Genomic DNA, 56533 nt, shown 5'->3' with positions numbered 1-56533 from the left:
GCCGCCGCGACGGGCCTGCGGCACCTGATCCTGATGGTCGAGGGCGCGGGCGACCACGCCCGGACGATGGAGAACATCAGACGCCTCGGCGCCGAGGTCCTGCCCCGGATCCGTTAGCCGACCGGGGCACGGGGAGGGACGGGAGCGCGACTCCGGGTCCGCCGGACACCGCCCGGCGGACCCGGAGGAGCACAAGCCTCAGCAGTCGACGAGTTCGGGGGACTGGTTGAGGATCTGGGAACGGGCGGTGGTGAACTCGGCGTGGGCCGAAGTGGCGGACGGGTCGAAGACCGCGACCCGGTGGCAGTTCTGGAAGGCCAGCCGCACTCCGAAGTGGCGCTCCAGGGCGCCGCGCATGGCGTCGCTGGCCAGGCAGCGCAGGAGCTGGCCGCGGGCCTCCTCGCTGGGCGGGGGGACGGTGTTGTCGGTGAACTCGGCGCCGGTGCGCGCCCGCTCCCGGACCAGGCCGTCGATCAGGGACCAGGCGTAGGGCAGGGAGTCGCGGACGCAGGCGACGAACGCCGCGTCGTCCACCTCGCCGGCCTGGGCCTGGTCGAGAAGGTCCTTGGAAACGGTCAGCGACATGCTGCGTTCTCCTCTCGGAAAGGGGATCTTTCAGACACTAGATCGGGTCCGTCCGCCGCTCCACCTAGCGCTGGAGCGACACTCGTGTGGGCCCGAAGACGAAATCCGGGTCGACCTGGGCCGCGAGGTCCTCGCCCACGGCCCGGTTCGCCCAGGCCCGCGCGTTGCGCAGGTGGAACTCGACGGTCTGGCGGCCGAACCGCTCCCAGTCCTTCTCCTGGGAGTCGACGTGCTTGAGCAGCACGCCGAGGGCGTCGGCGTTGGCGGGCTCCAGGTCCTCCAGGGTGAACGGGCGGCCCTGCTCCATGGCCCGCACCGCGGCCGAGTGCTCCAGGCAGACGAGCAGGTCGTCGCCGATGTGCTCGCGCAGGAAGGCGACGTCGCCGGGGCCCTGGACCTTGTTGCCGACGACCGCGATGGGCACGTCGTAGTCGGCGGCGTACTCGCGGTACTGCCGGTAGACGCCGACGCCCTGGCGGGTCGGTTCGGCGACCAGGAAGGTCATGTCGAAACGGGTGAACAGACCGGAGGCGAAGGAGTCCGCCCCGGCGGTCATGTCCACCACGACGTGCTCGCCGTGGCCGTCGACGAGGTGGTTGAGGTAGAGCTCCACCGCGCCGACCTTGGAGTGGTAGCAGGCGACGCCGAGGTCCTCCTCGTTGAACGGGCCGGTGACCATCAGGCGCGGGCCCTCCGGCGTCACGGCCGAGAAACGGGCGTGGACCGGGTCGTCGGCCGGATCCAGGTTCAGCAGCCGGGAGCCGCGGCCGGGCGGGGTGGTCTTGACCATGGCGGCGGCCGAGGTGATGCGGGGGTTGTCGCCGCGCAGCCACTCCTTGATCTCGGCCAGGTGGGAGCCCATCGGGCGGGGCAACCCGTCCTCCTCCACGCCCAGCACCATGCCCAGGTGCTGGTTGATGTCGGCGTCGACGGCGACGACCGGGCCGCCCTGACGTGCCGTGTATCTCGCGAACAGCGCCGACAGAGTCGTCTTTCCGCTGCCGCCCTTGCCGACGAATGCCACCCTCACGACGACGATCCAATCTGATTATGAAAACCATTGCAACCTCTGCGCGTGGCCATCATGCCACGGCGAGTGAGGTGCGGGTGCGGGTTGGCGGAAAGAGGGGCGTGTCGTGACCCGGTCCGGGTGTGGGTCGGCGGAAAGGGGGACGTGCCGTGACCCGGTCCGGGGCACCCCGGGTGCAGACCATACGGGACCGTATGGAATCGTCTCGAGTGGCGACCCGGCAGGGCCCGCCGGGCCGGAGCCCTTCCGGGCGGCCGGATCCGGCCGCCCTGCCCTCCTACTCTCCGATCAGGAGCGACCATGCCGTACGCCGTCGAATGGCCGGAGCTCCGCACCCTCACCCGGGACGCGGACCACGTGGACGTCAAGACAGTCGAGGGGGACGTCACCCTCAGGGAGTTCCTGGCCGGGCTCATCTCCTACGAGCCGGGCTGGATGCGCTTCCTCTACCGCGTCCGGGCGGGGTTCGTGCGCCTGCTCGGCATGCGCCAGGGCGAGCTGCCCTCGGCCGCGGGCCTGCGCCCGCAGGACGTCCCGTTCACGCCCGGGGAGAAGCTGGCCTTCTTCACCGTCGCCGAGGCCGAGGAGGGGCGCTACTTCGTGGCGGGCACCACGGAGTCGCACCTGAGCGCGTGGATCGCGGTGGTGGCCGAGCCCGGCCGCTTCCACGTCGTGACGGTCGTGAAGTACCACCGCTGGACCGGGCCGGTCTACTTCAACGTCATCCGCCCCTTCCACCACCTGGTGGTCGCGGGCATGGCCAGGGCGGGAGTCGCGCCGAGGGCCGGGAGGGCGCGCTCGTAGCCGGGGCCGCCCGGGGAGCCGCCGGGACGGCGGCTGGAGGGCGGGCGCGTTTCCAGCGCCGGGGAGACGAATTGCTAATCCGATTGTTAAATTGAGGTGTGATCGAGGAAGCGAGCATGCCGGGGATCGGTGAAGGTCCCGCGAAGGTGATCAGTGTCTCCCTGCCGGAGGGCACCGTTCACGCGTTGCGTGAGATGGTGGGGAACCGGGGGGTGTCGGCACTGGTCGCGGCGGCGGTGGAGGAGCACTTGCGCAATCGTGCGACCGCCTCCTACCTGGACGAATACGAGCGGGAGCACGGGGCGTTCAGCGACGGCGAGAGGCGCACCGCCCTGGATGTCTGGTCGGCCGCCGAGCAGCGGGAGGCGGGATGGCGGGCCGCCGGATAGAGGGCGGAGGCACTCTCGTGCTCGACTCTCAAGGGTTGTCGCTGTACATGGAGCAGGATCGCGCGGTGATGAACCTGGTGCGTTCGGCCCTTGACCGCGGGGCCAACCGGGTGATCAGCGGAGCCACCCTGATCGAGGTGCAGCACGCGGGGATCAAGCGGTCACGGCTGAACTACGTGCTGTCGCAGCTCGTCATCGAACCACTCGGCGCCGAACGCCTCAGGGAGGCGGCTCAGCTGCTGATGGAGACGGGATTGCACGGGCACAAGTACGCGCTCGACGCCATGGTCGCGGTCACCGCCCGCAGTCAGCCCGGTCCTGTCGTGATGCTCACCTCCGATGTCGACGACATGTCCGTCCTGTGTGGTGAGCGCATCACCCTGGTGCCCGTCTGACGGCTCCTGCGGGGCGCCGCGCTTTCCGGCCGGAGGAGATCAAGGGCAGGTCTCGTCGAGGACGACGGTCTCCTGAGGTGTCGGTGTCGGTGTCGGCGTCGGTGTCGGTGTGGACGCCGGGGTCGTGCCGGAGGTCGGCGCCGGGCCGGATTCCGATGCCGTCGATGCCGTCGGGCTCGGTGGCGAGGCGGGAGCAGGGGTGGCCGGCCGGGCGGCCGGGCCGGACGCGGCGGTGGCGCCGGGGGGCAGCGCGGCGGCGACCTTGCGTCTGATCAGGGGGTAATCGGGCGCGACGGGGTCGATCGCGGGCGGGACGAACTGCAGGCTCCTGATCCGGGTCCCCTTCACTTTGTCGGCCAGGTCGACCAGGTGGGGCAGGAGCGGCCGGGGGATGTCGGTGGACACGGTGTCCAGCGCGGCGTCCGCGATCTCCTCGAAGCCGCCGATGACCGTCACCGGGTCGGCCTGCTTGGCCACGGCGTTCAGCAGGCACTTCTGCCGGCTCATCCGGACGTAGTCGCTGGTGTGGGTGCGGGACCGGCCGTACCAGAGCGCCTCCTCGCCGGACAGGACGCGGGTGCCGGGCCGGACGACGCCCTCGTTCCGCCTGCCGTACACGATGGGCGCGGGCACGGTGAGGCGGACGCCGCCCATCGCGTCGATCATCTTGGCGAAGCCCCGCATGTCGACCATCGCGTAGTAGGGCACGTCCAGACCGAGGACGTCACCGACCGTCCGCTTCAGCAGGGTGGGACCGCGCTCGCCGTCGGGGGTGCCGGGGACCGTCTCGGGGTGGTCCTCGGCGTACTGCCAGATCTCGTTCAGGATCCCCGGCGTGTGCGGCGGTTCGCCCGCGAAGCCGTGCGGGAACCGGTCGCGGGCCGGGCCGGCCGGCATGGGGACGTGCTCCAGGTTGCGGGGCAGGCCGAGCAGGACCGTGTCACCGGTGCGGGTGTCGACGCTCGCCACGGTCACGCTGTCGGTGCGCACGCCGTACCGGCCGGTGGCGGCGTCCGCGCCGACCAGCAGGACGTTGAGCCGCTCCCGGCCCTGCCACGGGTCGGCCGGCACGGGGGTGGGACCGGCCGCGAACAGCGTGGTCATCACGTGCTGGGAGACGTGGGCGAGCCGGGCGGCGTACACCGCGGGGAGCATCACCAGCACGCACAGCAGGCCCACAGCGAAGGCGGACAGGCGGCGGCCGGCACGGCCGAGGCCCTGCGGCCGGAGGAGCCGGTGGGACCGGATGACCACGGCCACGGTGACGGTCCCCAGCAGCAGCGCCACCGCCCCGAAGGCCTGCAGCCAGCCGGGCCGCACGGCCAGGGCCAGCAGGGAGGACTCGGCGGTGAGGAACGCGGTCGCGGCCGCGGTGATCACGGTCAGGGAGGAGACCATGAGCAGGACGCCCGTCCTGCGCCGCCCGGCCCGCAGGTGGGCCAGACCCCACAGCACCGCCGAGCCGAGCGTGAACGCCAGGCTCGATCCGATGCCGGGACGACGCCTGTGACCTGCCATCTTTTCACTATTCCCCGTGCGTCCCCGAGGCTGCCGCAGGTTAGTGCCTGATATCGGCTCATTAGCCCATGTATTAGGTCATGTCCCGATCAATCCGACTGGGAATGCCGCCCCCGCCGGGCTCACCAGTCCGCGGCGCCCGCGAACGACGTGGGCGCCGGACGGTAGCCGAGCACCTCGCGGGCGGCGGTGATGTCCAGCGTGCGCTCGACGGCCAGATGGCCGACGGCGTACCGGGTCAGGCGGGGCGGCCTCGTCCGCCCGAGCAGCCGGGCGGCCGTCTCGGCGACGGCGGCGACGGGCTCGGCGAGCCGGAGCGGCAGATAGTACGGCTCCGCGACGACGCCTCGCTCCCGCAGGATCGCGCGCAGCGCGTCGTCCAGGACGACCGGCTCGGCGTCGGTGACGTTGAGGACACCGCAGGTGCCGCGCCGTACGGCCTCGGCCGCGAGCAGGCAGGCCCGGGCCAGGTTCTCCACCGAGGTGAGGCTGACCCGCTGCCGCCCGTCGCCCACGGCGACCAGCCGCCGGCCCCGGACCGCGCCGAGCACGCGGGGGAGCAGGGTCGTGTCCCCGGGACCGTAGACGGCGTGCGGGCGCAGGACGATCGTCCGGCCCGGGGCCGCCTCCGCCGCGGCCCGCTCCGCGGCGGCCTTGGACGCGCCGTAGGCGTTGACGTACCGTGCGACCGGGGCCTCGTCCTCACGCGCCATCACGGTCGGCCGGAACGGGTCGTAGACGCTCGCCGTGCTCACGTGCACGAACCCGGCCCGGGGGAACGCCTCCGCCGCGCTCCGCGTCCCGGCCACGTTGGCCGCCCAGATCTCCGCCGGCGGCCCCCAGTCCGTGACGCCGCCCGCGCAGTGGACCACCGCGTCCACCTCCGGCAGCCCGGGCCGCGGGCCCCGCCCGCCGAGCAGGTCCCACGCCAGGTACGGCGCGCCGCCGACGTGGGCGGGCTGCACCGCGGGCCGCCGCCCGAAGGCGTGCACCTCCCAGCCCTCGGCGCGGGCCGCCCGGCACACCGCGCCGCCCGCGAACCCCGACGCGCCCGTCACCGCGATCCTCATCGCCGGACCCCGTCCCTCCCGGCCGCCGGCACCTGCCCCCCCGGGCCGTTCACCCGACCGCTTGTCCGACCGCTTGTCCGGCCGCTTGTCCGGCCGCTCGTCCGGCCGTCGACCGCGGCGCTCACCGGGCCACCAGGGCGCGGAGCGCGGCGCGGTCGAGCTTGTCGGCGCGGCCCGAGCGGGGGAAGGCGCCGAGGGCGACGATCCGGTCGGGGAGGGCGCCGGCGTCCACCAGGTCCGGCAGGGCCCCGCGCAGCCGCGCCTCGTCGTAGCCGGACGCGGGGACGACGGCGAGCACGACCTCCTCGTCACCGGTCTCCGGGTCGGCCAGGCCGACGATGGCGGCCTCGGCGACGCCGGGCAGCGCGGTGATCGCGGGCTCGTAGAGGCCGGGGTAGATGTTGAACCCGTCGCGCAGGATCATGTCCTTCTTCCGGCCGAGCAGGATCAGGCGGCCACCGGAGATCCGGACCAGGTCACCGGTGGCGACCTCGCGCAGCGGCTCCCCGCCCAGGTAGCGGCCGGCCAGGTGCGGCCCGGAGACCAGCAGCTCGCCGTCCTCGGCCAGGCGTGCCCCCACCCCCGGCAGGGGAGCCCCGAGCAGGTCGCCCTCGGCGCCCGACCCGGTGTGGGCGAGCTTCTCCTCCGCCGAGGCGATCGAGACGGGCAGGGCCTCGGTCATCGCGTAGACCGACAGCACCTCCGGACCGGCGGCGACCGCCCGGCGGAGCACCCCGGTCGGTGCGGGAGCGGAGCCGAGCAGCAGGTGGCGGAGCGTCTTCGGCAGCCGGGGCGTCTCGCGGAGCAGCCGGTCCAGGCGGACCGGGACGGCGAAGGCGTGGGTGGCCCTCCGCTCCGCCAGCTCCACCGCGAGGGGTCCCCTGCCCGGCAGTGACCAGGTGGCCCCGGCCATCAGCGCGGGCAGCCCCAGCATCAGCTGGTCGGTGTGCACGACGTCGCCCGGCCCGAGCGGGAAGGCGCCACGGAACAGCTCCAGCCCCGCCGCGAGCGACCCCCGCGTGTGCACGACCCCGCGCGGGCTGGCCGTGGTCCCCGAAGTGAAGATCACCGCGGCGGGCTGCTCCGCCCGGGACGGCCGCGGTCCGGGACTCCCGGGACCCTCCGGCGGCTCCGGCAGGCGGCTCAGCCGCAGCGCGCCGCGCGGCACCCCGGGCAGCCAGGGCCCGGCGTACAGGTGGCGGACCGGATGGCCGGGGAGGGGGTCGCGCAGGTCGGGCAGGAGCAGGCCGCGGCGGCGGGCCAGGGACCTGAGCGGCCCGCTCAGGGTGTGCAGCAGCGACTCGGTCACCACCCACCTGGGCCGGGTGGCGGCCATCCGGGCGGCCAGCACCCCGGGGGCCAGGCCCGGATCGGCCAGCACGAGCGTCCCGCCCGCCGCCACCGCGCCCAGCGCCGTCACCACCGCGTCCACGCCGGGCCGTACCGCGAACAGCACCCCGTCCCCCGGCTCCAGCCCGTCCATGGCGGCCCGGACCGTGTCCACCCGGCGGGCCAGCGCGCCGTAGGCGATCTCCCGGCCGCGGCCGTCGACGAGCGCGGTCCGGTACGGCTCCCGCCCGGCGGCGGCCATGATCCCGGTGACGATGTCGTTCATGCGGCGGCGGTCCAGGGGGTGGAAGGGATCCCGGAGGTGCCCGCGGGACGGAGGTTCGGGCGGTCCGGCGGGTTCGGGCGGTCCGGAGAGGCTGGGGCGTTCATGCAGCGGTGATCCACAGGTGCTCGTAGGTGGGGATGAGGACCCCTCTGGCGGCGCGCCGCCCGGTGACTCGGACGCCACGGGACAGCACCGTCGAGGCCACCGCGCGGATCTCGGCCAGGGCCAGCGGGTAGCCGATGCAGAAGTGCGGGCCCGCGCCGAACCAGAGGCGGCGCAGCTCGGGAGGGTGCGGGCGGGACGGGTCGAAGGGACCGTGGGCGCGGGCGCAGTTGTGGGTGACGATCAGCACCCGGTCGCCGGGCCGTACCGCGACCCCGCCGACCCGCGCGGGCTCGGAGACCGAGCGGAGCATCAGCGGGGTGGGGGTGGTGACCCGCATGGCCTCGTCGATCACCCGGTCCAGGCCGTCCAGACCGTTCACGGCCGCGCCGGTTCCGGGACCGGTCCCGGAACCGGCCGCGGGAGCGATGTCGGCTCCGGTCCCGGAACCGGGGCGCGCACCGGCCCGGAGGGCGGGGCCGAGGTCGACGCCGTGGTCGGAGACCAGCGCGACCAGGCGGGGCACGAAGGTGGCGACGGTCTCGGTCCCGGTCAGGAAGAACGCCCCGGCCGCGCCCCGCGCCTCGGCCGCGGACAGTCCCGACTCCCGCATCCGGCCCATCACCGTGGACGGGTCCCCCGCCTCGTAGGCGATCTGGGCGATGTCCCCGATCCGGTCCAGGACCTGCCGGGCGACCGCGACCTGCCGGTCCGACAGCCGCCGGGAGCGCAGCGAGACCATCGAGACGACCCGCTCCCCCTCGGCGAACAGCTCCCTGGCCCGCGCCTCGGCGACCGCGGCCGAGCCGGGACGTGAGCCGGGGTCCGAACCGGGGCGTGCTCCGGGCTCTGCGCCGAGGCTTGAGCCGGGGTCCGCTCCGGGCTCCGAGCCGGGACGTGAGCCGGAACCCGGGCCGAGGTCCAGGCCGATGATCCGGCAGATGACGGCTCCGGCCATCACCCGCATGGCGTCCACCAGGTCGACGGTCTCGCCGCGCGCAAGGCGCGCGTCCAGCGCCGCGAGCGGCTCGCGCAGCACGTCGTCCACCAGGCCCGCGACGTAGGCCGGGGTGAACAGCGGCATCAGCTTCCTGCGCAGCGCCAGGTGGTCCGGGCCCTCCATGTTGAGCAGCACGGACGGCCCGAGCACCGGCGTCCACAGGTCCCCCGGCGAGCCGGGGCCGTCCTTGCGGAAGCGCTCGTCGGTCAGCACGGCCCGCGCCACGGAGGCGTCGTTGACCACCACGCCCAGCCCCGGCACCCGGACCACCGGCCCGAGACGGGCCAGCAGGCGCATCAGCGGGTAGGCGAACGGGTGGGCGGCCAGGTAGAGGCGCGTCTCGTGGTCCATCAGCCGGTCCGTCAGCCGGTTCACGCTCCGGTCCGTCAGCCGGTTCACGGTCCGGATCACCGGATGTCGACCACGTCGGGCCGGTAGCGGTGGTCGGCGTACCAGGCCAGCGTGCCGGCCAGGCCGTACGCCCGCAGCCGCCGGACCGAGCCGTACACCACGACGTCGCGGCGGGAGCCGTATGCGGCGGTGACCTTGCGGACCCGGTTGACCAGGGCCCGGTCCTCGTGGACCTCCTCGATCGCGGTCCGCGGGAAGCCGCCCGCGCGCTCGTAGAGATCGGCGGTGATCGCGAGGTTGCAGCCGGGCATCATCACGTACGGCCCCTTGTGCAGCGGGTCCCGGTTGCCCGGCCGGAACCGGCCGAACGCCGCCGCCACGTCGATCACGAACGGGATGAGCCGCCGCTCCCAGAACCTCAGCGGGAACTCGTCGGTCCGGGGCACGAGCCGCCCGCCGACCATCTCCAGGCCGTCGCCGAACGCGCGGCGGATGCTCCGCACCCAGTCGGCGCGGGGCAGGCAGTCGGCGTCGGTGCGGGCGACGTGGGTCGCCCCGTGCGCGACGGCGTACCGCACGCCGGTGTCGGAGGCCGCGCCGGTGCCCTTCCGGGGTTCGTGGATCACCTGGACGCCGTGCCGCCGGACGACCTCGGCGGTGCCGTCGCTGCTCGCGTTGTCCACCACGAGCAGCGTGAAGCCGCGGTCGTCCTGCGCCGCCAGCGCGCGCAGCGTCGCCTCGATGCCGGCGGCCTCGTTGTACGCCGGGACGATCACCCACAGGTCCATCACATCTCCGCCAGCATCACGCCCATGCTGATCCCGCCGCCCAGGCCCAGCAGCGCCACCCGGTCGCCGGGCTCCCAGGAGCCCAGCGCGAGCTGGAGCGGGAGCGTGGCCGAGGCGCAGTTGCCGTGGTCGGGCAGGCTGACGACCAGCCGGTCCTCGGGGATGTCCAGCACCTCGGCCAGGAAGCGCAGGTACGGCATCGCGACCTGGTGGACCGCCACGACGGCGAAGTCGTCCCAGGTCAGGCCGGTCCGCTTGAGCGCGTTGAGGAAGATGTCGGGACCGATGCGCTCGAAGGCCTCCTTCAGCCGCCGCCCGTCGCCCTGAAAGTAGGAGTACTCGGGGTCGCGGGGGTGGACCGAGCCGCCGCCGGGCAGGGTGCCGACCGCCCACGCGGCGGAGTCGGCGGAGAAGTCGCGGTGGAAGATGCCGCGCTCGGGGTCCGCCTCGACGAGCACGGCCGCCCCGCTGTCGGAGAGCGTGTACCCGGCGAAGGAGTCCACGAACTGCGCCCGGTCCCGGACCCGCCAGCGGATCGCCCGCGACGGGGTCTCGCCGGAGCAGACCAGGACCTTGCGGTGCGCCCCGGACAGGATCAGCGCCTCGGCCACCTGGATGCCGTTGAGCATGCTGTTGCAGGCGTTCTTGACGTCGAACACCGGGCACGACAGGCCCAGCTTGGCCGCCACGATGTGCGCGGTGGCGGGCTCGACCATGTCCTGCGAGGCGGAAGCGAAGATCATCAAATCGGCGTCGGCGTAGGCGGCAGGATCCCTCCCGGCGGCCCCGGCGGCCCCGGCTGCTCCGGCCGACCGGAAGGACCCGCTCACCCCGGCTCCGGCGGATCCGGCGGATCGGAAGAACCCTCCCGCTCCGGCTCCCGCTGCTCCGGCGGGCTGGAAGGACCCGCCCGCTCCGGGCGGGGCGAGCCCGCGTACGGCCTCCACCGCCAGGTCGGACGCCTGCTGGTCCTCGCGGGCCACGTGCCGCAGCCGGATCCCCGTCATGCGCTCGACGATCCCCCGGTGGGGGGCGTATCCCTCGATCCGGCGCTCCACGTCCGAGCTGCTCAGCGTCCGTTCGGGCAGATACGTCGCGACGCCCGTGATACGGGCCTTCATCGCGCCCCCTAATCGGTCAGGTCTCCCGGTGCCTGCGCAATGTATAACCCGAAATGGCATTTCTCCTAGTCAGGGGGAGTGACGGAGCCAGGCGTGAGGAAGGTCTCATGGCCGGGGAGGAGGGGAACCGGCCTGCGGCTGAAGCTTCTTTGACCCGGCAATGCGGCGTCGCCGGTCCGCTGGTCTTCGCCGGCCTGGTGGAGAGCGGCAGGCCCGGGGACACCGCGCTGGCCTTCTCCATCGGTGCGGTCCTGATGGTCGCGGCCGGGCTGGTGGAGGCGTTCTTCGGGGTCAAGGCGGAGCGCAAGGGCTTGGAGGACATCGCCGAGCCGCTCAGCGCGGCTCGGCGGCCGGGAGGTTGATACGATACTGATTATCATTTGAGCAGCTGTTCAGGAGACCGCCCATGGAAGCCGTCGCCGGACTGGACGCGTGCACGACAGTGGAGCCGGACGAGGCCAGGGTCGCGGCGACCCGGGACCGGCTGGTCACTGCGGAGGAGGCCGTACGGCTGGCCGAGCTGTTCCGGTTGCTCGGCGACCCGACCAGGGCGCAGCTCCTCTACGCGCTGCTGGAGGCCGGCGAACTGTGCGTCTGCGACCTCACCGAGACCGTCGAGGTCAGCGACACGGCCGTCTCCCACGCCCTGCGGCTGCTGCGCACCGCGGGCATCGTGGTCGGCCGCCGATCCGGCCGGATGATCTACTACCGCCTCGCCGACGCCCACGTGCGCATGCTCCTCGACCTCAGCCGCGAGCACCTGCGCCACGGCTGACCCCGCCCCAGGACCCTCCTGGCCCGCGAGCTCCCGCCGCTTCCGCGGAAGCGGCGAGCCCGCCCACCGGAAGCCGGGGAAACCGGCGGACGGGGAGCGGGGGGCGGCCGAGCCCGTCAGGCGCTCGCGCAGGAGTCGTGGGTGGCGTCGAAGCCCTTGATGCCGTCGACGCCGTCCGGACGCAGCTCCCTGACCCCCCGCCAGTCGTCGCCGATCACCAGGACCAGCCTGCCCGTCGTCCCGGCGGGGACGAGCCGCCCGGCGGAGACCAGCAGGTCGCGGCTGAGGACCGGCGCCTTCGTCGCACTCCGCGGCGAGTAGACGACCGTGGTCCGGGGGCGCGGCTTGCGTGCCGTGTCCCCGATCCGGGAGACGTGGTAACCCCGCTCCTCCAGCCGGGCCGCGACCAGCGTGCCCAGACCGGAGCGCCAGGTCCCGTTGCGCACCTCGACGTCGATCTGCTCACGCGGCACCCTGGTCTGCCCTCCCCTGACCCCCGATCCGGTGAGCGGCCGGTCGTGCGCGACGATACGGAACAGCTTCGTGCTCAGCGGCTCGACCCACTCCACCTTCCCCGGGTGGACGAGCGAGTAGCGCCACGGCGTCGTGACGAAGCGGATCCGCCCCGCGGCCAGGCCCCTGGCGCTGAGCGCGAGGTCCTTCATCACGGCGGGGGTGAGGCCGGGGTCGGTGGTGACCGACCGGGTGGCCGCGTCGAGGAAACCGAAGAGCCGGGCGGGGTCGGTGAGCGTCTCGCCGCTCATCACCTTCTTCAGCATCGAGGCGATGAACATCTGCTGCCGCTGGATGCGCCCGATGTCCGAGCCGTCGCCCAGGCTGTAGCGGGCGCGGACGTAGCCGAGAGCCTGCTCGCCCCGGAGCGTCTGCCGTCCGGCGTCGAGGGTGAGCAGTGCCTTGGTGTCGTTGACCGGCTCGGGCACGCAGACCTCGACCCCGCCGACCGCGTCGACCATGTCCTTGAACCCGGTGAAGTCGACCTTCACGAAGTGGTCGATGCGGATGCCGGTGAGCGTCTCAACCGTCTTCCAGGTGCAGGCGATGCCGCCGTAGTTGAACGACTCGTTGATCATCCCCACGTGGGGGTGCTGGCCGGGCAGCCCGTGCCGGGCCCGGCAGGCGGGGAGCGGGACCATCGAGTCGCGCGGGAAGCTGACGACGACCGCGTTGTCCCGGTTCGGCGAGATGTGCGCGAGCATGATCGTGTCGGTCCGCTCCCCGGGGAACCGCCCGTACTTCGCGTTCCTGCCGTCACGCTGGTCGGAGCCGACGATCAGGACGTTCACCGCCTTGGTCGCGGCCTTCACCGGGCGCGGCCCGAGGTCCTCCGTGCCGACCTCGACGTGCCGGACGTTCCCGGACAGCCTCACGTACGCGCCGACCACCGTCGCGCTCACCCCGACCGTGACGGTCGTCACCGACGCCACCAGCCACCACACCCACCGGCGCCGCCGCCGGGGCTTCACCGGGTCCGCGGGCCTCGGAGGCGCGTCGGTCGATCCACTGCTCACCAGTTGTCTCCAGCGTGGAGGAACCGGCCTGCGGGCCGGATTCCTGACGTGACTCCGGAAGGGGACGGACCGGGGGTGTACGCCCCCGGCAGGGGAGCCGTGCTCCGGCTGCCGCCGAGTCTACTGAGCGCTCCGCGGAGTTCCGGGAAACTCCGGTGCGCCTCGCTGACGTGGCGTGATGGCGGAACGCGGCTCCTGTTACGATCCGCCGATGGTTATCCGAGATGGTGGCCCCGATGACGTTCGGGCCGTTCTGGGGATGTTCGACAGCGCGGTGGCGTGGCTGACGGCGCAGGGCCGTACCGGTCAGTGGGGCAGCGAGCCGTTCTCCACCGATCCCGCCCGCGTGGCACGGGTGGAGGAGTGGGCGGCGGCCGGCGGGATGCGCATCGCCGAGGCCGACGGCGAGCCGGCCGGCTGCCTCGTCGTCGGACCGGCGATGCCCTACGTCACGCCCGCCCCCGAACCCGAGGTCTACGTCCGGGTCCTGGTCGTCGACCGGCGCTTCCCCGGCCGGGGGATCGGCGCGGCGCTGCTGGAGCGGGCCCGTGCCGAGGCGGACGAGCAGGGGATCTCGCTGGTCCGGGTGGACTGCTACGCCGGTGACGACGGTCGCCTGGTGAAGTACTACGAGAGCCAGGGCTTCACCAGGACGGAGCCGTTCACCGTGGGCGAGTGGCCGGGCCAGCTCCTGGAGATGCGGCTCTGACGGCCGCCCCGTCCCCGGAGCGGCCCGGACGGGCGGCGGGCCCGCCGTACCGCTCCGGCCGGCCGGTCCGGTACGGCCGTCAGCCGTCGGCCTTCATCGGGTAGATGCGCACCCAGTCGACCTCCATCCAGGCCTCTCCGTTGCTGCCCTCGCCGGGGAACCAGTCGAGCTGCAGGCAGAGGGACATCGGGCTGCGGGTGGAGTGGGACGAGCGGAACCACTCGCGCCCGTCGAGGTAGCCGACGACCCCGGCGGGGCTGTTCTCCACGGCGTAGGTGTGCCAGGTGGTCATGTCCACGTCGGCGTAGCCCAGCTCGTGCCCGCCCTTGGGGGTCTCCAGGAAGAAGTCCGCCCGCTGCCGGTGGGGGTCGTTGTAGACCCCCATGAAATCGATCTCCTCGCGGGTGGCGCTGTACTCGCCGCCGCCCCCGCCGTTCGGCCAGAGCAGGGCCATCGGCCGGTAGGCGCCCGCGCCCCGGTACAGGCGGATTCGGGTCTCCCACCGACCGTACGACTGGGCGTGGCGGGCGCCGAGGCCCGCCGTGGTCCCGTCGGCCAGGCCGTGCAGGTAGAGCGCGCCGTTGCCCAGGTAGAGCTCCTTGGAGGTGCGGCGGCCCTTGCCCGCGTGCCCGGGGGTGTCGTAGAAGACCCAGTCGGACGAGTCCAGGTACTCGTCCTCGAACTCGGCGCACCAGACCGGCGCCCCCCAGCCGCGCGCCTTGGCGGCGCTGGAACCGTCGGGGGCGGCGGGGCAGGCGGACGAGGCCTCGGCGGGCGCGGCGCCGAACGCGGTGCCCAGGGCCAGCATCGTCACCATGCTGAGAACGGCTGTCCGGGCGCGGGAACGGAGGATCATGGATTGCTCTCCTGGAATCTGGCGCAGAGCGTGGGTGGGCTGAAGGCCCAGCAACCAACCTGAGCGGGGGCCGAACGGCCCTTGGCAGACGGGTCTGCCGTCGAGGCCGCGGGGAGTGCGAAGACCCACCGAGGCGTCGCCGACGTCTGCTGCCCATCATGCTCCGCCGCAGGTGAGCTGTCAGGAGAATCGGTGGTACGGCCGTGCCAGGGAGCGAGATTCCAGCAGGTGGCGGCGGTGCCGGAGGGCGGGCAGAGCTCCTGGAACGACGGCAGGGGAAGCGGTACGACGTCCGGTGCGGCCGGGGGGCCGGACGGCTGCGGCAGCGGGGAGCGGACCGGGAGCGGCTCCTCCGACGAGACCTCGGCGGCCTCCGGAGCGGGCGGGACGGTTCTCCGCGAAGGGGCCGGGGCCGGCGCGGGCCGCCGGGTGGCGGCGGGCCTCGGGGCGGCCGTCCGTGGTCTCTCCGAGGAGCCGGGGGGCGGAGCGGGCCGCCGTGTGCCGGACGGGTCGGGTGAGGGCTTGGCGATGGTCGCGTCCAGTACGGGCTCCTGCGTCCCCTTCTGCGGTTTCTTGGCCGGCTGCTCGCCGGGGTTCTTCTGCTGGCCTTCGTCCGGTTGCTTGCCCGGGTCTTTGGCCGGCTGCTTGCTCGGCTGCCCGTCGGGATTCTGCTGCGCGCCGCCCGGCCGCTCGTCCGGCTTCTCGGGGGCGTCGCCGGGGGGTGCGGTGCGCTGCGGGCTCGGCGTGCCGGCGGGACCGGAGGGTTTCGCCGGGGGTGGAGTGTCGTCCGCCGGCCTCCGGACCGGATTCCGGGAGGGCTCGGCCCTCCGCTGCTCCAGGTTCTCCGGCACCGCCGTCCTGCCTCGGTCGGCGCCGGGAGCGCGCTTCGCGGCCGAGGGCGCGTCGGCGGTGGGGGCGGGCGCCGGATCATCCTCGTCCGGAGCGGGATCGTCCTCGGCCTCCCGCTCGGACGGCGGCACGCTCTCGCGCTCCGGAGCCCGCTCCCGATCGGGCTGCGAGGCCTGCTCGGGCCGTTCCCCCGGAGCGGGACCGTCCTCTTCCGGAACGGATTCCCCTTCCGGAGCGGGTCCGTCCTCTTCGGGAACGGGTCCGTCCTCGGACTCCGGAGCCGCCGGAGGCTCGGGGTCCACCGGGATCGGCTGCGGGTCGTCCTGGGCGGTCGGCGCCGGCCCGGGGGCCGCCGCGGCGACCCAGGGCTGGGCGGTGAGGGCGCCGGCCGCCGCGGACACTCCCGCGAGGAGGAGTCCGGAGACGAGGGTGAGGCGCCGGGAGGAGCTACGTGGGGGCATGAGGGCTCTTCCTCGATCTGTCACGGTATATGAGTCGGACCGGTCACGGGGCCGGGCCGGTTACGAGATGGGACCGGTGGAGGCGGGACCCGGTCACCGGGACCCGGCCAACGGGGCCCTGTCACCGGGGCCCGGTCAACGGGTGGGGGCGGTGACGGCCTTCCAGCCGGCCGCGGTGAACTCGGGGGTGCCGGGGAGGGCGACCTGGGGCACGACCGTGGGCAGCGGATCGGGTGTGTTGACCCAGTCCCCCGCCCCGGCGCGGACGGTGGGATGCCAGACCATGAGCACGCTCATGGCGACGGGACTGGAGTACGCCGGTCCGTCGTCCTCGGCACCCTTGGTGGCGGTCACCCGCACCAGGAGGGAGACCTGCACCTGGTCCTCCGCCCGCTTGTGCCACTGCACGCCGATCGTCTCCGTCCGCAGGGCCGCCCCCTCGGGCAGCTTCCCGTCCGCGGGCAGCCCGATGGTCTCCCGCCAGCCGCGGGCGGTGGCCGCCGCGGCCTTGCGTGCCTCGTCCTGCTGCTCCGGCGGGGCGTACAGGACCGCGGCCTGCTCGGCCTGGGCGGAGTCCAGCGTCCAGGCGGTCTCCAGCGCGGCCGCCGCCGCCGAGGCCGCGCCCAGCTCGGTGCGGGGGAACCCGACGGGATAGCCGGCGTCGCCCTGGTAGGCGGAGGGCGAGGCGAGGGTGACCGCGGCCGGGGCGGTGGCGGAGGGCGAGGCGGCGGCCGGCGGCGGAGCCGTACCGGACCGCAGGAGACGCCACCCCACGACCGCCGCCACGATCAGCCCGACGACCGCGAGGACCACGATGACCCTCCGCCGGGACGCGCGTCCCGGCGGGCCGAGGTCGACGTCGAGCACGGAGTCCTCGACGGCCGGCGGCACTAGTGGCTCCGGTCGGGGTGCAGGCTGAACGCCTGACCCGCCGCCGCGGCCAGCCGCAGGTAGGCGCCCCGGGTGGTGGGCCGCAGGCGGGCCAGGTCCACCTCCGCGCCCTCCTTGAGGTGAGGGTCGTAGGGGATGCGGATCACGGTGCGGCACCGGGTGTTGAAGTGGCGTTCCAGCAGGTCGAGGTCGACGTCGGTCTTCGGCTCCACCGCGTTCAGCACCACGATGGCGTTCCGTGCCAGGTCCGCGTGGCCGTGGGCGTTGAGCCAGTCCAGGGTCGCGGCGGCCGAGTTGGCCCCGTCCACCGCGACCAGGCTGACCAGCACGATCTGGTCGGCGAGGTCCAGGGTCGCGCCCATGGCCCCGTGGAGCAGGCCGGTCCCGCAGTCGGTGATGCAGATCGAGTAGTAGCGCTCGATCAGCCCGGCGACCGTGCGGTAGTCCTCGGCGTTGAACGCCTCGCTGACGGCCGGGTCGGTGTCGGAGGCGAGGATCTCCAGCCGCGCCGGGGACTGCGAGGTGAAGGCCCGGGCGTCGGCGTAGCGGAGGATGTGCGGCGCCTCGGCGAGCAGGGTGCGGATGGTCGCGGCGGTCTCCGACTTGACCTTGAGGCCGAGCGTGCCCCGGTCGGGGTTGGCGTCGATCGCGATCACCCGGTCGCCCCGCAGGGAGGCGAGGGTGTTTCCCAGGGCCGCGGTCGTCGTGGTCTTGCCGACCCCGCCCTTGAGGCTCATGACCGCGATCCGGTGGTGCCCCCGCGCGACCGGCGTCTGGGCCTGGGCGATCAGTGTGCGCCGCTCGATCTCCGCCGCGGACTCGGCTGGGATGATCTTCTTCGCGGAGAGCAGCCAGACGAGCCGCCGCCAGCCGCCGGAGGGCTCCGGCCGCCGGTTGGTGAGCAGGTGCTCCGCGGTGAGCGGGACCGACTCCAGCTGCGCGTCGGACGGGGTGGACGGGGTGGAATGGATCTGGGGGGAGGTCTCTGTCATCGTCGGGGGTCCTTTCGTGCGGAACGGCGCGTCGGCGCGGGGCCGTCAGCAGGTACGCCAGCGCACCGTCGTGGAGATCGAGTCGTCGGGTCCGTGGAGGGTCAGCGGGACGGTGACGAAGGGGGCGGGACCGCACCAGTGGCGCACCCGCAGGGCACGCAGCGTGATCACACTCTTGTCCCCCCGCTCCAGGGTCCCGGTGGACGGGCTCACCACCAGGCCGGGAGCCGCCGCGCGCCAGGCCAGCGGGTCTCCCGAGGTGACGGTCAGGGTCATGCTGCCCCGCCCGTACTCGTCCAGCGTCACCTCGACGGGCAGGGGCACCCGGGCGGCCAGCGTGCCCTCTGCGGCGAGCGCGCTCTCCTCGGGGAAGGCCGTGGGCGGGGAGGGCGCGACGGTCACGGCGGCCTGGGGCCTGGAGGACGGCAGGGTCCCGGCAGGGCGCTCAGCGCCGATGGGACCCAGGAGGTTCATTCCCGTCAGGGTTCCCGCGGTGCCGGCGACGACGATGACGATGATCTTCAGCGTCGTCGTCCGGAACCTGTCCCCCGCCCACGTGAGCGCCTCGGCGAAGCGCGCCCGCGGTCCGTCGTGGGGGTGTCCGGGATCGCGGGCCGTACCGGGGGGCCCGGTGGAGGAGGGGATGGAGAGAGGGACGTCGAGGTTCGCCTGCCCGGCGCGGGACGCGATCTGGGAGAGCAGCGCGTCGTAGAGCGGGGTGTCGTGCTCCGGACGCGCCGGGGGCGCGGGCGCCGCCGGGGGTACGGGGGCGGCGAGGGGAACGGTCCTCTCCCCCCGGGGAGGAGCCACCGCGGAGGGCTGCGAGGGCGCAGGCCGTGCCGACGGCGCGGACCGAGGCGGGTACGGCTTCGCGGCCCGTGACGGGTACGGCTTCGCGTACGGCGCGGTACCGCGACGGGGTGCGGGCAGGCCCGCACGTGGCGGCTCCGCGGCCGCAGGCGGGGCGGAGGCCTCGGGCACGGCGTCCAGGATGCGGGTCCCGGCCTCGGGGGTGAGCGGAGGGAGCGGAGGATGGGAGATCATCTGCGGGACCGTGTAGCGGATGTTGATCGGCCGCGTGCAGGCCGGGCACCGGACGATGTGCGCGAGCAGCTCCTCCCGCGCGTGACCGGGTCCGCCAGAGGGTTCGGGGCGGTCGCCGGGGAACGCGGAAGCGGCCAGCGCGCGCAGCTCGGGGCAGGTCGGACGCCCGTGGGCGAGGCCGTCCAGGGCGCTCACGAGCGTCTCGATGATGTCCTGGGTCCTGGTCGCCAGCCTGTCGACCTCCTCCACGGGGAGGGCCAGCACGTACGCGAGGTCCTCCGAGGTCAGCTCGTGACGGAACATCAGCCGCAGCGCCTCGGTGCCCAGCGGGTCGGCGAGTCCCCATCCCTGCTCGATCAGCAGGACGTCCGGCATGCCCGGCCCGCCGCCCGGCACGTATCCGTCCCGGTGGCCGGGCCGGGTGAAGCAGTCCCGCCGCAGGACGGCCAGCAGCCGGGCCCGGACCGAGACGTTCTCCGGGGCGTTCTCCGGGGCGGAGCGCACGCCGCACGCGGCGACGGCGGCGGCCACCGCCGCCGTCGCCCGCTCCGGCCCGAGATGGTAGACGGCGTAGTCCAGTAGGTGCGCGCCGTGCTCGTGCACCCATGCCCTCCACTGGCCGGGGCCGAGCACGGCATTCCCGGTTCCGGTGGATGAGTTCACGGGCCTGAGTACCCGGCCGGGTCCGGAGCGGGCCCGCCGCGGCCCGGGTCGCCGTAACCGCCCGGGTCACCGTAGCCGTCGGGGTCGCCGTAACCGCCTGGATCGCCGTAACCGGGCTGGTCGGACGGCACGGAACCGAGCCCTCCGGGGTCGGGCTGTCCGGGCAGAGCGGGCTGTTCCTGCCCGCCGGACCCGGCGGGCCGATCCTCGGGCCGCGCGGGCTGGACGAACGGGTCGGTCTGCCCGTTCCGGCCGCCCTGTTCGTTCTGACCGCCCTGACCGCCCTGTTCGTTCTGACCGCCCTGGCCGTTCTGGCCGTTCTGCGGGGCGTCGGACCGAGCGGGGGACGGGTCCGTCACCACGAGTTCCAGGCTCCGCTCGGAGAGGCCGGTGAACTTGGTCCAGTTGCTGACCTCACCAGGGGCCGGGTCGGCGAAGAGCCAGCGGAGGAAGGCGGGCCACTGGCACGAGTCGCGGGGGACGGCGTTCTCGGGGAGGGCCGCGCCGCCCTGGGCGGAGCGCAGCTCCGCCAGCTCGGCGGCCGAGTAGTTCCGGCAGGGAGGGGTGCCCGGCGGAGCGATGTTGAGGTCCCACACGCCGTTGGCGTCGGTGTACCGCATGTTCCGGTCCAGCCCGAGGGCCTGCTGCGCGCGTCGGAGGAGCTCGGGGTCCCGGAAGACCGGGAGCGAGACGCCACCGTCGGGGGAGCGCTGCTCGGCGGGGAGGTCGGCGGAGCGCGGAGCGTCCCCGTTCTGGTTCCCGGACCCGTTGGGATCCCGGGTGTCCGGGGCCTGCGCGGCCGGATCCTGAGCGTCCGGGGCCTGGGCATCGGGGGCCTGGGCGGGCGGTGCCTGGGTCTCCCCCGGAGCCGGTGCCCGGTTCTCCGGGTTCCTCTCACCGCCCTCAGGTGCGGGCGCGTGCTCGTCCTGCGGCGCGGGCGGGTCTCCGGCGTTCCTGCGGTCCTGCGGGGCCTGGTCTCCCCGGGAGGGCAGTGCCGGCTTGAGCGTCCTCACGGAGGGCGGCGCGTGCTCGCCTCTCTCCACGGGCGGTTCGGGGTTCGCGGTCCGCGCGGACCGCTTCGCCGGGTGCGTGGGCCTCCCCGTCCCCGCAGGCCGGTCCGTGGGCTTCCTGGTCTCCGCCGGTGTGTTCTTCTGCCTCTCCGCATGGTTCTCCGTACGACGGCCTGTGCGGCCGTCTGTGCGGCTGTCCGTGTGACTGTCCGTGCGGCCGTCTGTGCGGCTGTCCGTGCGGCCGTCCGTGTGACTGTCCGTGCGGCCGTCCGTACGGCCCGGCGGGGTGGACCGGCGGTCGTCCGTGGATGCTCCCCCGCCGTCGCGGTCACCGGTGCCGCTGGGGCGCGTGGTATCACGCGGGGAAGAGGAGGTGTTGCGGGGCGTCTCCTTCGCAGGCATGTTGACGGTCTGCTTGCTGGGAGGGGAGTCCACGATCTTGCTGCCCTCCCCCAGGTTGTTGCTGATCTGCTTCGTCGGCTTCGGCGCGGGAGCGGGGTTGGAGTTGGAGTTGTTCGACCGGTTCCCCGGGTTCTGCGCGGGCGGGGCGGGATACTGCTGCTGCGGGGCCGCCTGCCGGGAGCCCGAGTTGCCACCGGAGTTGCCGCTGGAGCCGGCGTCGCGGGGCTTCGAGTCGGACGACTTCGGCGGGTCGGCGGGCTTCTCCGGCGGAGCCGGATCGCTGCTTGGATTTCCGGGTCGCTGTGCGGAGGCGAGGGCGATACCGACGGAGGAGAGCGTGGTGCAGCCCTCCCCGCCGCCGCTCACCACGCGGCCGTCCGGGGTGAGGGAGAGGCAGACCCGCGTGCCGGCGGCGCTCGCCGTCCCCGGGTCTCCCGCCGCGACCGGCGCACTCTCCCGCTCCGGGGACAGGGCCGCCCACGTGCCAGTCCGCGCGTCGAGGAGGTAGGTGCCGGTGCTGAGTTGCACCGTCTCGACCTCGGCGGGCGGGGAGAGCGCGGATACGGCGGCTCCGAGGCCGGTGCCGGCCGCGAAGACCCCGATCGCGATGCTCGCAGTGACCACCGTCGCGCGCGAGGGCTTACGTGATGGTGTCGTCATCAATGTTCCTCTTCTTCCGGTGGGAACGTCAGGTGCCGTGGCTCTCCAGAACTTCGGACCACTCGCCGAGCACACGGACCCGTTCGTTGGAACCGGCGGGCGGGATGTAGGCCGCGTACATGCGGCCGTACGTCACGCTCGCCGAGCGTGAGAACGCCTTGTTGCCGGTGCGGACCGCGGCCGCACCCTTCAGCGTGACCAGCGCGCCCGCCCGGCGGGCGGTGCGCAGGTCGGTGGAGCGGGCGGCGTACCAGACCAGGGCGCCTCCGTCACTGGTCATGAGCGAGCGCACCGCGCCCTCCGGCCGGTAGGACAGCGAGAGCCGCCAGCCCGCCCGCTCCAGCTGGGCGCGCTCCTGCCGCCAGAACAGCGCGGCCTCGCTGGTCCACGGGCCGTCGGCGAACCGCGCGTCCGGCCGGGTGCTCTGCAGGCTCGCCAGATGGGCCCGGGCGACCTGGCGCGGGGTCGCGCTCAGGCCCGTGGCGTTCTCCGGCAGGCTCGTGGCGTAACCCTCGGAGTCGGTGGCGATCTCGGGCAGCGGCGCGGGGACGGGACGGACGTCGGCGGTGGAACCCACCAGCCGCCAGCCGGCCGGGGTGGAGGCCATCACGTCCATGATCCGGGCGACCCCCTCCTGGTGGGCGATCGCGACGAACCAGTCGGTGGTCCCCGTGGAGTCGCGGGGCACCCAGAGCCTCGGACGTGGCCACAGACCCGCCGCCACCTGCGTGCCCTCCATGCGGGCGGTCTCGAAGGCCGCCCGTGACATCTCCAGGGCGAGGCCGTGCTCCAGCTTCCCCATCGCCTTGGCGTCCATCTTCGACTGGGCGATGGACAGCTCCCGGGCGTAGCGGCCGTGGATGCGGCGCGCGTCCTTGGCGGTGACCCGCGTCGGCAGGGTGTCCACGGGGGACTCGGCCGTGGTCGCGGAAGGTTCTTCGGCGGCCGGATCCGCGGGGGGCTCCGCGGCGGCGGTCGGATCCACCGGGGTGGCCGGAGCGATCACTCCTCCGGGTCCGGCCTTCTCGGTGGTGCCGGACGAGGAGTGGGCGCCGGAGGGGGACGCGTCGACGGACGGGGGCGGGACCGCCGCCTCCCACGAGGTCCCGCCGGGGGCGGGCGTGGTGTGGGCGAGCAGGGTCCGGGGACCGGAGGAGCCGGACAGGACGATCCAGATGCCCACTCCGGTGAAGACGGTGGCGGCCGTCCCGAACACGGCGACCTTCCGCCACCTGAACGTGGACAGCCGTTCGGGCTCCCAGAGGCCGTCGTCGAAGTCCTGTGCGGCAGGGGCATCCATGCGCTGGGAGAGCCAGACTCGCCTGCCCGGGGAATCTGATGCATGCCGCGACATAGATCCCGATATTAGACTGACAATGATCCCGGGGGAAGGTAAAGGGACGGGGTTATTAGCGCTTAAAGCTTCTGTCATATAAATGGCATAAGGGTCGTAATCCGGACTATCCGAAACTCGAGATTCGGCGAATGTCGGGAAGGCCTAGATCGTCCCCACCAGGACATCTCTAGAGATTCGCTCTAGTGCCGAACCCCAGCGAGGCGGCGCGAGAGGGCTCGCGCCACCGCCTCCGGGGACCCGCCCGGAAATTCATGATCATTACAAGGCGTATGACATGAATGCCATTCGCATGTTCATGCCACCTGGTTGGGTCGTCCATATATGCCGCTTATATGCCAACCATTACACCGTTCCCGGCTCCCGGGGACCGGCTCCGAAGATCACCGGAGAATCACCGTGGCGGCATTCCCGGTCCACCGTTCACGGCGGGTCCATCCGCCGATGGCCCACCCGCCGGATGCCGCTCACCGGAGGAGGGCCTGCGGGTGCGGGCGGAGCTGGGATCCGAAACGGAACGACGGTCCGGGACGGGCGCGGGAGTGGGGACGGATCCCCGGACGGAGGGTGACGGCTCCGCCCGCAACGGCTGGAGACCCGGCCGTTCCATGTGAAACTGGCGGACGTGTGGGATTCCCCGTCCGCGGACGGCGGCGCGGCGAGCCTCCGGATCGTGACCGAGCGGCTCCGCCTCACCCCTCTCTCCGTGGCCGACGCCGACGAGATGGTGGAAGTGCTGGCGGGGGACGAGCTCTACGCCTTCACCGGCGGATCCCCGCCCGCGCTGGACGAACTGCGCGCCCGCTACGCCAGCCAGGTCGTCGGCCGCTCCCCGGACGGGAGCGAGGAGTGGCACAACTGGATCATCCGTGGGCAGGCGGACGGGCAGGCGGTCGGCTACGTCCAGGCGACGGTCACGGACGGGGGGCGGCGGGCCGAGATCGCCTGGGTGGTCGGCCTGCACCGGCAAGGACAGGGGTACGCGTCCGAGGCCGCGCGGGCCGTGGCCGGCCGGCTTCGCGCGCGCGGTGTCGTCTTCGTCCAGGCGCACATCCACCCCGAGCACGCTGCTTCCGCCGCCGTGGCCCGCCGGGTGGGTCTGCTTCCCACCGATCGCTTCGACGACGGAGAGCGGCTCTGGCTGTCGCGGCCCGGGAAAGGTCCGTGACGAGGGTCCGTACGGCCGGGACGGCCGTCCGCGCGGCCGGGACGAGCGCCGTCAGAAGTGGCCGGCTCCCCCGGTCCCGTCGGCCTTGTCCGCCCGGGCCGGGAGGAGCAGGGCGGTGACGACCACGACCACGGACAGTGCCGCGCCGATGATGAAGGCCAGCCGCATGCCGTCGAGGGCGGCGAGGTCCCCGGCGACTCCCGCGGACTTCAGGACGTCTGCTCGCGCGCTCATCACGGTGATCACGAGCGCGGTGCCGATGGCCGCGAAGACCTGCTGCAGCGTGCTCAGGATCGAACTGCCGTGGGAGTAGAGGTGCGGGGGGAGCGCTCCGAGCCCGAGGGTGAACACTGGGGTGAAGGTCGCGGCCAGACCCACCATGAGCAGCGCGTGCAGGCCGAGGAGCAGCCAGTACGGCGTGGTCATCGTGATCTGGGTGAAACCGGCCAGTGCGAGCGTGATCCCGATCGCCCCCGGGATGACCAGGACCCGGCCGCCGAACCGGTCGAACAGGCGGCCGACGACCGGGCCGAGCAGTCCCATCGCGAGGCCGCCCGGCATCACGAGGAGTCCCGCCTGCAGCTCGTTGAGTCCGCGGAGGTTCTGCAGGTAGAGCGGGAGCAGGATCATCGAACCCAGCATCGCCATGAAGGCCACCGCCATCAGGACCAGCGCGACCGTGTAGGTGCGGTGGCGCAGGGTGCGCAGGTCCATCAGCGGCGTGCCCCGCTTCTGCAGCGACAGCTGGCGGAGGACGAAGACGGCGATGGTGGCCAGGCCGGCCACCACGATCGCGGCGGCGACACCGACGTCACCGCTCTCGAACCGGCTGAGCCCGTAGACCAGGCCGCCGAAACCGACGGCGGCCGTCACCACGCTGAACCAGTCGATGGTGCTCGCCTGGGGCTCGCCGACGTTCTCGAGCTGCTTCAGGCCGCGCCACGCGATCACGGCGGCGATGGGGAGCACCACGGCGAACAGCAGGCGCCAGGACCCGAGCTGGAGGATCACCCCCGAGACGGCCGGGCCCATCGCGGGCGCGACCGAGATGGCCAGCGTGACGTTGCCCATCACCCTGCCCCGGTCCGCCTCGGGCACCACCTGCATCAGCGTGGTCATCAGCAGCGGCATCATCACGGCGGTCCCGGACGCCTGGACGATGCGCGCGCCCAGCAGCACCTCGAACGACGGCGCGGCGGCGGCCAGCGCCGTGCCGAGCAGGAACAGGCCCATCGCGGTGGCGTACGCGCTGCGGGTGGAGACCCGCTGCAGGAACCACCCGGTGATCGGGATGACCGCGGCCATGGTCAGCATGAAGGCCGTCGAGAGCCACTGCGCGGTCTGCTCGGTGATGTGCAGCGCATTCATCAACCGCGGGATCGCGTTGATCAGGATCGTCTCGTTGAGGATGACCACGAACGTGGCGAGCACCAGCAACCGGATCACGGGCGGCGTGCGGCCTGGGGCGGAGGCCGCGGGCTTGGCGGGTGAGTCGAGCAATCGGCTGGACACGGTACCTCGATCGGGGTCGTCGGACATGGCGTGGCCGCGGCCGGCATGCCGGCCTTCGGTCCCACGGGAAGTGGCCATGTAAGAGTGACGGGCGCCACCGACAAAACTCACCGACCGCGCTCAAGCCTCCGGTACATGATCCGAAATGTCATCTGGTTTTCACCGGTTCGGCGGTGCCCCGGCCGGGGAGGCCTGGCCGGGGCGCGCCGAGGTCGAGACGCGGGACCGGTGGCCGGCGCAGCACGACACGGAGAAGGCCGAGGAGGTGCGGAGACCCGGCGCGGGCCCGGTGAGGACCCTGCGGGAGTCAGGCTCCGCCGCCGAGGCGGGGATCCGCGTCCGCATCGGGACGGGGCCGACCTACCGGCCCCGGAAACGCCAGTGGAGGCTCAGGCTTGTACCTGGCCTCCACGTGTGCAAAGGGTTGGTGTCCGAGGGGGGACTTGAACCCCCACGCCCCGCAAAGGGCACTAGCACCTCAAGCTAGCGCGTCTGCCATTCCGCCACCCGGACTTGGTGCCTGCACGCGAGACCGTCATCCCTCGTCGGCGGACCTAGGTTAGCAAACCTTTGAGCGCACGTCATATCGGTTACCGGCGAGGTCCCCGGGGATGCCTACGGGGTTCCGGCGACGGCAGGATGGGAAGCGCAAGCCGTACCGAACCGAAGGAGTCGACATGACCGCGCTCAATGGTGAGGACGAGGTCGTCGGACTGTGCCGCGACCTGATCCGGATCGACTCGACCAACGCGGGCGACAACACGGGGCCGGGCGAGCGGGCCGCCGCCGAGTACGTCGCGGAGAAGCTGGCCGAGGTCGGCCTGGAGCCGCGGATCCTGGAGTCGGACAGCCGCCGGGCGAACGTGGTCGCCCGCATCAGCGGGGAGGACCCCTCGCGTGACGCGCTGCTGCTCCACGGGCACCTCGACGTCGTCCCCTTCAACGCCGACGACTGGACCCACCACCCGCTCAGCGGGGAGATCGCCGACGGTTGCGTCTGGGGGCGCGGCGCGGTCGACATGAAGGACATGGACGCGATGATCCTCGCGGTCGTCCGGCAGCGGCTCAGCGAGGGCCGCCGCCCGCCGCGGGACGTGGTGCTGGCCTTCACCGCCGACGAGGAGGCCGGCGGTTCGTACGGCGCGCAGTGGCTGACCGACAACCACGCCGACCTCTTCGAGGGCTGCACCGAGGCGATCGGCGAGGTCGGCGGGTTCAGCGTCTCCCTGGACGAGGCCCGCAGGCTCTACCTCATCGAGACGGCCGAGAAGGGCATCGCCTGGATGCGCCTGACGGCCCACGGCCGGGCCGGGCACGGCTCCATGCTCAACCACGAGAACGCCGTCACCGAGCTGGCCGAGGCGGTCGGCAGGATCGGCCGCTACGAGTGGCCGGTACGGCTGACGCAGACCGTGAAGACCTTCCTGGCCGAGGTCTCCGAGGCCCTGGAACTGGAGCTCGACGCCGACGACGCCGAGGCGACCGTGGCCAAGCTCGGCCCGCTGGCCCGGATGATCGGCGCCACGCTCCGCAACACCGCCAACCCCACCATGCTGGCGGGCGGTTACAAGGCCAACGTCATCCCGCAGACCGCCACCGCACACGTGGACGGACGGTTCCTGCCCGGTTACGAGGACGAGTTCTTCGAGACGGTCGACCGGCTGCTCGGGCCCAACGTGACCAGGGAGTTCGTCTACCACGACATCGCGATCGAGACGGGCTTCGACGGGCCCCTGGTGCGCGCGATGGCCGACGCGCTCGTCGCGGAGGACCCGGGGGCGCTGGCGGTGCCGTACACGCTGTCGGGGGGCACCGACCTGAAGGCCTTCAGCCGGCTGGGCATGCGCGGATTCGGGTTCGCGCCCCTGCGGCTCCCCGCGGACCTGGACTTCTCCGGGATGTTTCACGGGGTGGACGAGAGGGTTCCGACGGATTCGCTCCGGTTCGGGGTGCGCGTTCTTGACCGCTTCCTGGACGGCTGCTGAGACGTTCGCGGAAAAACCATTGCACTGACTCGACGTAGTGCTAGCGTAACTCTCCGTCGAAGGGAGGGCCGCTTTCACGCGGCCCCCGCCAGGAGCTGGGGAGGTCGCGTGGCACGCACGCCGGAAGGGCAGCGGGGGATCCTCCCGCCCGCCGTCCCGTGCGTGCCCGTGCTCCTCTCCGCCGGTGCGCCCGCCGTCCGGGAGATCCGGACCACGCGGTTCACGACGGGTGCCCGGCGGGTCGTCAGGCGAGTTCTCGCGGTCGGCGGCCTGTTCGCCGCCGGATGGCTCCTCGCCGTCGTCTTCGGGCTCCTCTGCGCCGCTCCGGCGGCCGCGGGCACCACCGCGGAGGCAGAGGCGGCGCCTGCGGCGGTGGGTTCCGGCCCTCTCGACACGGCCGCTTCCGGACCGGCCTCCGAGGTCGGTGACTTCCCCACGGAAAGCGGCGACCTTCCGGCGGAAGGAAACGCCGAAGCGATGGCCGGGCGAGGCGTCGACGGGCTCACCAGCCAGTCGACTCCGGGATTCCCGGCACCCTCCACCGTCGACCACAACGCCGGGGCGAACGGGTTCGTGCCCCAGCCGAGCGGTGGATCCGGCTCCTTCGGGCCGAGTGTGGGAGACATCGCGCGGTTCGACTACGACCCGCGCCTCAGGGCGCAGCGCGCCCCGCTCGCGGGGGTGCTCCCGCCCGTCGTCCGCACAGCGGCGGACGACCCATCCTTCTCTCCCGACTGATCCCGTCCCATGGACCGGCCGCGTTTCTCCAGACGAAAGCGCCGGTCGAGCGGAACGTGCCTTGGTCCTCCTGACGGAGGAGCCGTTCCGCACCACGGGTGATGAGCGATTCCAGGTCTCGTGACGGCTGCCGGGCGTCCGCTGTGCGGTCTCCCGCCGGGATCCCGCCTGCCCGCGCACCTCGCGCACGAGATGTCAGGTACCCCCATGAATGAACCACAAGGAGCTTCAAGCATGCGTACGTGGGTTAAGAGCACGACCCCCGCGGCCCTTCTCGCACTGGGCGTCATGTCCCTCGGCACCGGTACGGCCTTCGCCGACACCTCGGGCGACGGTTCGATCGGCGGCGGCAACCAGGTCAACCTCCCGATCACCCTGCCGATCGACATCAGCGGCAACTCCGTCGCCGCCATCGGCGAGTCGGAGGCCGGTTCCGTCGGCGGTGCCTCCGTCGAGCAGTCGGGCAAGGGCTCCGGCGCCGGCGGCAACCGGACCAGCGGCGACCACAGCATCCTCGGCGGCAACCAGATCGTCGCGCCGATCACCGCTCCGATCAACGCCTGCGGCAACGCCGTCGCCGTCATCGGCCGCTCCGCCGCCGGCTGCAAGGGCGGCGCCTCGGTCAAGAACTCCGGCAAGGGCTCCGGCGCGGGTGACAACCGGACCAGCGGCCGTGGCAGCATCCTGGGCGGCAACCAGGTGGTCGCGCCGATCACCGCTCCGATCAACGTCTGCGGCAACGCCGTCGCCGTCGTCGGCCAGGCGTTCGCGGGCTGCAAGGGCGGCGCCTCGGTCACCGGCGGCAAGCCCGGTCACGGTTACCACAACGGGCACGGCAAGGGCTCCGGCGCGGGTGGCAACCAGACCAGCGGCCGTGGCAGCATCCTGGGCGGCAACCAGGTGGTCGCGCCGATCACCGCACCGGTCAACGTCTGCGGCAACTCCGTCGGGGCGCTCTTCGGCCAGGCGTTCGCGGGCTGCAAGGGCGGCGCCTCGGTCAAGAACTCCGGCAAGGGCGCCGGCGGCAACCGGACCAGCGGCGACCGCAGCATTCTGGGCGGCAACCAGGTGGTCGCGCCGATCACCGCTCCGATCAACGTCTGCGGCAACGCGGTGGCCGTTCTGGCCGACGCCGCCGCGGGCTGCCTCGGCGGCGCGCACGTCGGCAAGTCCGGCCACGGGTACGACGGCCACGGCTACGACAAGTGGGGCAAGCGCCCCGGCAAGCACACCTCCGGCCTCCTCCCGGCGCTGCCGGTCGTCCCGGCGCTGAGCGGAGCCCAGGACGCCGGTGCCGCTCAGGCGATGCGGGGCGCCTCCTCGTCCGCGCTGCCCGCGGTCGACGGGGTGCCCGGCCTGGCCGAGCTGCCGAACCCGTCCGGCTCGAAGGCCGGGGACCGCAGCGCCCGGCACGCCTCCTCCCCGGCGGCCGGCCTGAACGACGCCGTCCCGGCCCTCGGCGGGATCGGCCTGATGAGCGCCGCCCAGCCCGCGGGCGTGACCGGGATGACCTCCGGCTCGCTGCTGGCCCTGGTGGTCGGGGCGATGGCGGCGGCCTCCGCCACCCTCTTCGCGACCACCCGCCGGGTCCGCTTCGGCAAGCACAAGGCCTAGCTCCGGCAGGCTCGAGGCCTGGTTCCGGCGGCAGGCTCAAGGCCTGGCTCCGGCAGGCTCAGGAGAGCACCGGCGAGACGAGGGCCGGGGAGGCGGAGACCCGCCGAACCGGCCCCACCGAGACCGGCCCCCGCCGGGCGGGGCGAGCGGCAGCCGGCCGCTCGCCGTACCGCCCGGCGCGGGGCGCCCCCGGACCCATCGGGGGAGCACAGACGCTTTGCCCGTTCCGGGGGCGTGGCCCGGGACGGGCAAAGCCATGTCCGGGGGCGGTCGGTCGGCACCCGGTTACGTCCGGCGGCGGTCCGTTCACCGGCGGAAGGAGCCGTCCGTGGACATCGCTTCGCCCGCCCCTGGGCGGTGACCGCCCGTCCGTGGACGACGGTCGATGTCCGGTTCCGGACGGACCCCGCGGGGGTCACATCGTCCGGGTCGCACGTATGATCTTCCGGCGCAGTCGGACGTCCCGGCGGCCGTCGGGATACAGTCGCAGACGGTCGAGCTCCCAGCCGCCGTATTCTGCGTGTTCGGTGAGGATCTGCCGGGCGGCGTTCCTGGAGGTGCCGCGCGGGAGATGAAGAACCAAGTAGGAGTAGTCGAGCACAGCGGTTAGTCTCCGAGAGGTGGGCTGGGGGACGTCGGCACTCATCGGGCTTTATTCTGCGTCCTTGCGGCTTTCCTCGGGAGTGCCCCCGACCAGGATCGGGTAGCCCGAGAGGGAAGTGAACGGGGAACGAATGCGAACAGCGAGGTAGGAAGCAGCGTGCCAGCCAAGAACGGCAACGCCGGCGGAACCCGCCTGGTGATCGTCGAGTCGCCTTCCAAGGCGAAGACCATCGCCGGGTACCTCGGCCGCGGCTATGTCGTGGAGTCCAGCATCGGCCATATCCGCGACCTCCCGCAGGGCGCCGACGACATCCCCGAGAAGGACAAGGGCAAGCCCTGGGCCCGTCTGGGCGTCAACGTCGACCATGAGTTCGAGCCGCTCTACGTCGTCAACGCCGACAAGAAGGCCCAGGTCAACAAGCTCAAGCAGCTGCTCAAGGACGCCGACGAACTCTACCTCGCCACCGACGAGGACCGCGAGGGCGAGGCGATCGCCTGGCACCTCCGCGAGGTGCTCAAGCCCAAGGTCCCGGTCCACCGGATGGTGTTCCACGAGATCACGCCGCGCGCGATCCAGGAGGCGGTGGCCAACCCGCGCGAGCTGAACCTGCGGCTGGTCGACGCCCAGGAGACCCGGCGCATCCTCGACCGCCTCTACGGCTACGAGGTCAGCCCCGTCCTGTGGAAGAAGGTCAAGCCCCGGCTGTCCGCCGGCCGCGTGCAGTCGGTGGCGACCCGGCTGGTCGTGGAGCGCGAACGCGAGCGGCTGGCGTTCACCAGCGCGAGCTACTGGGACCTGCAGGCGCTGTTCGACACCGGCCGCGACGAGGTCCCGCGCGAGTTCACCGCCACGCTGACCGGGGTGGACGGCAGGCGCGTCGCCCAGGGCCGCGACTTCGCGAGCACCGGCGCGCTGAAGAACCCCGGCGTGCTCCACCTGGACGAGGAGGCCGCCCGGGCCCTCGCCGGTCGGCTCGCGGGCACCTCCTACACGGTCGGCTCCGTCGAGCGCCGGCCGTACACCCGCAAGCCGTACGCCCCGTTCCGGACGACCACGCTGCAGCAGGAGGCCAGCCGGAAGCTGGGCTTCTCCGCGAAGCTGACCATGCAGATCGCCCAGCGGCTCTACGAGAACGGTTTCATCACCTACATGCGGACCGACAGCATCACGCTGTCGGAGACCGCCGTCGCCGCCGCTCGCAGCCAGGCCATCAAGCTGTACGGCGCGGCGTACGTCCCGGACAGGCCGCGCGTCTACGCCAGCAAGGTGAAGAACGCCCAGGAGGCGCACGAGGCGATCCGCCCCTCGGGCGAGGAGTTCCGCACGCCGGGCGAGACCGGCCTGACCGGTGACATGTTCCGGCTGTACGAGCTGATCTGGCAGCGGACCGTGGCCTCCCAGATGAAGGACGCGGTCGGCGAGTCCGTCACGGTCAAGGTGGGCGGTGCGTCCAGCTCCGGAGAGCGGGTCGAGTTCAGCGCCTCGGGCCGGACGATCACCTTCCACGGCTTCCTCAAGGCCTACGTCGAGGGCGCGGACGACCCGTCCACCGACCGCGACGACTCCGAGAAGCGCCTGCCGAACCTGACCGAGGGCGACCGGCTCACCGCGCGCGAGCTCGCCACGCTGGGGCACGCCACCAAGCCGCCCGCGCGCTACACCGAGGCCTCGCTCATCAAGGAGCTGGAGGACCGGGAGATCGGCCGACCGTCGACCTACGCGTCGATCATCGGGACGATCCTCGACCGGGGCTACGTCTTCAAGAAGGGCACCGCCCTGGTGCCGTCCTTCCTGGCGTTCGCCGTGGTCAACCTGCTGGAGCGGCACTTCGGCCACCTCGTCGACTACGACTTCACCGCCGAGATGGAGAAGGTCCTCGACGACATCGCCAACGACCGGGCGGAGCGGGTGCCCGAGCTGCGCCGGTTCTACTACGGCACCGGGAGCGCGGCGGGCGCCGAGGGCGACGAGGGCCTGAAGGAACTGGTCAGCGACCTCGGCGAGATCGACGCCAAGGAGATCAGCTCGTTCCCGATCCGGGGCACCGACATCGTGATCCGGGTGGGCCGCTACGGCCCCTATCTCGACCGCGACGGCGCCCGGGTGAACATCCCGGAGGACATGGCGCCCGACGAGCTCACCGCCGAGGTGGCCGAGGAGCTGTTCTCCCGTCCGACCGGCGACCGCGAGCTGGGCAGGGATCCGGTGACCGGCAACATGATCGTGGCCAAGGACGGCCGTTACGGGCCGTACGTCACGGAGATCCTGCCCGAGGAGCCGCCGCCGGCCGAGGGGGCGAAGAAGCGGAAGAAGGCCGACGTCCCCAAGCCGCGGACCGGTTCGCTGCTGAAGTCGATGTCCCTGGAGACCGTCACGCTCGAGGACGCCATGCGGCTGCTCTCGCTGCCCAGGGTTCTGGGGGAGATCGACGGTCAGGAGGTCACGGCGCAGAACGGCAGGTTCGGCCCCTACCTGAAGAAGGGCACCGACTCGCGGTCGCTGGCCTCCGAGGAGGAGATGTTCACGGTCACGCTGGACCAGGCCAAGGAGATCTTCGCCCAGCCCAAGACCCGCGGCCGCCGTGCCGCCGCGGCGCCGCCGCTGCGCGAGCTGGGTGAGGACCCGGTCTCCAAGAAGCCGATCGTGGTCAAGGAGGGCCGTTTCGGTCCGTACGTGACAGACGGGGAGACCAACGCCTCGCTGCGCAAGGACGACGACGTCGAGCAGATCACCACCGAGCGCGCGGCCGAGCTCCTGGCCGACCGCCGTGCCCGCGGCCCGGCGCCCAAGCGCCCCACCCGCGCGAAGGCGAAGGCCAAGACCTGAGCCGCGCCGGGCCGGGTCCCGGGTCGGTCTGAGACCCGGGACCGGGTCCTGGATCCCGGCCGGGCGGCGCTTCCGTGTGGGAGCCGTTTCCCGCGGCGGGCGGCGCTTCCGCGTGGGAGCCGTTTCCCGCGGCGACCTGACCCGACCGGCCCGCGGATTGACCTGACCGGCCCGCGGACCCGAGGGAGACCTCCGGTCCGCGGGCCTGAGAATCCTCTCAGACCTGCGGGAACGCATCCGCCGCTCCGGGCGTTCTGGCCAGAGCGCGCCGAGTGCGGCGGGCGGGCGCGAGAGGCGAGTGGTGGCGGTCATGGGTTTCGTGGTGCTGGTCTTCGGGGTGGTGGCTCTGGTCCACTACTACCTCTGGCGCCGTCTGGTGAAGGCGACCACGACTCCCGGCCGGGCCCGTCGGGTGCTCACCTGGGTCCTGCTGGGCCTGGGCGTGCTCGTCCCCGTGACGCTCGTCGGCTCCCGCGCCGGGTGGGGCCACTTCCTGGCCTGGCCGGGGTTCTTCTGGATCGCGGTGATGTTCTACCTCCTGGTGTTCCTGGCGGTCCTGGAGATTCCCCGGGCGCTGGTCCTGTTCGCGCTGGAGCGCCGGAGCCGCCACAGGTCCGAGGCGGCGCTCGCCCGGCGCATGGCGGACCGGCGCCGCGCCCGCGCGGCCGAACCGGCCCTGACCGGTGAGCCGGTCCCCGTCCGAGCAGGCGCGCACCCGGAGACGGCTCCCGCCCCGGGGTCCCCGGATCCGGAGTCCCGGGCACGGCCGGTGTCCGGACCGGAGTCCCCGGCCGCGGAGCACCCGGTGCCGGAGCAGGAGGAAACGGTCGGGGAGCCCGCCGTGTCGCGCGAGGTGGGGGACGGCTCCTCCGGCCGGACGGAGCCCCCGGCACGCGGCGGGGAGCCGGAGGCGATCGGCCGCAGGCTCTTCATCGCGCGCACGGCCGCCGCCGTCGCGGGCGTGGGCGCGCTGGCCACGGTCGGGTACGGCGTGCGGACGGCGCTCGGCGACCCGGTGATCGAGTCCGTCAGGGTGACGCTGCCCCGGCTGGACCCCCGCCTGTCCGGGCTGCGGTTCGCGGTGGTCAGCGACATCCACCTCGGCCCGCTCACCGGGACGGGGCACTCCGAGCGCATCGTCCGGATGATCAACTCACTCCAGGCCGACGTGGTCGCGGTCGTCGGCGACCTGGTCGACGGCACGGTGGCCGATCTGGGCCGGCTCGCCCGCCCGCTGGCGAAACTGGAGTCCCGCTACGGCTCCTACTTCGTCACCGGGAACCACGAGTACTACACCGCGAACGGCCCGGACGAGTGGGTCGAAGAGCTCGGCGGCCTGGGCATCCGCACACTGCGCAACGAGCGCGTCGAGATCGCTCACGGGGGAGCGGTCCTCGATCTCGCCGGCGTGGACGACGTCACCGGCACCGGCGGAACGGGAACCGGCGGAACAGGCGCCGGCGGAACGGGAACCGCCCCCCAGGGGCCGGACTTCGAGCGGGCGCTCGGCGGGCGGGACCGCTCGCGGTCCGTCGTCCTCCTCGCCCACCAGCCGGTGCAGGCCGTACAGGCGGCGGAGCACGGCGTGGACCTCCAGCTGTCCGGGCACACGCACGGCGGCCAGATGGTCCCCTTCAACCTGGTCGTGCCGGTGCAGCAGCCGGTGGTCGCGGGACTCGGCGAGGTCGGCGGCACGCAGGTCTACGTCACCCGCGGGGCGGGCTTCTGGGGTCCACCCGTCAGGGTCGGCGCACCCCCGGAGATCACCCTGCTCGAACTGCGGGCCTGAGACCTCGGAGTCGTCGGGTGTTCAAGCCGTCGGAGCCGTCGGAGCCGTCGGAGCCATCGGAGGCGTCGGAGGGGCGAGGGCTCCGGCGCGGTTCGCGGGACGCCTCACCGGAGGAGAGGCCGTGCGCAGCCGGGCGGGTGGAGCGGCCTGATGTGACGCGCGGACCGGTATATCAGTCCGGCTCATGTTTCCCCTGCCCGGCGGGCACCCGGATACCCTGGCGTCATGACCTCCCCTGGCCGGAGCACCGCGCGCCGCAAGCCCCCCCACGTGCTGGCCAACGCCCCGTTCCGCAGGCTGTGGACCGCCATGTCGGTGTGCAGCCTCGGCGACTGGCTGAACCTGCTGGCGCTCACCGCGCTGGCGGGCAACCTCACCGCCGGGGACTACCGGACGCAGAGCCTGGCCATCGGCGGCGTCTTCGTCGTGAAGATGCTCCCGGCCATCGTGCTGGGGCCGCTCGCGGGCGCGTTCGCCGACCGGTTCGACCGGCGGCTGACGATGTTCGCCGCGGACCTGGCGCGGTTCGCCCTGGTCCTCTCGATCCCCCTGACGGACGCCGGCTACCAGTGGCTGCTCGTCGCCACCTTCCTGGTCGAGTGCGTCAACCTCTTCTGGGTGCCGGCCAAGGACGCCACGGTGCCCAACCTGGTGCCCAAGGAGCGGCTGGAGGAGGCCAACCAGCTCAACCTGCTGGTCACGTACGGCACCGCCCCGGTCGCCGCGCTCCTCTTCGCGGTGCTGTCGGTCGCGGGCGACGCGCTGGGCGCCCTCGTGCCGTACCTCGACGGGCGCGACACCCACCTGGCGCTGCTGGTGAACGCCCTGGCGTACCTCGCGTCGGCGTTCCTCATCTTCACGCTCCGGGACATCCCCAGGAGGAACGTCACCGCGGTCACCACGCCGTCGGTGCTCCGGCAGATCATCGAGGGCTGGCGGTTCGTCGGCGGTGATCGGCTGGTCCGCGGGCTGGTCATCGGCATGATCGGCGCGTTCGCCGCCGGCGGCGCGGTGGTCGGCGTGGCCAAGATCTACGTGGGGGCGCTGGGCGGCGGGGACGCGGCCTACGGCGTGGTGTTCGGAGCGGTCTTCGCCGGCATGGCGTCGGGCATGTTCTTCGGCCCCCGGCTGCTGCGCGGGCTCTCCCGGCGCCGGCTGTTCGGGCTCTCGATCGTCGCGGCCGGGCTGGTCCTGGCCGCGATCGCGCTCATCCACAACCTGGTCATCGTGGTCCTGCTGGCCGTGCTGCTCGGCGCGTGCGCGGGGATCGCCTGGATCATCGGCTACACCATGATCGGGCTGGAGGTGGAAGACCACCTGCGGGGCCGTACGTTCTCCTTCCTGCAGTCGCTCGCCCGGGTCACCTTGCTCCTGGTCGTCACGGTCGCGCCGGCGCTGGCCGGTCTGTACGGCGAGCACGAGGTCTCGGTCGGCGGCGAGCCGGTCTACCGGATCGACGGCTCCAACCTGGTGCTCGTGGTGGGCGCGCTGATCGCGGCCGGGGTGGGCCTGCTCGCCCTGCGGCAGATGGACGACCGCCGGGGCGTCCCGATCGCCGCCGACCTGTTCGCGGCGGTGCGCGGCAGGAGGCTCACGCCGGAGGGCGCCGAGGAGCCGCGGGGGATGTTCATCGCGTTCGAGGGCGGTGAGGGCTCGGGGAAGACCACGCAGTCGCGGCTGCTGGCGATCTGGCTGCGCGACCAGGGCTTCGACGTGGTGCAGACGCGGGAGCCGGGGTCGACCAAGGTCGGCATGCGGTTGCGGGCGATCCTGCTGGACGCCGTGCACCAGGGACTGTCGGCCCGCTCGGAGGCGCTGCTGTACGCGGCCGACCGGGCGGAGCACGTGGAGAAGGTCATCCGGCCGGCACTGCACCGAGGCGCGATGGTGGTCTCCGACCGCTACGTGGACTCGTCGCTGGCCTACCAGGGGGCGGGCCGGGCGCTGGACCCGGAGGACGTGGCGCGGGTCAACGACTGGGCCACCGGCGGTCTCGTGCCCGACCTGACCGTGCTCATCGACACCCCGCCCTCGGTCGGCCTGACCCGGCTGGGCGGGGCCGCCGACCGGATCGAGTCCGAGCCGCTGGAGTTCCACGAGCGGGTCCGCCGGGAGTTCCGCGCCCTGGCCGCCGCCGACGCGGGCCGCTACCTGGTGGTCGACGGGACACTGGCGCAGGACGAGATCTCCCGGCTCATCCAGGACCGGGTGCGCGAGGTGCTGCCCGACCCGGTGCCCAGGGAGGCCGAGGACGTCACCGGGACCATGCCGGCCATCCGCGACTGACCCCGTTCGCCCGCCCGGGACCGTACGGCCCGGCCCTCCGCTCCGGCCCGTACGGCCGCGCACCCGCTCCTGTGCGCACGGCCCGGTTCGCACGGTCCTGTGTGCACGGCCCGGTTCGCACGGTCCGATCCCCGGTGGATCCCCGTGCCGCCGGCGGTAGGTTTGACGGCGTGGGAGTCTTCGATGACCTTGTGGGCCAGGAGCGGGCGGCCGGGACGCTCCGCCGGGCCGCCGCGGCCGGTGCAGAGCTCCTGGCGGGGGGCCGCGGATCGGGGATGACCCACGCGTGGCTGTTCACCGGGCCGCCCGGATCCGGCCGCGAGGAGGCCGCGCGGGCCTTCGCGGCCGCGCTGTTCTGCTCGGAGCAGGGCTGCGGTCACTGCGACGTGTGCCACCAGGTGGCGATCGGCTCCCATCCCGACCTGGAGGTCGTCCGCCCGCAGGGACTCTCGTACGGCGTCAAGGACACCCGGCGGCTCATCCTCCGCGCGGCCGGCGCCCCCACGCTGGGCGGCTGGCGCGTCGTGCTGTTCGAGGACGCCGACCGGGCCACCGAGGGCGCCTCCAACGCCCTGCTCAAGGCGATCGAGGAGCCGCCGCCGAGGACGGTCTGGCTGCTCTGCGCGCCCTCCCCGGACGACATGATGATCACCATCAGGTCCCGGTGCCGGGTGGTCACTCTCGTCACCCCGCCCACCGCCGCCGTCGCCCACGTGCTGGCCACCCGGGAGAACGTGCCGCCGGAGACGGCGGCCTTCGCCGCGAGGGCCGCGCAGGGCCACCTCGACCGGGCCCGCAGGCTGGCCCTGGACGCCGAGGCCCGCAGGCGGCGCGAGGACGTGCTGTCCATCCCGGCGTCGCTGACCGGGGTGGGCGAGTGCGTGGCGGCGGCCGAGCGGCTGGTGAAGACCGCCGACGAGGAGGCCGCCGCGGTCACCTCGGTCCTCAACGAGGCGGAGACCGCCGAACTGCGCAAGGTCTACGGCGAGGGCTCCACCGGCAAGGGGCTCAACAAGGGGCTCGTCCGGGGCGGCGCCGGGGCGCTGAAGGACCTGGAGGACCGGCAGAAGTCACGGGCCACCCGGACCAAGCGCGACGTCATCGACGCGGCTCTGCTCGACCTGGTGGCGCTCTACCGCGACGTGCTGGCGGTGCAGTTCGGCGCGCCTGTGGAACTGGCGAACGACGACCGCCGGGCCGAGCTCGACACGCTGGCCCGCTCCTCCTCCCCGGAGGACACCCTGCGCAGGATCGACGCGATCATGCTGTGCCGGCGGCGGCTGGCCGCGAACGTCAACCCGCAGATGGCCGTCGAGGCGATGACGCTCTCCCTGCGGAGCCCGCGCCTCTGAGGGTCTCCAGGCCCGCCCGCAGGGCCCTCTCATCTGCTGAATACCTATCAGGAAAGGGACCGTCCGTTACCGGACGGTCCCTTTTCGTGTTTTCCCGGTAAATGGAACCAATTCGGGTTAACCACCCTCAAAGCTCAGGAAGAGATCGTTAGAATCCCAGCAAAACTAAACGGATTCGTTATAAATCATCCAAAGCGTGTCCTGCTCTACGGGGATGAGCGGAGAGGGCCAGGGGGCTGTTGGTCGGCATGGGAGCGCGTCGCGAGGTGGTTCCGTCCGGGGTGGGGCGGGCGGTCACGAGCCGGGTGGACGACGAGGACAGGTTGAGGATCGAGTGGCCGGAACCGGACGACGGGGAGATCGTCCTGCGGCACGCGGAGACCGGGGAGGAACGGTCCGGCACCGATCTGACCGGACTCGCCGCGGGGATGTGGACGGTGTCGAAGCACGGCGCGCCCATCGCCACCGACGACCCGGGGTTCTCGCTCGACGGGATGGTCGCGTACGCCGCGAGGCCGCGGGACAGGGAGATCCGGGCGTTCCGGACCCCCGCGGGGACCCTGGCGCTGATGGTGCGCGAGGTCCGGCCGTACGTCGAGGTGACCCGGGTCGATCCGGGGGACGGGACGATCGAGGTCGAGGGGGTCCTCGCCTACGGTGAGCCGCCCGTCGGCCCGGTCCGGCTCGTGGCCGCGGCCAGGAAAGGGCCGGAGACGGACGGCGGCGCCGCGTTCTCCGGGCGGCGCTTCACCGGCATCCTCCGGATCGGGCCGATGGTCGCGGGACAGACCAGGCGGAGGGTCTTCTGGGACCTGTTCGTGCAGGTCGGAGAGGTACGGCTGGCGCTGGCCGCCCGGCTCGACGACGTCCCGGGCAAGAAGGAGAAGGTGCGCTTCCCCGCGCAGCACGTGGACCGGGTGCGGGTCCGGCCGTACTTCACCGACACCGACGCGCTGGCCGTCGCCTGCACGGTGGAGGAGGGGGAGGGCGAGTGAAGGTCTCGTTCCTGATCCTCAACGCCTACGGCATGGGCGGCACGATCCGCGCCACCTTCGACCTGGCCACCGAGCTGTCCGCCCGGCACGACGTCGAGGTGATCAGCGTCTTCCGGCACGCCGACGAGCCGTTCCTCCCGCTGGGGCCGGAGGTCCGGCTCCGCGCGCTGGTGGACCTGCGGGAGGGGGCCAGGGTCCGCTGGCCGTACGCGAGGAGGGCGGAGCGGCTGAGCGGGGAGCCCAGCGCGCTGGTCCACCCGGAGGAGCGCGCCTACACCTCCTTCAGCGCCTGGAGCGACGAGGTGCTCCGGCGGGAGCTGCGCCGGCTCCGCACCGACGTGCTGGTGACCACGCGGGCCGGGCTCAACATCATGGCCGCCCGCTTCGCGCGCCGCCGGGTCGTCAAGATCGCCCAGGAGCACCTGCACTTCGAGGCCCACAAGCCCGGTCTGTTCGAGGAGATCCGGCGGTGGTACCCGGAGCTGGACGCGGTCGTCACCCTCACCGAGGCCGACGAGCGGGACTACCGGGCCATGCTCGGCGGGTCGCGGACCGGGGTGTTCACCATCGGCAACGGGCTGGCCGGCGGGCCGCGCCCGCGCTCCCGGCAGGAGAACCGGATCGTGCTGGCCGCCGGGCGGCTGGTGCCGGTCAAGGGCTACGACCGGCTGCTGAAGGCGTTCGCCAGAGTCGTCGAGGTCCGGCCGGACTGGCGGCTGCGGATCTACGGCGAGGGCCGGGTCTCCGACAAGCTGGTTAGGCTGGCCGTGAAGCTGCGCCTGCACAACAACGTCGCCTTCATGGGGCCGACCGGCGACATCGAAGGCGAGCTGGCCAAGGCCTCGATCCACGCGGTCAGCTCCCGTTTCGAGGGCTTCGGCATGACCATCATCGAGGCGTTCGCGTGCGGGGTGCCGGTGGTCAGCTTCGACTGCCCCCGGGGGCCGAGGGAGATCATCACCCCCGGCCGCGACGGGCTGCTCGTCCCGCCTGACGACGTCGACGCCCTCGCCGAAGGGCTGCTGGCGATGATCGAGGACGAGGAGGGCCGCCGCCGGATGGCCGCCAACGCCCTGGAGACGGCCCGCGGCTACGACATCACCATGATCGCGGACCGCTGGGAGGAGACCTTCGCGGAGCTGGCGGGCTGAGGCGGTGAGCCGGTGAAGCCGGGCCGGCGGGTTGAGCCGGTGAAGCCGGGCCGGTGAGCTGGACCGGTGTGGGGCGGATCGGCGGATCCGGGCGGCGGGCCGGGTTCGTGCGAGGCGGATCGACCGGAGGCGGGCGGGGTCCGGCGGCGTCCGGTGGGCCGGGTTCGTGCGAGGCGGATCGGCCGGAGGCGGGCGGGGTCCGGCGGCGTCCGGTGGGCGGAGATTCGGGGAATTCCGGTGGGCGGAGCAGCAGACGGGCCGGTCCGGCGTCTCTGTGACGTGACCATGTCATTGTCGGGGACGACCCCGGAACCCGAGATAGAGCTGCTCTCCCACGGGGAACCGCTGGCCAGGGACCGCGTCGACGTCGCGGGGCTGTTCGCCGAGCACCACCTCGGGCTGGTAAGGCTGGCGCTGCTCATGGTGGGCGACCAGGCCACGGCCGAGGACGTCGTCCAGGAGGCGTTCACCCGGACCCACGCCGGGTGGCGCCGCCTGCGTGACCCGGACAGGGCGCTGACCTACATCCGCTCGGCCGTGCTGAACGGGGCCCGCTCCGTGCTGCGCCGCCGGGCGGTCGCGTTCCGTCGGGCCGTGCCGTACGAGCCGCCGGTCTGGTCCGCCGAGCACGCCGCGCTGCTCGGCGAGGAGCGCCGGGAGGTGCTCGTCGCCCTGCGCGACCTGCCCGGCAGGCAGCGGGAGGCGCTGGTGCTCCGCTACTACCTCGACCTGTCGGACCTGGAGATCGCCGAGACCATGGGGGTCGGTGCGAGCACCGCCCGGTCCACCCTCGCCCGCGGCCTGGCCGCGCTCGCCCGCAAGCTCGGGGAGGAATCATGACCGCCACCGGAGACCGTCCGTCCGAGTGGGGCCCGGCGTCCGCCGCCGGAAACCGTGCCTTCGAGCAGGATCCGGCGGCCGCCATTGGAGATCACCCGTCCGAGGAGGGCTCGACGTCCGTCACTGGAGACCGCAAGTCCGAGGAGGGTTCGATGTCCGTTGTGGAGGAGCGCCTGCGCGACGCCCTGGCAGGGGCCGCCGTGACCGCCTCCGAGGTCCGCCCGTTGCCCGCCGCCCCGGCCCGTCGCCGGATCCGGATCCCGTCGTCACTCGTCGTCCCGGCTCGCCGCCGGGCCGGGATCCCCGTGCTGCTCGCCGCGGTCGCGACGGCTGCCGCGGTGACCGTCGCGACCTTCACGGCCGCGCGGGTGGCGCTGCCGGGCCCGACCGGCCCCGAGCTGACGAAGGAGCACATCATCGCCATGGCCATGGCCGGGGCCGCTCCCGAACGGACCGGCATGGCGCATATCTCGGTCTTCCTCTGCAAGGCCCATGATCCCTTCCCGCAGTGTGCGGGCGACGAGGTGACGGAGACCGGCAAGGAGGAGATCCGGCGGACGCTCGACGCGCTCCCGGAGGTGGAGGCCGTCGTCTTCGAGGACATGCGCACGGCCTACGCGAAGTTCACGGCGGAGAACCGGGAGAACACGGTGCTGCTCAGCGCGATTCGGATGGAGGACCTGCCGGAGTCCTTCCGGGTGTGGATCGTGGATCCCGCCGACCGCCGGATGTCGGAGAAGGTGAGGAAGGCCGTGGCAGGACTCCCCGGCATCTCCAACGTCTTCGACTCGTTCTGCCTGCTCCACAGGGAGGAGTGCTGACCGGGGGCGGTCGTCCACACCCTGTGGACGACCGCCCCTTCCGTCGAGTGCCGTCCTCGGAGCGGCGGGGCCGAGGACGAGCGGCGGCTTCCGGCGGGTGCGGGGGCCGTCTCCGGACCCTGCGTCGCCGGTGGTGCCCGACTGCGAGCCCTCCTCGCCGTCCGGGAGGCGGTTCGCTGTGGACCGTCCCGGATTGCGTGTTATCCCACCGGGACGGCGGGGGCGCGTAGGGTGGGCGGTAGCCGTACTCCGAGCGTGGATCCGGGAGTCGCATGAGCATGATCATGGCTGTGAGCTTCACCCGTTACGGTCGGCTGTACTACCTCGATCCCGGCGGGCACAGCCCCAAGGTCGGCGACAAGGTGCTCGTGCCCACCGAGGCCGGGCCGGAGGTGGCCGAGTGCGTGTGGGCGCCGCAGTGGACGAGTGAGGACGTCGGCGGCCTGCCGGTCTGCGAAGGGATCGCGACCGAGGAGCACCTCGCCCGCGACGAGGCCAACAAGCGCCGCCGCGCCGAGGCCCGGAGCGTCTCCAAGCGTCTGATCAAGCGGCACGAGCTGCCGATGAAGGTCGTCGGCGTCGACTACCTCGACTCGACCGGCGTCTACACGGTCTACTTCTCCGCCCCGCACCGCGTCGACTTCCGCGCGCTCGTCCGCGACCTGGCCCGCAACCTCCGGGCCCGGGTGGAGCTCCGCCAGATCGGGCCCCGCGACGAGGCCCGGCTCCAAGGCGGCATCGGCCCCTGCGGGCGCGACCTGTGCTGCGCGACCTTCCTCAAGGACTTCGAGCCGGTCTCCGTCCGGATGGCCAAGGACCAGGACCTGCCGGTCAACCCGCTGCGCATCGCGGGGGCCTGCGGACGGCTGATGTGCTGCCTGAAGTACGAGCACCCGCTCTACACCGAGGCGCACACCAGGATGCCCCGGCTCGGTCTGAAGGTCGACACGCCGGAGGGCTCGGGGACCGTGGTGGGGCGCAACGTCCCCTCCGACTCGGTCGTCGTCCGCCTGGACGACGGCGGGCGCCGCTGCGCCTGCCCCTCCGCCTCGGTCTGCTCGCCGCGCAAGCAGCACGACACGATGTACGGCGGAGCGGTCGCGGTCGCGGAGGCCGATCCGGAAAGCTGACGCCTCTTTCGATCATGCACTTGTCGTTGGATCCAGGACGCTGAAACCGCGTTTCGAGCAATCTCGACGAGGGTGTGGAACGGCGGATCGCAGGAGGGCTGGGCGCCATACAAAGCTAAATCCGGTTGCCCGTGGGAACGGCGGCTCGTCATGCTTCGGCCCATGAGATTCGCGGTCATCGGAGACATCCACGCCGACTTCACCCTGGCCGACGCGATGATCCGGCGGCACGCGGGTCCCGTGGACGCCGTCTTCAGCGTCGGGGACGCCGAGCCGAACCGCGACGAGGCCGAGAGCCTGGGCGTGGCCGGTCCCGCCAAGTACCGCAAGGTCGGGGACTTCCCCCGGTTCGCCGCCGGCCTGCAGGTGATGAGCGCCCCGCTGTACTTCATCGGCGGCAACCACGAGCCCTGGCCGGCGCTCGACGAGCACGGCCCCGGCGAGTGGGCGCCCGGCTTCCACTTCCTGGGGCGCTCCGGCGTGACGGAGATCGGCGGGCTCCGGGTCGCGTTCCTGTCCGGGATCTACTCGAGGCACTTCAGCGAGCCCGCGGAGCCGCCCGCGATCACCCCGGAGCGGCTGAAGGAGTACGGCTACTTCACCCGGCCGCACGTCGACCACCTGCTCCGCCAGGCGCGCGGCCGGCGGATCGACCTGCTGATCACCCACGACTGGCCGGTCGGCCTGGCCTACCGCCACCACGGCAAGACGGCCGTGGGCTGCGACCGCATCCGCATGCTGACCGACGCGCTCAACCCGCAGGTGCACGTCTGCGGCCACATGCACGTGCCGTACCGGGAGCGGATCGGCGCGACGGACGTGGTCTGCCTGTCCCAGGTGCGGCACGGCACCGCCCCGGCGGACACGGTGGCGGTCCTCGAACTCGGAGCGGACGGCGTCCTGAAGGAACTCGTCCCGGCCGGACCGGCCTCCGGCTGAGGCTCCGGTCCACCCCCCGTCGAGGGTTTCGCGGCGGGCTCCTACTCGGGGGCTTCCAGTTCGACGACTCCGATGACGTCGGACACCGCGATGGTGCCGCCTCCGGGAGCGTCGAGGTGCGACCTCGAATCGAGGGAGACCCTGCGGTTGTCGCCCTCGATCCACAGCCGTCCGGCGGGGACCGTCACCGGGCCGAAAGGGTGCTGGTGGACATCCGCGGGCAGGTAGCGCTCTTCGAGGGGGCTGCCGTTCAGCAGCTGCCGCCCGTCCGCGTCGCAGCACTGGACGAAGCTTCCCGGGACACCGATGACGCGCTGGAGGATCCAGCCTTCGATCCCCCACTGGGCCGCGTCGAAGACGACGACGTCCCCGACCTTCGGCGCGTAGCCGCCGTGGACCGTCCTGACGGTCACCAGGCTGTTCTTCTTGATCGTGGGCTCCATCGACTCACCGACCGCGCGGATGACCTCCTTGCCGGAGGCCTTGGAGATCAGGCGGTCGGCCATGAAGCCGCAACCTGACAGCGCTGTGATCAGGGGAACGACGAGCAGGAGGGAGAGCCGGAGGCGGATCATCGTGTAATTATCGGAGCAATCGGTTCCAGGGGGACAGGGCGGCCCTCGCCGGGAGCGGTCGTGTCCTGATCGGGTGATCCGGAGGCGCGGGGACCCTCCGGGACCGTGTAGACTTCCGTAAGCCATGCGGCACACGCGTGGCACGCCGCCTTAGCTCAGTCGGCCAGAGCACTTCACTCGTAATGAAGGGGTCTGGGGTTCGATTCCCCAAGGCGGCTCCAGGTCAGAGACCCCCACCGGTTCCCGGTGGGGGTCTCTGCGTTTCCGACTGCGTGACTGTCTCTGGGTGTCCGGTTGCGTGACCACGGCCTCAGCATCGGGAACCGAAGAGCCTTGGACGCGGGGGCGAGGCGGGCCGTGGTCGTCGCCGGCCGGTGACGCTCAGCTCTGCGTGGAGATGCAGAACGGGTGGCCGGCGGGGTCCAGCAGGACCCTCCGCTCCTCGGGGTGCGGCTGGACGGGGGGCTCCACGGCGCCCAGGGCCAGCATCCGCGCCTGAGCCGCCTCCAGGTCGTCGACGCCCAGTTCCATGTGCGCCTGCTTCCCCTGGGAAGGGTCCGGCCAGGTCGGACGCCGGTAGTCGGCGACCCGGATGAAACCCAGTCCCGGCGCACCCTCCCGGCCGAGCAGGACGAAGTCGTCGCTGGAGTAGACGACGGGCAGGCCGAGGGCCTCGCCGTAGAAACGGGACAGCTCGGCGGGGTCCGGGCAGTCGAAGTCGATGGACAGCAAACGGATCGCCGGTGCGGTCGTGGTTCCGGTACTCATGGGAGGGACACTAGGACGGGACCAGGACAGGTTCGGTCCTGGTCATGGGGAACACTGTGGATGTGATCAGCACTTCCGCCCGCCTGCTGCGCCTGGTCTCGCTGCTGTCCGCACGGCCGACCTGGACCTGCCACGAACTGGCCGAGCGGATGGCGGTCACCGGACGCACGGTGCGGCGGGACGTCGCCCGGTTGCGGGACCTCGGCTACTGCATCGAGTCCGACCCCGGGCCCTGGGGCGGTTACCGCCTCGGCGGGGGTACCCGGGTGCCGCCGTTGGTCCTCGACGACGAGGAGGCGCTCGCCGTGACCGTCGCACTGCGCGAGGCCGCGCTCAGCGGTGTCCTCGGCAGCGACCAGGCGGCGGTGTCGGCGCTGCTGAAACTGCGGCAGGTCCTGCCGCCCCGGATCGCGGACCGGCTGGATGAGATGGACGCCACCTTCGTCCACACCCCTCGGCCCGAGGGGCGTCAGATCTCCCCCGGCGTGCTGCTGGAGCTGGCCGCCGCCTGCCGCGGTGGCGAGCGCACCCGTCTGTCGTACCGCGACCACGCGGGCAAGGGCAGTGTCCGGGACGTCGACCCCTACCGCCTGGTGCGCACGGGCCTCCGCTGGTATTTCGTCGCCCGGGACGTGGCCCGGGACGAGTGGCGGACGTTCCGGGCCGACCGGGTGGTGCGAGTGCAGCCGACCGGACAGCCGGTCGAACTCGCCGACCCGCCCGACCCGGCCCTCCTCGTCTCCCGGGGCATCGCGAGCGTCGTGTACCCCCTCTACGGGAGGGTCCGGCTCCCGCACCCCATGGACCAGGCCCTGCGGCTGGTCCCGCCGACGATCGGCACCCATCACCCGGACGGGCCCGACGCCACCATCGTCGAAATCGGCGCCAACGACGCCGACGAGCTCGCCCGGTACCTCCTCGGCCTCGGTACCCCGCTACGGGTCCTCTCCCCGGACGACGTCCGGGAGGCTCTGCTGCGCCGTACCCGGGAACTGCTCGAGGACAACGGGGGAGGCCGGTCCTCGCAGTAGGCGCTGTAAAGGCCCCATCTGATCCCGGTGGGGGCTTTCGCTCACTTCATCCAGGCAGGCTTCTTCATGAGGTCCGCCTTGCCCGCCGGCGGCGCCTTGATCGACACCCGGCTGCCCCACCCGGTGTAGTGGGTCTCCACGCTGAGCCGCCGGTCCTCGTGCCCTGCCTCCCTCCCGCCGTGGGTCTGCTGCGGGTAGACGGTGACCAGCCGCTGCGGGAGCCCGTCGGTGCCCAGGGTGAGCGTGAAGCGCAGCACCTCGGTCTTCTCCTCCGCGGACATCTTGATCAGATCGGCATTCCGCAGCCAGGGGGAGATCTTCTCCAGCGCGCCGAAGCTGATCTTTCCCGAGTAGGTGCGCCCGGTCCGCTTCCCCCTGGTGATCAGGGCCTTCAGGGTGGCCGGTTCGGCCGCGTTCACCACCTGGCTGGACCAACCGCTGAGGCCGGCGGTCATGCCGTCCGGGTGCTTGATCCATGTCTTGCCCTTCGACGGCTTCCAGACGCTGCCGGAGTAGTAGCTGTCGGTGCCGATCCGGATGGTCCGCTCCGACTCCCCCAGCCGCCACAGGACGCTGGGGGATACCCAGGAGAGCTCGTCGGTGGTGAGCTTCGCGGTGACGTCGGAGGCGACGATGCCGGTCCTGCCGAACTGGAAGGAGCCGGTGCGCTTGAGGAAGGAGGTGCTCCCGGCGAACTCGGTCGTCGTGGTGACGTCGGTGAACTTCACCCCCTTGCCCGCGGTGAACTGGCTCTTCAGCGCCTTGACCGGGTCTGCGGAGGACGCCTGGGCAGGCGTCGCCGCCACGAACGTGGTGACGACGGCTGCGGCGACGCCCGCGATCACTCGCTTCACGGATGGTCCTTTTCGGTCGGTATGGGACTGAAATCCTGTCGGCCCTTGATCACGGATGTGTCTCGTGGCGCCGGGTCCGCGGACTGATCCAGGGAGCCGCTGCGAGCTGAGGACTTCGGGGTCCGCGTGTCCACGGGCGACGGATGGCGGCCGTGCGGTCTCCCGCCCGCACGGCAAGGCCCCGGCGGGCGAACCGGGAGTCCGCCTGCCGGGGCCCGGGAACCGCACCGGGCCGGGGCGTCACCTGCGGCGCAGCCCCATGTAGTGGAGCTCGGCGAAGGCGGCGACCGCGAGGGCCTGGGCCACGACGAAGGCGACGCCGAGCGGGTTCGGGTCGACCCAGCCGGTGAACAGCAGCGCGATGCTGTCGACGGTCCACAGCACGTTGATCGCGATCACCGTCTGGACGCCCCGCGTGGGGGGAACCGGACGGGTCGCCAGGTAGGCGAGGAACGCGGTGATCGGCAGCAGGACGATCCCGGCCCAGCGGAGCAGCGGCTCGGGGAGGCCGAGCAGGTCGGCCAGCGGGGTCGCGGCGGCGGCCAGGATGATCCCGAACCCTCCGGTGAGGACGGTGTCGGCCTGCAGCGCCCGGGTCAGGAAGGGGGTGCGGCGGGTGGGAACGGCGGTCGCGGTCATCGGTCTCTCCTTCGGTGCGCGGCCTTCGCGGACACGTCTGCGAACGCGTCCGTGAACGCGTCCGTGAACGCCTCTGCGAGTGCCTCGTGAGTGCGTCGGCTTCGGACGCCCTCAGCACACCGCCTCACCCGCTGCCAACTGCAGACACGGCACTGCCATTCACTGCCGATTTCCCGTACGGAGGTCGTCGGCGACGAGTTTGGCCGCCGCGTTCTGCCAGTTGTAGAGCGTGCGTTCGGGGACTTCGCGGAGGAACCAGTCGAACGCCCTCCGGTCCTCCGGGGTGAGCCCGTCGCGCACCGCCCCGCGCCGGTAGGGCCGCAGCCCTCGGACGTAGGGGAAGTAGAGCACGTTGTAGAACCGCCACTCCTCGCTGGTGCCGGACTCGCCGTCCCGGGGCTTGAGCCGCTGGATGCTCTCCAGCAGCAGGCGGCGCAGCTCGGCGGCCCGCTCCAGGGGGCTGTCCCCGGTGATCCGCTCGTCGATCACCGGCAGGTTGGCGAGCGGGCTGGCGGCGAGCTTGCCCAGATCGCCGTAGCCCGCCAGGGCGCGTCGCGTCAGGCGGGTGAACTCGGCCTCGTCCAGCGGCGGCGGGCCCTGCTCGCGGCGGGGCAGCGCCTCGGAGGAGTCTCGCAGCTCGGCTCGCTCACGCCTGATCTCCGGGTCGCCGGGGAAGGCGATTCGGTCCAGGGCCCGGTGCACCGGTCCGGCGAGCGTCTGCGCGGCCACGGCCACCGCGACCACCCCGAAGAGCAGCGCCGCCAGGGCGGGCGTGGGCTCGCCGAGCACGATGGCCAGAGCCACCTGCCCGCCCGTCGCGCCCGCCACGACCGCCGCCCCGAGCAGGGAACGCAGCATGTCGCGCCAGAGCGCCTCGCCCGCCTGGAACGCGCTGGACATCGCGATGGCCACGCCCAGCAGGGCCATGTCCACGTCGATGGCCAGTACGGCGAGCAGCCCGGCCGGTCCGGGCAGGGGGAACACCAGCAGCGCCGCGCCCAGCCCGAAGAACAGGGTGGCGACCGCCGCCAGCGGACCGATCCGGGGCGGCCTGGCCCGCACCAGCAGCACCAGCACCCCGGCCAACGGAGCCAGCAGCAGCACGCCGGTCACCGCCCGCACCGCGACGTCCGCCTCCGCACCCTGACCGGAGAGCACCAGCCAGGCGAGTGCGACGAGCGTGACCGGGACGACCCCTCTCGACCAGGCCCGGTCCAGCCGCTCGCTCCCGGGGACCAGCGTCAGCACGGCGCCGGTCCACAGCAGCACCGGCAGGTGGATCAGCACGCCCTCGGCCCCGGCCAGCACGCCCTCGATCCCGGTCAGCGCACCGACCGGCGCCTCACCTGATGCCTCGGCCCCGGCGTCTTCCAGGACGGCGCGTACCTGCCCGACCGCCAGCGCGAGGCCGTAGGCCAGCAGTCCCAGTCCCGCCCGGCGCGGTCCGCGTTCCCGCGGGTCCCGCACGATCACGTAGAACCCGAGCCACCAGGTCAGCCCGGCCGCGGCCGCGACGGCGAGAAGCATGGACGTCCCCTTTCCCCGCCCGTGAGCGTACCGATCACCGGCGTGCCGTCCCACGGTGGCCGGACGAGCCCTCGACGCCAGGCAGGCACTGATCGTCCCGCTCGCGCGTTGATCCGGCATGATCGTGATGGCGATGGCTTTTCCAGCGCTGGTGTGCCTGCTGCTCGTCCTGGCGGTGCTCGACCGCGTGCGGCGGCGGGGCACGGGCAGGGGGACGGGACGGTGACGGTCGCCGCACGGATCCGCCGGGAACCGTTCGCGTACGCCGCGTACGGGACCTGCGTGTGCACCGCGGCCTACGGTCTGATGAAGCTGGCCCAGGCGCTGGGCGCGAACGCGCTGGCGGACAAGGACCCGTTACCGCCCGACCTGCGGCAGCGGCTGCTGGCGCGTGATCCGCTGTTCGTGACCGCCCACTGGATCATGTTCGCCGTCGCGGTCGTCGGCGTTCTCGTCGCGCTCGCCACCGTGCGCCCGTGGGGCGAGCGGGTTCCACGCCGGATCCTGCTCGCCGTCACCTGGACGGTCGGGGGCTTCATGGTCCTGCGGGCCTTCGGCCCGGTCGGCTACGGATTCGTCGGCGACACGCTGGTGCTCACCGGTCTGCAGCCGCCGCCGGGCGGTCACACCGAGCTGGCCCGCGAACTGGCCCGCTGGGATCTGCTGCTCTGGTCGCCGTTCTTCCTCGTCTGGGGCCTGCTGTGGACGGCGACGGCATGGCACCTCACCCGCACGGGACGAGGCCGGGGACGGCGGCCCGCGTGACCTCACGAGGCCGGGGACGGCGGTCCGCCTGACCTCCGGTGCTCAGAGGCCGCGCACCGAGGCGATGGTGAAGGGCCGCCGCGGGGTGCCCTCGCCCAGCGGGCCGCCCTTGTCGAACTGCGAGCGGACCACGTGGAGCGTCCCGCGGACCCGCACCAGCGTGGTCGGGAGCTGTAGCGCCTCGTCGGACACCCGCCGCTCCATCCGGGCGGCGGTGCCGTCCGCGGTGACCCGCCACCGGCTGACGGCGTTGTCCGTGTTGTGCACGACCCAGAGCCTGCCGCCCTGCAGCTCCAGCCCGTCGGCGTGCAGCATGTCGCCGCCGTGCAGGGCGACCCTGGCGATCGCGCCGGAGGCGGGGTCGAGGCGGTAGAGGTCGCCGCCGACCATGTCCACGGTCAGCAGGTGGCGCCCGGAGGGGCCGGCGACGATCCCGTTGAGACTGAACGCGCCGGGTTCACGCGGATCGAGGACGCCGGTCAGGTCGAAGCCGGGGGTGAGCGTCGCCGTACGGCCGGCCGCCCGGGACAGCTGCGCCGGGGTGACGCGGTAGACCACGGCGCGCACGCTGTCGGTCAGGTAGGCGCTCCCGTCCGGGGTGAGGGCGAGGTCGTTGACGAACCTCGGCTCCTGCCCGGGGACCTCGAAGCGGGCCAGCAGGCGGCGGCTGCGGGTGTCGTACACCGACACCCCGGTGGTGGAGTCGGTCACCCAGAGCCGCCCGGCCCGGTCCACCTTCAGCCCGTTGGCGGTGTCGCGCCCGTCGGCGCCCGCGGGCAGGAAGACCTGGGCGGTCCGCCGGCCCGGGGTCATCCTGAAGACCGTGCCGTCGGTGAAGGACCCGGCGTAGAGGTCTCCGGTGCGCGGGTCGGCGGCGATGCCCTCGGGATAGACCCGATCACCGGGCAGCTCGTGGGCGGTGGAGATCCGGACACGCGACTCGGAGGCCGCGGACGCCGCGGCCGGTGCGGCCGGCGCGGTCACGGCGGTCCGGGTGACCTGGACGGCCTGGGCGGCGGGGGTCAGGGAGAGCACCGCGGCGAGGGCCGCGGCCGTGACGGCGATGGGCTGACGAACTCGGGACATGCTGCCTCTCCGTTCGGCCGTTATCGGCTTCATGAGAACACTGTGATCAATATGAGTCGATAAGATAATTAGAACTCTAATATCCGTCAACAGGCGAACGTTCTGGGCCGTTAGCATGCAGAGGTGACGTCGATGCCGGTTCCCGAGCGCCTGGGCTCCCATCTCAAGCGCGCCGAACAAGCGCTCACCGCGGCCAAGCACGCCGCGCTGAAACCGGCCGGGCTGACGGTGCCGCAGTACGCGGCCCTGCTGCACCTCGCGCAGAACCCCGGCATCTCGGCCGCCGCGCTGGCCAGGGCGTGCGCGGTCACCCCGCCGACGATGAACACCGTGCTCAAGAACCTCCAGGAGAGCGGCCTCATCGAGCGCACCCCGCACGAATGGCACCGGAACATCCTGGAGACCCGCCTCACCGCGAAGGGCGAGGAGGTACTGGCCGACGGGGACGCCCGCGCGGTGCGGGTCGAGCGGGGCCTGGCCGCCGAGTTCACCCCGGAGGAGCGGGAGACGCTGATCGCCCTCCTGGGCCGCTGCACCGGCTTCCTCCAGTCGGAGCGTCCGAGCTGGCATCCGGGCCGGAGGAGGCCGTGAGGCGATCCTGTCCGCCCCGGCGCCGGGTCCCTGAGCTGAAGCGCCGCGGAGTGGCAGGGTAAAGTTGCGGGCGATCGGGAAGACCTCTGCGGGCTTCCCCGTTGGAGCCAGAGGCGATGCCCGGGCTCTCCGCCGAGGTGGACGCGACGGCGCGTCTCCGTGGACCACGATCTTCCGAGGAGAAGGACGCGCGCGTGCCCGTACCGCCTGCCGCCTGCTGTCCGCCGTGATCCGCTGAGCCGGTGACCCGGGCTCCGGCCCGTCGCCCGCCGTTCTCCCACCGTCCTGCGCCCGTGAACGTCCGCGGGCGCACCGTCCTGCGCCCGCGGATTCCCGCGGGAGCCCACCGTCCTGCGCCCGCGAACGTGTACGGGCGGCCCTGGTACGGCCCGCCGGGCCCGCCGGGTGTGCTATGCCGCGTGTTCCGGTCCGCCGGGAGGCGCCCGGAACCCCTGAGGTCGACTGTTGCAGACTCCATCGACGCCGCCGGTCCCCCGGCCGCGCCTTCCCCGCCCGGCCTGGCTCTCGCCGAAGGTCGCCCGCACCGAGATGCTCGCCGGCCTGGTGGTCGCGCTCGCACTGATCCCCGAGGCGATCTCCTTCTCCATCATCGCCGGGGTCGACCCGAGCGTCGGGCTGTTCGCCTCCTTCACCATGGCCGTGGTGATCGCCGTCGCAGGCGGCAGGCCCGCGATGATCTCCGCGGCGACCGGCGCGATCGCCCTGGTGGTCGCGCCGCTCGCCCGTGAGTACGGCCTCGGCCACCTGATCGCCACCGTCATCCTCGGCGGGGTGATCCAGATCGTGCTCGGCGCGCTCGGCGTGGCGAAGCTGATGCGGTTCGTGCCGCGCAGCGTCATGGTGGGCTTCGTCAACTCCCTGGCCATCCTGATCTTCATGGCGCAGGTGCCCGAGCTGCGCGACGTGCCGTGGGCGGTCTACCCGCTGGTGGGCGGAGCGCTGGCCCTCATGGTGCTCTTCCCGCGCCTCACCAGGGCGGTCCCGGCGCCGCTGGTCTCCATCGCCGCGCTGACCGCCCTGACCGTCGGCGCCGCGATCGCCGTGCCGACCGTGGGCGACCGGGGCGCCCTGCCCTCCTCGCTGCCGGTCCCCGGCCTGCCGGACGTGCCGTTCACCCTGGACACCCTCACCCTGCTCGCGCCGTACGCGCTGGCGTTCGCGCTGGTCGGGCTGATGGAGTCGCTGATGACGGCCAAGCTCGTCGACGAGATCACCGACACCCGCTCCAGCAAGACGCGCGAGGCCGTCGGCCAGGGCGTCGCCAACATCGTGACCGGGTTCTTCGGCGGCATGGGCGGCTGCGCGATGATCGGCCAGACGATGATCAACGTCAAGACCAGCGGTGCCCGGACCAGGCTCTCGACGTTCACCGCCGGGGTCTTCCTGATGGTCCTGTGCGTGGTGTTCGGTCCCTGGGTCTCGCAGATCCCGATGGCCGCCCTGGTCGCGGTGATGATCATGGTCTCCGTGGGCACCTTCGACTGGCACTCGGTCGCCCCGGCCACGCTCCGGCGCATGCCGTACGGCGAGACCGTCGTGATGGCGACCACGGTCGCGGTCGTGGTGGCCACCCACAACCTGGCCGTCGGCGTGGTCGTCGGCTCCGTCACCGCCATGGTGATCTTCGCGCGGCGGGTCGCCCGGCTGGCGGACGTCACCGCGGTCACCGACCCCGAGGGCGGTCACGCGATCTACGCCGTCACCGGGGAGCTCTTCTTCGCCTCCAGCAACGACCTGGTCCACCGGTTCGACTACGCCGGGGACCCGGACCACGTGGTCATCGACCTGTCCGGCGCGCACATCTGGGACGCCTCCTCGGTGGCCGCGCTGGACGCGATCGAGACGAAGTACGCCGCCCGCGGCAAGACCGTGGAGATCACCGGCCTGAACCGGCCCAGCGCGAAGATCCACGGCATGCTGAGCGGGGAGCTCTCCGGGGAGCACTGACGGGCACCGGTTCCGACGGCCGGCGGGAGTCTCACAATTCTAACGGATAAATAGCTATTGACCCGTTAGAAGATCGCTCGCTATAACGGAGGGGTCGTCGAACGAGAGGCACCCGAGATGCCCGAGATGAAGGCACCCGAGACGGACGTGGCGAGGATCTCCCACCGGTTCGCGGACGTGGACGGGGTGCGCGTCTTCTACCGGGAGGCCGGCCCCCGGGACGCGCCCACGCTCCTGCTGCTGCACGGCTTCCCGTCCGCGTCGCACCAGTTCACCCGGTTGATCGACGCGCTCGGGACCCGTTACCACCTGGTCGCGCCCGACTATCCCGGCTTCGGGCACACCGAGGCCCCGGCCGGGTTCGACCACTCCTTCGACCGGCTCGCCGACGTGGTCGAGGGCCTCGTGGAGCGGCTGGGGCTGGACCGGTTCGCGCTCTACATGTTCGACTTCGGGGCGCCGGTCGGCTTCCGCCTGGCCGTACGGCACCCGGAGCGGATCACGGGCCTGGTCGTGCAGAACGGCAACGCCTACGAGGAGGGGCTCAGCGCGGCGGCGCGGGACTTCATCGCGCTCCGGCCCGGGCAGGAGGAGCAGATCCTCGCACTGCTGACCCTGGAGGGCACCCGGGGGCAGTACGAGACCGGCGTGCGCGACCTCGCGTCGATCGACCCCGGCGGCTGGACCCTCGACCAGCACTTCCTCGACCTGCCCGGCCGCAAGGAGGCGCAGATCGCGCTGGCGCTCGACTACCGGGGCAACGTCGCCCGCTATCCCGAGTGGCAGGCGTGGCTGCGCGACCACCGGCCGCCGACCCTGGTCACCTGGGGCCGGAACGACCCCTTCTTCACCGAGGCGGGGGCCCGGGCCTACCTGAGGGACGTGCCGGAGGCCGAGCTGCACCTGTTCGACACGGGGCACTTCGCCCTGGAGGAGGAGCTCGGCCGGATCGCCCCGCTCGTCGCGGGCTTCCTCGACCGCCTCGGCGGTGTCCCCTCCCCCGGGTGGCGGCGGAGGGGCGGCCAGGGAAGAACGGAGACCCCGGGCCCTCAGTTTCCGCGTTCCGCGGCCGATCTGACTGACGAGCACCGGTATCTCCAACGTTAGGAAGAACACCTCATGTCGCGCGTCGAGGACCTCGGAGTGGGCAGACGGCTGGGCCTCGCCTTCCTGCTGGTATCCCTGCTGATCGGGGCCGCCGTCGGCGCGGGCCAGTGGGGGATGGACCGCCAGGCGGAGATCAACGCGAGGATGGACCAGCTGGAGCGGGTCGAGGACGACATCCAGACCTTCGCCTACCACGTCGCCGACGCCACGAGCTGGCAGGGACTGGTGGTGGCCGACGCGGGGGCCTACGGGGGCGAGCAGGCCACCGCGCCCGACTCCTACAACCGCGTGGGCCTGATGGAGACGGAGAAGGCGCTCTTCGCCACCCTGGACAACGCCCACGTGCAGTACCTGACCCCGGCCGAGCGGGCGCGGTTCGACGAGCTGAAGCCCGCCTGGGAGAAGTTCTTCGCCGAGGACGACAAGATCGTCGAACTGCTCCGGCAGGACACGCGCGAGGGCCGTGCCGCGGCGATGGACAGCATCAACGAGGGCGCGGGCGGAGAGGCGTGGGAGGTGGGCGTCGAGATCACCCAGACCCTGCAGAAGTCGCTCGGCGACCGCATCGCCCTGCTGGAGAAGGAGGTCGGGCAGGTGGAGGACACGGGCCGGCGGGTGCTGTGGGGCACGCTGGCGGCCGCGCTGCTGCTGGCCGCGGTGCTCAGCGTCCGGGTGACCCGCTCGGTGGTGCGCCCGCTGACCGTCGTGATGGACGCCCTGGCCCGGGTGGCCCGCGGCGACCTGACCGTCCGCCTGGGCATGACCCGCCGCGACGAGCTCGGCCGCCTCGGCCGCGCGCTGGACGACACGGTGCACGCCCTGCACACCACGGTGACGGCGCTGACGGACCACAGCGACGCGCTGGCCGACTCCTCCGCACACCTGTCCCGGGTCTCCGAACGCATCGCC

The 56533-nt window shown here is 72.7% G+C and carries 51 protein-coding genes and 2 tRNA genes (1 of these 53 cut by a window edge); 28 read left to right on the top strand and 25 right to left on the bottom strand.

Annotated features, from left to right (window positions below):
• Positions 1-117, top strand: the end of a protein-coding gene (locus IEZ07_RS09480) for an LLM class flavin-dependent oxidoreductase (protein ID WP_191894644.1). It extends 969 nt beyond the left edge of the window; the window shows 117 of its 1086 coding nt (coding positions 970-1086); its start codon lies off the left edge, out of view; its stop codon occupies positions 115-117.
• Between the two features lie 81 nt (positions 118-198).
• Here IEZ07_RS09480 and IEZ07_RS09475 read toward each other — a convergent pair whose 3' ends face one another.
• Together IEZ07_RS09475 and IEZ07_RS09470 are read right to left on the bottom strand one after the other, a co-directional pair.
• Positions 199-585: an SCO5389 family protein gene (locus tag IEZ07_RS09475; RefSeq protein WP_191894404.1), complete on the bottom strand. Its 387-nt coding sequence runs from the start codon at positions 583-585 to the stop codon at positions 199-201.
• A gap of 64 nt (positions 586-649) precedes the next feature.
• Complete coding sequence (locus tag IEZ07_RS09470; RefSeq protein ID WP_191894403.1) at positions 650-1615, bottom strand: ATP-binding protein; 966 nt, start codon at positions 1613-1615, stop codon at positions 650-652.
• A 300-nt stretch (positions 1616-1915) separates the two neighbouring features.
• Here IEZ07_RS09470 and IEZ07_RS09465 point away from each other — a divergent pair, with 300 nt between their 5' ends.
• The 3 genes from IEZ07_RS09465 to IEZ07_RS09455 all read left to right on the top strand — a co-directional run bounded on the left by IEZ07_RS09465 (position 1916) and on the right by IEZ07_RS09455 (position 3203).
• Positions 1916-2419 (top strand): DUF2867 domain-containing protein, encoded by a 504-nt coding sequence (locus tag IEZ07_RS09465; protein WP_191894402.1) that lies wholly within the window; start codon positions 1916-1918, stop codon positions 2417-2419.
• 98 nt (positions 2420-2517) lie between these two features.
• Positions 2518-2808, top strand: a complete 291-nt coding sequence (locus IEZ07_RS09460; RefSeq protein ID WP_239319949.1) for a hypothetical protein — start codon at positions 2518-2520, stop codon at positions 2806-2808.
• A gap of 17 nt (positions 2809-2825) precedes the next feature.
• Entirely contained in the window at positions 2826-3203 is a 378-nt protein-coding gene (locus IEZ07_RS09455) for a type II toxin-antitoxin system VapC family toxin (protein ID WP_239319950.1), read from the top strand.
• Between the two features lie 39 nt (positions 3204-3242).
• On the opposite strand, the gene IEZ07_RS09450 is transcribed toward IEZ07_RS09455, so the two are convergent.
• The 6 genes from IEZ07_RS09450 to IEZ07_RS09415 form a co-directional block, all read right to left on the bottom strand.
• Positions 3243-4721, bottom strand: coding sequence for an LCP family protein (locus IEZ07_RS09450; protein WP_239319951.1), 1479 nt, complete (start codon positions 4719-4721; stop codon positions 3243-3245).
• Between the two features lie 122 nt (positions 4722-4843).
• Positions 4844-5791, bottom strand: coding sequence for an NAD-dependent epimerase/dehydratase family protein (locus IEZ07_RS09445; RefSeq protein ID WP_191894400.1), 948 nt, complete (start codon positions 5789-5791; stop codon positions 4844-4846).
• A gap of 121 nt (positions 5792-5912) precedes the next feature.
• Complete coding sequence (locus tag IEZ07_RS09440) at positions 5913-7406, bottom strand: class I adenylate-forming enzyme family protein (RefSeq protein WP_191894399.1); 1494 nt, start codon at positions 7404-7406, stop codon at positions 5913-5915.
• Between the two features lie 100 nt (positions 7407-7506).
• Positions 7507-8859 (bottom strand): cytochrome P450, encoded by a 1353-nt coding sequence (locus IEZ07_RS35545; RefSeq protein ID WP_239319964.1) that lies wholly within the window; start codon positions 8857-8859, stop codon positions 7507-7509.
• Positions 8860-8915: 56 nt separating this feature from the next.
• Positions 8916-9647: a glycosyltransferase family 2 protein gene (locus IEZ07_RS09420; RefSeq protein ID WP_191894398.1), complete on the bottom strand. Its 732-nt coding sequence runs from the start codon at positions 9645-9647 to the stop codon at positions 8916-8918.
• Complete coding sequence (locus IEZ07_RS09415; protein ID WP_191894397.1) at positions 9647-10768, bottom strand: 3-oxoacyl-ACP synthase III family protein; 1122 nt, start codon at positions 10766-10768, stop codon at positions 9647-9649. The genes IEZ07_RS09420 and IEZ07_RS09415 overlap by 1 nt, the downstream gene beginning before the upstream one ends.
• Before the next feature lie 149 nt (positions 10769-10917).
• On the opposite strand from IEZ07_RS09415, the gene IEZ07_RS09410 reads away from it, so the two are divergent.
• Positions 10918-11130: a hypothetical protein gene (locus IEZ07_RS09410; protein ID WP_204054370.1), complete on the top strand. Its 213-nt coding sequence runs from the start codon at positions 10918-10920 to the stop codon at positions 11128-11130.
• Between the two features lie 44 nt (positions 11131-11174).
• Complete coding sequence (locus IEZ07_RS09405) at positions 11175-11543, top strand: ArsR/SmtB family transcription factor (protein WP_068900451.1); 369 nt, start codon at positions 11175-11177, stop codon at positions 11541-11543.
• A gap of 116 nt (positions 11544-11659) precedes the next feature.
• Here IEZ07_RS09405 and IEZ07_RS09400 read toward each other — a convergent pair whose 3' ends face one another.
• Complete coding sequence (locus IEZ07_RS09400) at positions 11660-13072, bottom strand: LCP family protein (RefSeq protein ID WP_191894396.1); 1413 nt, start codon at positions 13070-13072, stop codon at positions 11660-11662.
• A 259-nt stretch (positions 13073-13331) separates the two neighbouring features.
• On the opposite strand from IEZ07_RS09400, the gene IEZ07_RS09395 reads away from it, so the two are divergent.
• Entirely contained in the window at positions 13332-13781 is a 450-nt protein-coding gene (locus tag IEZ07_RS09395) for a GNAT family N-acetyltransferase (protein ID WP_307729011.1), read from the top strand.
• 79 nt (positions 13782-13860) lie between these two features.
• Here IEZ07_RS09395 and IEZ07_RS09390 read toward each other — a convergent pair whose 3' ends face one another.
• The 7 genes from IEZ07_RS09390 to IEZ07_RS09360 all read right to left on the bottom strand — a co-directional run bounded on the left by IEZ07_RS09390 (position 13861) and on the right by IEZ07_RS09360 (position 22909).
• Positions 13861-14637 (bottom strand): glycoside hydrolase family 16 protein, encoded by a 777-nt coding sequence (locus IEZ07_RS09390; protein WP_191894394.1) that lies wholly within the window; start codon positions 14635-14637, stop codon positions 13861-13863.
• Complete coding sequence (locus tag IEZ07_RS09385) at positions 14634-15947, bottom strand: hypothetical protein (RefSeq protein WP_191894393.1); 1314 nt, start codon at positions 15945-15947, stop codon at positions 14634-14636. The genes IEZ07_RS09390 and IEZ07_RS09385 overlap by 4 nt, the downstream gene beginning before the upstream one ends.
• A 135-nt stretch (positions 15948-16082) precedes the next feature.
• A complete protein-coding gene (locus tag IEZ07_RS09380) occupies positions 16083-16838 on the bottom strand; it encodes a hypothetical protein (protein ID WP_191894392.1) in 756 nt (251 codons plus the stop codon).
• Positions 16838-17830: a MinD/ParA family ATP-binding protein gene (locus IEZ07_RS09375; protein ID WP_191894391.1), complete on the bottom strand. Its 993-nt coding sequence runs from the start codon at positions 17828-17830 to the stop codon at positions 16838-16840. Before IEZ07_RS09375 ends, IEZ07_RS09380 begins: the two co-directional genes overlap by 1 nt.
• Before the next feature lie 45 nt (positions 17831-17875).
• Positions 17876-19537, bottom strand: a complete 1662-nt coding sequence (locus tag IEZ07_RS09370; protein WP_191894390.1) for a hypothetical protein — start codon at positions 19535-19537, stop codon at positions 17876-17878.
• Positions 19534-21609: a hypothetical protein gene (locus IEZ07_RS09365; RefSeq protein ID WP_191894389.1), complete on the bottom strand. Its 2076-nt coding sequence runs from the start codon at positions 21607-21609 to the stop codon at positions 19534-19536. Before IEZ07_RS09365 ends, IEZ07_RS09370 begins: the two co-directional genes overlap by 4 nt.
• A 28-nt stretch (positions 21610-21637) precedes the next feature.
• Positions 21638-22909 (bottom strand): DUF8094 domain-containing protein, encoded by a 1272-nt coding sequence (locus IEZ07_RS09360; RefSeq protein WP_191894388.1) that lies wholly within the window; start codon positions 22907-22909, stop codon positions 21638-21640.
• Between the two features lie 679 nt (positions 22910-23588).
• On the opposite strand from IEZ07_RS09360, the gene IEZ07_RS09355 reads away from it, so the two are divergent.
• Positions 23589-24131 carry a GNAT family N-acetyltransferase gene (locus IEZ07_RS09355; RefSeq protein ID WP_239319953.1) on the top strand — a complete coding sequence of 181 codons (543 nt, stop codon included), beginning with the start codon at positions 23589-23591 and terminating at the stop codon, positions 24129-24131.
• 51 nt (positions 24132-24182) lie between these two features.
• On the opposite strand, the gene IEZ07_RS09350 is transcribed toward IEZ07_RS09355, so the two are convergent.
• On the bottom strand, positions 24183-25643 hold the full coding sequence (locus IEZ07_RS09350) for an MDR family MFS transporter (RefSeq protein WP_301549314.1): 1461 nt from the start codon (positions 25641-25643) through the stop codon (positions 24183-24185).
• 425 nt (positions 25644-26068) lie between these two features.
• Positions 26069-26156, bottom strand: a tRNA-Leu gene (locus IEZ07_RS09345).
• A gap of 164 nt (positions 26157-26320) precedes the next feature.
• Here IEZ07_RS09345 and IEZ07_RS09340 point away from each other — a divergent pair.
• The 3 genes from IEZ07_RS09340 (at position 26321) to IEZ07_RS09330 (ending at position 29980) form a co-directional block, all read left to right on the top strand.
• Complete coding sequence (locus tag IEZ07_RS09340) at positions 26321-27628, top strand: M20/M25/M40 family metallo-hydrolase (RefSeq protein WP_191894386.1); 1308 nt, start codon at positions 26321-26323, stop codon at positions 27626-27628.
• A gap of 108 nt (positions 27629-27736) precedes the next feature.
• Positions 27737-28366 carry a hypothetical protein gene (locus tag IEZ07_RS09335; RefSeq protein ID WP_239319957.1) on the top strand — a complete coding sequence of 210 codons (630 nt, stop codon included), beginning with the start codon at positions 27737-27739 and terminating at the stop codon, positions 28364-28366.
• A gap of 234 nt (positions 28367-28600) precedes the next feature.
• Entirely contained in the window at positions 28601-29980 is a 1380-nt protein-coding gene (locus tag IEZ07_RS09330) for a chaplin family protein (RefSeq protein WP_191894385.1), read from the top strand.
• A gap of 415 nt (positions 29981-30395) precedes the next feature.
• Here IEZ07_RS09330 and IEZ07_RS09325 read toward each other — a convergent pair whose 3' ends face one another.
• Entirely contained in the window at positions 30396-30581 is a 186-nt protein-coding gene (locus tag IEZ07_RS09325; RefSeq protein WP_068900476.1) for a DUF5703 family protein, read from the bottom strand.
• A 159-nt stretch (positions 30582-30740) separates the two neighbouring features.
• Between IEZ07_RS09325 and topA the strand changes: the two genes are divergently transcribed.
• From topA to IEZ07_RS09275, 10 genes are all read left to right on the top strand, one after another.
• Positions 30741-33410, top strand: a complete 2670-nt coding sequence (topA, locus tag IEZ07_RS09320; protein WP_191894384.1) for a type I DNA topoisomerase — start codon at positions 30741-30743, stop codon at positions 33408-33410.
• Positions 33411-33720: 310 nt separating this feature from the next.
• Positions 33721-35199 carry a metallophosphoesterase gene (locus IEZ07_RS09315; protein WP_191894383.1) on the top strand — a complete coding sequence of 493 codons (1479 nt, stop codon included), beginning with the start codon at positions 33721-33723 and terminating at the stop codon, positions 35197-35199.
• A 225-nt stretch (positions 35200-35424) separates the two neighbouring features.
• Positions 35425-37485, top strand: coding sequence for a dTMP kinase (gene tmk, locus IEZ07_RS09310; protein WP_191894382.1), 2061 nt, complete (start codon positions 35425-35427; stop codon positions 37483-37485).
• 170 nt (positions 37486-37655) lie between these two features.
• Positions 37656-38837, top strand: a complete 1182-nt coding sequence (locus IEZ07_RS09305; RefSeq protein WP_191894381.1) for a DNA polymerase III subunit delta' — start codon at positions 37656-37658, stop codon at positions 38835-38837.
• 248 nt (positions 38838-39085) lie between these two features.
• Positions 39086-39832 (top strand): hypothetical protein, encoded by a 747-nt coding sequence (locus IEZ07_RS09300; protein WP_191894380.1) that lies wholly within the window; start codon positions 39086-39088, stop codon positions 39830-39832.
• On the top strand, positions 39829-40983 hold the full coding sequence (locus tag IEZ07_RS09295) for a glycosyltransferase family 4 protein (protein ID WP_191894379.1): 1155 nt from the start codon (positions 39829-39831) through the stop codon (positions 40981-40983). Before IEZ07_RS09300 ends, IEZ07_RS09295 begins: the two co-directional genes overlap by 4 nt.
• A 285-nt stretch (positions 40984-41268) precedes the next feature.
• The gene (locus tag IEZ07_RS09290) at positions 41269-41823 is read left to right on the top strand and encodes a SigE family RNA polymerase sigma factor (RefSeq protein ID WP_191894640.1); all 555 of its coding nucleotides are present in this window, start codon (positions 41269-41271) and stop codon (positions 41821-41823) included.
• Positions 41824-41975: 152 nt separating this feature from the next.
• Entirely contained in the window at positions 41976-42644 is a 669-nt protein-coding gene (locus IEZ07_RS09285) for a permease-like cell division protein FtsX (protein WP_191894378.1), read from the top strand.
• Positions 42645-42922: 278 nt separating this feature from the next.
• Positions 42923-43774 (top strand): PSP1 domain-containing protein, encoded by an 852-nt coding sequence (locus IEZ07_RS09280; RefSeq protein WP_191894639.1) that lies wholly within the window; start codon positions 42923-42925, stop codon positions 43772-43774.
• Between the two features lie 162 nt (positions 43775-43936).
• A complete protein-coding gene (locus tag IEZ07_RS09275) occupies positions 43937-44713 on the top strand; it encodes a metallophosphoesterase family protein (RefSeq protein ID WP_191894377.1) in 777 nt (258 codons plus the stop codon).
• Between the two features lie 41 nt (positions 44714-44754).
• On the opposite strand, the gene lepB is transcribed toward IEZ07_RS09275, so the two are convergent.
• A complete protein-coding gene (gene lepB, locus IEZ07_RS09270; protein ID WP_191894376.1) occupies positions 44755-45288 on the bottom strand; it encodes a signal peptidase I in 534 nt (177 codons plus the stop codon).
• Between the two features lie 144 nt (positions 45289-45432).
• Here lepB and IEZ07_RS09265 point away from each other — a divergent pair.
• Positions 45433-45509, top strand: a tRNA-Thr gene (locus IEZ07_RS09265).
• A 160-nt stretch (positions 45510-45669) separates the two neighbouring features.
• On the opposite strand, the gene IEZ07_RS09260 is transcribed toward IEZ07_RS09265, so the two are convergent.
• Positions 45670-46056, bottom strand: coding sequence for a VOC family protein (locus tag IEZ07_RS09260; RefSeq protein WP_191894375.1), 387 nt, complete (start codon positions 46054-46056; stop codon positions 45670-45672).
• Positions 46057-46118: 62 nt separating this feature from the next.
• Here IEZ07_RS09260 and IEZ07_RS09255 point away from each other — a divergent pair, with 62 nt between their 5' ends.
• Entirely contained in the window at positions 46119-47087 is a 969-nt protein-coding gene (locus IEZ07_RS09255) for a helix-turn-helix transcriptional regulator (RefSeq protein WP_191894374.1), read from the top strand.
• Between the two features lie 41 nt (positions 47088-47128).
• On the opposite strand, the gene IEZ07_RS09250 is transcribed toward IEZ07_RS09255, so the two are convergent.
• From IEZ07_RS09250 to IEZ07_RS09240, 3 genes are all read right to left on the bottom strand, one after another.
• The gene (locus tag IEZ07_RS09250) at positions 47129-47941 is read right to left on the bottom strand and encodes a hypothetical protein (protein WP_191894373.1); all 813 of its coding nucleotides are present in this window, start codon (positions 47939-47941) and stop codon (positions 47129-47131) included.
• 240 nt (positions 47942-48181) lie between these two features.
• Positions 48182-48580, bottom strand: a complete 399-nt coding sequence (locus tag IEZ07_RS09245) for a hypothetical protein (RefSeq protein WP_191894372.1) — start codon at positions 48578-48580, stop codon at positions 48182-48184.
• A gap of 159 nt (positions 48581-48739) precedes the next feature.
• A complete protein-coding gene (locus tag IEZ07_RS09240; protein WP_191894371.1) occupies positions 48740-50107 on the bottom strand; it encodes a hypothetical protein in 1368 nt (455 codons plus the stop codon).
• Between the two features lie 222 nt (positions 50108-50329).
• On the opposite strand from IEZ07_RS09240, the gene IEZ07_RS09235 reads away from it, so the two are divergent.
• A complete protein-coding gene (locus tag IEZ07_RS09235) occupies positions 50330-50872 on the top strand; it encodes a DUF3995 domain-containing protein (RefSeq protein ID WP_239319958.1) in 543 nt (180 codons plus the stop codon).
• Between the two features lie 42 nt (positions 50873-50914).
• Here IEZ07_RS09235 and IEZ07_RS09230 read toward each other — a convergent pair whose 3' ends face one another.
• The gene (locus tag IEZ07_RS09230) at positions 50915-51958 is read right to left on the bottom strand and encodes an SMP-30/gluconolactonase/LRE family protein (protein WP_191894370.1); all 1044 of its coding nucleotides are present in this window, start codon (positions 51956-51958) and stop codon (positions 50915-50917) included.
• Between the two features lie 132 nt (positions 51959-52090).
• Here IEZ07_RS09230 and IEZ07_RS09225 point away from each other — a divergent pair, with 132 nt between their 5' ends.
• The 4 genes from IEZ07_RS09225 to IEZ07_RS09210 all read left to right on the top strand — a co-directional run.
• Positions 52091-52549: a MarR family winged helix-turn-helix transcriptional regulator gene (locus tag IEZ07_RS09225; protein ID WP_191894637.1), complete on the top strand. Its 459-nt coding sequence runs from the start codon at positions 52091-52093 to the stop codon at positions 52547-52549.
• A 549-nt stretch (positions 52550-53098) separates the two neighbouring features.
• Entirely contained in the window at positions 53099-54517 is a 1419-nt protein-coding gene (locus IEZ07_RS09220; protein WP_191894636.1) for a SulP family inorganic anion transporter, read from the top strand.
• Between the two features lie 126 nt (positions 54518-54643).
• A complete protein-coding gene (locus IEZ07_RS09215; RefSeq protein ID WP_191894369.1) occupies positions 54644-55624 on the top strand; it encodes an alpha/beta fold hydrolase in 981 nt (326 codons plus the stop codon).
• A 12-nt stretch (positions 55625-55636) separates the two neighbouring features.
• Positions 55637-56533, top strand: an 897-nt coding sequence (locus tag IEZ07_RS09210) for a HAMP domain-containing protein (protein WP_191894368.1), incomplete at its 3' end; no start/stop codon positions are given.

The sequence above is a fragment of the Planomonospora parontospora genome (assembly GCA_014647935.1).
Lineage (GTDB): Bacteria > Actinomycetota > Actinomycetes > Streptosporangiales > Streptosporangiaceae > Planomonospora > Planomonospora parontospora.
The sequence above is the reverse complement of the archived record's forward strand: the minus strand, read 5'-3'. Positions and strand labels throughout refer to the sequence as shown.

What these genes read in the sequence shown, in the direction of transcription:
- IEZ07_RS09280 (WP_191894639.1), top strand. Translation starts at nt 42,923, where the DNA reads ATGATCATGGCTGTGAGCTTCACCCGTTACGGTCGGCTGTACTACCTC.
- IEZ07_RS09395 (WP_307729011.1), top strand. Translation starts at nt 13,332, where the DNA reads ATGTTCGACAGCGCGGTGGCGTGGCTGACGGCGCAGGGCCGTACCGGT.
- IEZ07_RS09375 (WP_191894391.1), bottom strand. Translation starts at nt 17,830, where the DNA reads ATGACAGAGACCTCCCCCCAGATCCATTCCACCCCGTCCACCCCGTCC.
- IEZ07_RS09385 (WP_191894393.1), bottom strand. Translation starts at nt 15,947, where the DNA reads ATGCCCCCACGTAGCTCCTCCCGGCGCCTCACCCTCGTCTCCGGACTC.
- IEZ07_RS09390 (WP_191894394.1), bottom strand. Translation starts at nt 14,637, where the DNA reads ATGATCCTCCGTTCCCGCGCCCGGACAGCCGTTCTCAGCATGGTGACG.
- IEZ07_RS09225 (WP_191894637.1), top strand. Translation starts at nt 52,091, where the DNA reads ATGCCGGTTCCCGAGCGCCTGGGCTCCCATCTCAAGCGCGCCGAACAA.
- IEZ07_RS09290 (WP_191894640.1), top strand. Translation starts at nt 41,269, where the DNA reads ATGTCATTGTCGGGGACGACCCCGGAACCCGAGATAGAGCTGCTCTCC.
- IEZ07_RS09340 (WP_191894386.1), top strand. Translation starts at nt 26,321, where the DNA reads ATGACCGCGCTCAATGGTGAGGACGAGGTCGTCGGACTGTGCCGCGAC.
- IEZ07_RS09440 (WP_191894399.1), bottom strand. Translation starts at nt 7,406, where the DNA reads ATGAACGACATCGTCACCGGGATCATGGCCGCCGCCGGGCGGGAGCCG.
- IEZ07_RS09405 (WP_068900451.1), top strand. Translation starts at nt 11,175, where the DNA reads ATGGAAGCCGTCGCCGGACTGGACGCGTGCACGACAGTGGAGCCGGAC.
- IEZ07_RS09220 (WP_191894636.1), top strand. Translation starts at nt 53,099, where the DNA reads ATGCTCGCCGGCCTGGTGGTCGCGCTCGCACTGATCCCCGAGGCGATC.
- IEZ07_RS09415 (WP_191894397.1), bottom strand. Translation starts at nt 10,768, where the DNA reads ATGAAGGCCCGTATCACGGGCGTCGCGACGTATCTGCCCGAACGGACG.
- IEZ07_RS09420 (WP_191894398.1), bottom strand. Translation starts at nt 9,647, where the DNA reads ATGGACCTGTGGGTGATCGTCCCGGCGTACAACGAGGCCGCCGGCATC.
- IEZ07_RS09260 (WP_191894375.1), bottom strand. Translation starts at nt 46,056, where the DNA reads ATGAGTACCGGAACCACGACCGCACCGGCGATCCGTTTGCTGTCCATC.
- IEZ07_RS09465 (WP_191894402.1), top strand. Translation starts at nt 1,916, where the DNA reads ATGCCGTACGCCGTCGAATGGCCGGAGCTCCGCACCCTCACCCGGGAC.
- IEZ07_RS09275 (WP_191894377.1), top strand. Translation starts at nt 43,937, where the DNA reads ATGAGATTCGCGGTCATCGGAGACATCCACGCCGACTTCACCCTGGCC.
- tmk (WP_191894382.1), top strand. Translation starts at nt 35,425, where the DNA reads ATGACCTCCCCTGGCCGGAGCACCGCGCGCCGCAAGCCCCCCCACGTG.
- lepB (WP_191894376.1), bottom strand. Translation starts at nt 45,288, where the DNA reads ATGATCCGCCTCCGGCTCTCCCTCCTGCTCGTCGTTCCCCTGATCACA.
- IEZ07_RS09445 (WP_191894400.1), bottom strand. Translation starts at nt 5,791, where the DNA reads ATGAGGATCGCGGTGACGGGCGCGTCGGGGTTCGCGGGCGGCGCGGTG.
- IEZ07_RS09315 (WP_191894383.1), top strand. Translation starts at nt 33,721, where the DNA reads ATGGGTTTCGTGGTGCTGGTCTTCGGGGTGGTGGCTCTGGTCCACTAC.
- IEZ07_RS09215 (WP_191894369.1), top strand. Translation starts at nt 54,644, where the DNA reads ATGAAGGCACCCGAGACGGACGTGGCGAGGATCTCCCACCGGTTCGCG.
- IEZ07_RS09285 (WP_191894378.1), top strand. Translation starts at nt 41,976, where the DNA reads ATGTCCGTTGTGGAGGAGCGCCTGCGCGACGCCCTGGCAGGGGCCGCC.
- IEZ07_RS09365 (WP_191894389.1), bottom strand. Translation starts at nt 21,609, where the DNA reads ATGACGACACCATCACGTAAGCCCTCGCGCGCGACGGTGGTCACTGCG.
- IEZ07_RS35545 (WP_239319964.1), bottom strand. Translation starts at nt 8,859, where the DNA reads ATGGACCACGAGACGCGCCTCTACCTGGCCGCCCACCCGTTCGCCTAC.
- IEZ07_RS09475 (WP_191894404.1), bottom strand. Translation starts at nt 585, where the DNA reads ATGTCGCTGACCGTTTCCAAGGACCTTCTCGACCAGGCCCAGGCCGGC.
- IEZ07_RS09360 (WP_191894388.1), bottom strand. Translation starts at nt 22,909, where the DNA reads ATGGATGCCCCTGCCGCACAGGACTTCGACGACGGCCTCTGGGAGCCC.
- IEZ07_RS09330 (WP_191894385.1), top strand. Translation starts at nt 28,601, where the DNA reads ATGCGTACGTGGGTTAAGAGCACGACCCCCGCGGCCCTTCTCGCACTG.
- IEZ07_RS09245 (WP_191894372.1), bottom strand. Translation starts at nt 48,580, where the DNA reads ATGACCGCGACCGCCGTTCCCACCCGCCGCACCCCCTTCCTGACCCGG.
- IEZ07_RS09300 (WP_191894380.1), top strand. Translation starts at nt 39,086, where the DNA reads ATGGGAGCGCGTCGCGAGGTGGTTCCGTCCGGGGTGGGGCGGGCGGTC.
- IEZ07_RS09240 (WP_191894371.1), bottom strand. Translation starts at nt 50,107, where the DNA reads ATGCTTCTCGCCGTCGCGGCCGCGGCCGGGCTGACCTGGTGGCTCGGG.
- IEZ07_RS09450 (WP_239319951.1), bottom strand. Translation starts at nt 4,721, where the DNA reads ATGGCAGGTCACAGGCGTCGTCCCGGCATCGGATCGAGCCTGGCGTTC.
- IEZ07_RS09230 (WP_191894370.1), bottom strand. Translation starts at nt 51,958, where the DNA reads ATGTCCCGAGTTCGTCAGCCCATCGCCGTCACGGCCGCGGCCCTCGCC.